The following is a 57232-nucleotide window of genomic DNA, read 5'->3' as shown; positions in this document are numbered from 1 at the left end:
AGGACGGAGCTTAACGCGTCCAACCACTCTTGGGTTTCGATAGGGTCAACATCGTGTAATTGGGTGGACATAGTATCTATCCTTTATGTTGAGTGTTTAATCGGCAGGGAGGGTGTAGCCAACCCCTTTATTTTCGTTTGTGAAAAATAATAAGCAAAAACGAAAATTTCTAAATCAAACCGAAACAAAATAATTTAAGTCCAATGTTTTCAAAAAATTATAAAAGTCTTGGAAACAAGGGAAAACTTGAAAAAATGTTCGGTCTGCTCCACACGAAATCCTATCAGCAATCGGGTCTGCTGGCAAATAACCATGCTTTTAAAAGCAGGTTTTGTTCCGAAGTGGGCGTTTGGTAAGGACAGGTCTTTTGATTGCGAAAACATCCTGTTTAATTTTGGTTATATTTTTTCGGAATTGTGGGATATCGAATCGTTATGTCTCTGCCGGCAATTTTCCTATTGTAGAAAATCTATACACAAGCTTTGTGGATAACCGTGTTGATAAGCCACGGCTTGTGTTAAAAAAGTCTTACGCAACAAATGTACGCTTATTTTGATTAAAAAATAGGCACATTTAAATCTATAAAAATCATGTAATTATGTTCAATATGATGTTTCTGGTTATGTTTTTGCCGTCTGGCATGGGATTTGTCCCGTGCTTGGGGCAGGGGGTGAATTTTGGAGGTTGGTGCAAAACCTGCTTTTTTCGCGTTACAATCTGCACCCGATTTACTTTTGAATCTGCCTGTTTGGAAAAATACTTTTATGAAAGCCAGCCAATTTTTCATTTCCACCCTGAAAGAAGCCCCTGCTGAAGCCGCGCTTGCCAGCCACAAGCTCATGATTCGCGCCGGTCTGATTAAAGCCAACGCATCCGGCCTTTATACTTGGATGCCGATGGGGCTGCGCGTGTTGCGCAAAGTCGAAAACGTCGTGCGCGAAGAAATGGCGCGCGCGGGCAGCGTGGAGTTGCTGATGCCGGTGGTGCAGCCTGCCGAGCTGTGGCAGGAATCTGGCCGCTGGGAATTTTACGGTAAAGAACTGTTGCGCCTGAAAGACCGCCATGACCGCGATTTCTGCATGGGCCCGACCTGCGAGGAAGTCATCGCCGACATCGTGCGCAAAGAAATCAACAGCTACAAACAACTGCCGAAAAACTTTTACCACATCCAAACCAAATTCCGCGACGAAGTGCGCCCGCGTTTCGGCGTGATGCGTGCGCGCGAGTTTGTGATGAAAGACGCTTATTCCTTCCACGCCGACTACGCCTCGCTTCAGACGGCCTATCAAGATATGTACGATGCTTACTGCCGCATCTTTACCCGTCTGGGTTTGGCGTTCCGCCCCGTTGCCGCAGACACCGGCAGCATCGGCGGTACGGGTTCGCACGAGTTTCAAGTGTTGGCGGAAAGCGGCGAAGATGTGATTGCATACAGCGACACTTCAGATTACGCCGCCAATATCGAATTGGCACCGACTTTGCCGCTCAAAGGCGGACGCGCCGCCGCTCGGGCGGATTTGGTCAAGGTGCATACGCCGAATGTTAAAACCATTGATTCATTGGTTGAATTTCTCAATATTCCGGTTGAACAAACCCTCAAATCCATCGTGGTCGAAGGCGAAAACGAAGGCGAACTCGTCTTATTGCTGTTGCGCGGCGATCATGCGTTCAACGACATCAAAGCCGAAAAACTGGCGGGCGTGAAATCGCCGCTGACGATGGCAAGCCCTGCCGCGATTGTCGAACAGTTCGGTGCGAACGGCGGCTCGCTCGGCCCGGTCGGCTTCACTGGCAAGGTCTATGCCGATTTTGCTACTGAAAAAGGAGCGGACTGGGTTATCGGCGCGAACGAAGACGACTACCACTATACCGGCTTCAACTTCGGGCGCGACGCTGCCGAGCCTGAATTTGTCGATTTGCGCAACGTCGTCGAAGGCGATGAAAGCCCCGACGGGCAAGGCCGTCTGAAACTCGCACGCGGCATCGAAGTCGGACACGTTTTCCAATTGCGCGACAAATATACCCGGGCCATGAACGTCAGCTTCCTCGACAACAACGGCAAATCGCAAATCATGGAAATGGGCTGCTACGGCATTGGTATCACCCGCGTTGTGGCTGCCGCCATCGAGCAAAACAACGACGAAAAAGGCATTGTTTGGACCAAAGCAATGGCGCCGTTTGAAGTTGTTATCGTACCGATGAACTACAAAAAATCAGACGCCGTGCGCGAAGCCGCCGACAAAATCTATGCCGAACTGCTGGCGGCAGGCGCAGACGTTCTTCTCGACGACCGCGACGAACGCGCAGGCGTGCTGTTGAACGACTCCGAGCTTCTCGGTATCCCGCACCGCATCGTCATCGGCGACCGCGCCTTGAAAGAAGGCAATGTCGAATACGCCGAACGCCGCGACAACGAAGCGCAGGCAGTTGCAATCGGAGAAATTGTTGCGCGTGTAACAGCTTCATTAAATGCGTAAGCTTGGTCGAATGCCGTCTGAAAATAATTTCAGACGGCATTTTTATTTAGGGGGAAAGTGAAGTGGCTTCAGTAAAAACAATCAATATGGACAAGGGTGCAAAAAAATACGGAAAAATCTACGAAATCTCACTCCCAAATGGGAAATTTACTTATATATGTAGGGTAAGGCAATACGAGTTTGGTATTTTTGATTATCTCTCGGAAAAGACAGCCAATACGGATGAGCTTCTTTCTGTTGGGTTTAAGACTTATAAATCCTGTATAGAAACAGCTATAAGAAAGAAGATTTGGAAACTAATAGGACAGGTTGATTTAGAGAAGGAAAATATAATATATCCAGATTTAGCGATTTTCTTGTCATACAATAAAGAACTTTTTATTAGACAATCAAGAGTGATGAGAAATGGAAATCCTTTGGTAGTGCCTCAAAAAGATTACATAGACTTACTAAAAAGGGGATATGTATTTGGTTTCTTTGATGATTACAAAATCTTTGAACTCTGGCTGTCTAGTAATATAGAGAATTATCCAGAAAATCAAGACATATTTCCTTTGCCATCTCAGTATTTATTTTGAGTGCGAGCTCGTGTTGCTGGTCGGTAAGGATTCAGACGGCATGGGCGAGGGTGAAGATATTTTGGGATGTGTCGCAGGATATGGTGTAGGGTTGGACCTTACGGTACGGGATATCCAATGCCGTCTGAAGGAAAAAGGGCTGCCTTGGTTGAAGGCAAAGGGATTCAGGCATTCTGCATGTGTTTCGGACTTCGTGGCGGCGAACAAGGTTTCCAGCCAATCCTTCCTTTTTTCATTGAGGCAGAACGGTATATTGAAACAGAGGGGCAACACGGAAATGATGATTTACCCGCTCAGGATGGTTTTATGCGAGCTGGTTCTGTCCTATGGCTTGAAAAAAGGTGATCTGGTATTTACCGGAACACCTTCGGGCGTGGGGAAAATCAGTGAGGGGGACAGATTGGAACTGGAATTGGACGGGCTTGTAGAAGCTTTTTTTACGGTAGCCCGAAAATAAGGCAGACTTATTCGTCCCGTCCGTTAAAAAATTCTTCCGAACTACCTTCGAAGAAACTTTGCAGGATTGCCTGTGCGGCTACTTGGTCGAGAACGGATTTCCTTTTTTTGCCAAAAACTTGTGCTTCTGAAAGCAGGCCTTCCGCATAGACGGACGACAGCCGTTCGTCAACCCAATAGACGGGAAGCCCGAATCTGCCGTGCAGCCTGCGTCCGAACTTGCGCGACAGGTGCGTCATTTCGTGTTCCGTGCCGTCGGTATGGACAGGCAGACCGACGACAAAATAACGCGGCTGCCATTCTTGAACCAGCTTGGCGATTGCCGCGAATTTTTCATCGTTGCTGCCGCCGGTAACGGTGGCCAGCGGATGGGACAGCCCCAATTCCGCATCGCCCTGCGCCACGCCGATGCGCGCTTCGCCGAAGTCGAATGCCAGTGCCGTTCCTTTTGGAATTTTATGCATGGCCGGCTCCCGAAAACAGGGCGAGCGGGTCGATGCCGAGTTTGGCGAATGCGGCGGCGTAACGGTGTTCGTAGGGGATGTCGAACAGGATATGTTCGTCGGCGGGAACGGTCAGCCATGCGTTGTCGGCAAGTTCGCGTTCGAGCTGCCCTTTGCCCCAGCTCGAATAGCCTATGCTGATCAAGGCTTTGTCAACCGCACCTTCGCGTGAAATATTTTCAAGCACATCGCGGGAAGAGGTCAGCGCGATATTGTCCGAAACGCCGATACTGCTTTGCCAGCTGCCGATAGGGGTATGCACGACATAACCTCGCTCGACTTGCACCGGGCCGCCCATCATCACGCTGTCGTGCTGCATTCGGAAAGGGATGTTTTTGCCGGTGGCGGAAAAAATCATGTCCATCGTAATCGGAGAGGGTTTGTTGATGGCGATGCCGAGTGTGCCGTCTTCATCGTGTTTGCAGATATAGACGACCGATTGTGCAAAAAACGCATCTTCCATATTGGGCATGGCGACGAGAAAGTGGTTGGACAGGTTCATATCAGCGTTTGTCGGGATTTTCTATCGGGTTGGAAATCATGCAGGCGCCAGCAAGCATTTTGCCGGAAGTGCCCGCTTGAGGCATATTGGTTTGCAGGTTGCTGCCGAAACAGGAAACCACACTTAAGGAATTTTTCGGCGAGCCTTGGACGATTTTATCGCTGTAAACCAAATAAGCGAAAGTTTTACGTTTCGGATCATAATAACGGATAATCTGCCGGCTCTTGAACGCGAAGCTCGTACCGTGCTTGAAAACTTCTTTCGGTTTGCGCACGGCGGTTTCGTCAAAAGAAATCGAAGATGCCGTCTGAACGCACGAAACCGATGCGTCGGACGCGTCTTCTTCCAAATTGACCGTTTCCTTCAAGCCGTCTTTTTTGCATATGAAATATAACAGGTAATGCGCTGAACGTCGGGATCGTCGAATCCTTTCACCTCGATACGGTCGTTTTTTCCCAGCATATTGAAAACGGTGCTTGCCCGTCCGATTTTATCGGTTTCGCCGCTGCCGCAGGCAGTCAGCAGGACGGCGGCAGACAGCAGTAGCAGTCTGTTCATCAAAATTTCCTTATCGGTTGAATCACCGTTTTCCGGAAGGCGGCAGGGCTTGCTTTGTTTGGATGGGCGCACGCTCCCGAATCGGGCAACATACGGTACGCGGCTTAATGTGCTACGCTGTGTGTCGGAACACAATATCCGTTGCAGCATTGAAAATATGCCGCACAATATAAGGCTGTTTGAGCCGATTGCAAGTGTCCGTGCAAAGAAGGTGCAAGATTGGGCAAACGGCATTTTCAGACGGCATAACTGACAGTATAATCCAAACGTCCGGCTGCTTTCGTGCAGCCTTCAGTATTATCCAACTTTTTCCGAAGGCCGAACCATGCGCTACAAACCCCTCCTGCTCGCCCTGATGCTCGTTTTTTCCACGCCCGCCGTTGCCGCCCACGACGCGGCACACAACCGTTCCGCCGAAGTGAAAAAACAGGCGAAGAACAAAAAAGAACAGCCCGAAGCGGCGGAAGGCAAAAAAGAAAAAGGCAAAAATTCCGCAGTGAAAGATAAAAAAACAGGCGGCAAAGAGGAGGAAAAAGAGGGCAAAGAGTCCAAAAAAAACGCCAAAAACCGCAAAGAAACAGAGAAGGAGGCAACATCCGGGCAGTCTGCGCGCAAAGGACGCGGAGAGGATAAGGAATCGAAGGCGGAACGCAAAAAGGCATATGGCAAGCCTGTGTCCGAATCCAAAGAAAAAAACGCAAAAACACAGCCTGAAAACAAACAAGGCAAAAAAGAGGCAAAAGGACAGGACAATCCGCGTAAGGGCGGCAAGGCGGACAAAGACACTGTTTCTGCAAATAAAAAAGACCGTACCGACAAGGACGGCAAAGCAGTGAAACAGGACAAAAAACACACCGAAGAGAAAAATGCCAAAACCGATTCGGACGAATTGAAAGCCGCCGTTTCCGCAGCAACCAACGATGTCGAAAACAAAAAAGCCCTGCTCAAACAGGGCGAGGGGCTGCTGGTCCGCGTCAGCACCTCGCTCGATCAGCTTCAGGAGGAACGCATCCGTCAGGAACGCATCCGCCGGGCGCGCGGCAGCCTGGCTTCCGTCAACCGCAAACAGCGCGAGGCTTGGGACAAGTTTCAAAACCTCAATGCCGATTTGAACCGTTTGAAAACGGAAGTTGCCGGAGCGAAAGCGCAGATTTCCCGCTTTGTGTCGGGCAGTTATAAGAACAGCCAACCCAATGCGGTCGCCTTGTTCCTGAAAAATGCCGAACCGGGTCAGAAAAACCGCTTTTTGCGCTATACGCGTTATGTGAACGCCTCCAATCGGGAAGTCGTCAAAGATTTGGAAAAACAGCAGAAGGCATTGGCGGCGCAAGAGCAGAAAATCAACAACGAGCTGGCGTATTTGAAAAAGATTCAGGCAAACGTGCAGTCCCTGCTGAAAAAACAGGGTGTAAGTGACGCGGCGGAACAGGCGGAGAGCCGCAGGCAAAATGCCAAAATCGCCAAAGATGCCCAAAAACTGCTGGAACAGAAAGAAAACGAACAGCAATTGAACCATCTTTTGAGCAGTTTGGAGAAGAAAAAAGCCGAACACCGCATTCAGGATGCGGGAGCAAAAAGAAAACTGGCGGAAGCCAGGCTGGCGGCTGCCGAAAAAGCCAGAAAAGAAAAAGAAGCGGCGCAGCAGCAGGCTGAGGCACGACGTGCGGCAATGTCCAACCTGACTGCCGAAGACAGGAACATCCAAGCCCCTCCGGTTATGGGTATCGGCAGTGCCGACAGTTTCAGCCGCATGCAGGGACGTTTGAAAAAACCGGTTGACGGCGTGCCGACCGGACTTTTCGGGCAGAGCCGGAGCGGCGGCGATGTTTGGAAAGGCGTGTTCTATTCCACTGCACCTGCAACGGTTGAAAGCATTGCGCCGGGAACGGTAAGCTATGCGGACGAGTTGGACGGCTACGGCAAAGTGGTTGTGGTCGATCACGGCGAGAACTACATCAGCATCTATGCCGGTTTGAGCGAAATTTCCGCCGGCAAGGGGCAGTCGGTTTCTGCGGGAAGCAAAATCGGCACGAGCGGGTCGCTGCCGGACGGGGAAGAGGGGCTTTACCTGCAAATACGTTATCAAGGTCAGGTGTTGAACCCTTCGAGCTGGATACGTTGATTGGGAAAATAAAAAGGCAGGTTTTGCGCGGATTGTCCGCTGCGGCGCATCCCGTTGCAAATCCTGCCGTTTTCAATACGTTTTCAATGGCTGTGTTTCCGTTTTCGGAAAATCAAGAGAGAAAGTTAAAGAAGAATGTCGAAACCTGTTTTCAAGAAAATCGCACTTTATACCTTGGGTGCAATCAGCGGCGTTGCCGTCAGTCTGGCGGTGCAGGGTTTTGCTGCCGAGAAGGACAGGCGGGATAACGAAGTCCTGCCGGTGCAATCCATCCGCACAATGGCGGAGGTTTACGGTCAAATCAAGGCAAACTATTATCAGGACAAACCCGATGCCGATTTGTTTGAAGGCGCGATGAAGGGTATGGTGGCCGGTTTGGATCCGCATTCCGAATATATGGATAAAAAAGGTTATGCGGAAATGAAGGAATCGACCAGCGGCGAATTTGGCGGCTTGGGGATGGAAATCGGGCAGGAAGACGGTTTTGTCAAAGTGGTTTCGCCGATTGAGGACACGCCTGCGGAACGGGCGGGAGTGAAAAGCGGCGATTTCATTGTGAAAATCGATAATGTTTCGACGCGGGGGATGACGGTCAGCGAAGCGGTGAAAAAAATGCGCGGCAAGCCGGGTTCGAAGATTACTTTGACGCTGTCGCGTAAAAATGCCGACAAGCCGATAGTCGTCAACCTGACGCGCGCCATTATTAAAGTGAAAAGCGTCCGCCATTATTTGCTCGAGCCGGATTACGGCTATATCCGCGTGTCGCAGTTCCAAGAGAAGACGGTCGAAAGCGTCAATACCGCCGCAAAAGAGCTGGTAAAGGAAAACAAAGGCAGACCGCTCAAGGGGCTGGTGTTGGATTTGCGCGACGACCCCGGCGGACTTTTGACCGGCGCGGTCGGCGTGTCGGCGGCGTTTCTGCCGTCTGAAGCGGTCGTCGTCAGCACCAAGGGACGCGACGGCAAAGACGGCATGGTACTGAAAGCCGTTCCCGAGGATTATGTGTACGGTATGGGCGGCGATCCGTTGGCGGGCATTCCTGCCGAGTTGAAAACCATACCGATGACGGTGTTGGTCAATTCGGGTTCGGCTTCCGCTTCGGAAATTGTCGCAGGTGCATTACAGGACCACAAACGCGCGGTTATCGTCGGTACGCAGAGTTTCGGCAAAGGTTCAGTTCAGACTTTGATTCCTTTGTCCAATGGCAGCGCGGTCAAGTTGACGACCGCTCTGTATTACACGCCGAACGACCGCTCCATTCAGGCGCAGGGGATTGTTCCCGATGTCGAGGTGAAGGATAAGGAACGCACTTTTGAAAGCCGCGAGGCGGATTTGGTCGGACACATCGGCAATCCCTTGGGCGGCGAGGATGTCAATAGTGAAACCCTTGCCGTGCCGCTTGAAGAAAATGCAGATAAGCCCGCTGCAAAAGAAAAAGGCAAAAAGAAAAAGGATGAGGATTTGTCTTCAAGGCGGATTCCGAACCCTGCCAAAGACGACCAGTTGCGTAAGGCTTTGGATTTGGTCAAGTCGCCCGAACAGTGGCAGAAGTCTTTGGGGCTGGCGGCGAAAAAGCCGGTTTCAAATAAGGATAAGAAAGATAAAAAAGATAAGAAGTAGGTTTTGACGATGCCGTCTGAAAGGGTTTCAGACGGCATATTATGTTTGAAAGGATAGGTTATGAGCGATTTTTTACCGGAACTTGAACCGTTTGCAGAGAAAATTGCAGCCACGGCAAAACCCGTCGTGCGTTTTTCTTTGAAGAAAGAGACAGTAGAACTGTGGGACAGCAAGGTCGGCGGCAGACCTTATCTGCCGGAGGGTATGGAATATCCCCAAAACGACCAAGGACAACCGCTTTCCCTGTTGGCGCAAATCAACTTTGCCCAAATGCCGCATCTGCCGGGCTATCCGACCGAAGGCATCGTCCAGTTCTTTGTCGACGGTTACGACGATTTGTCGGGCATGGATTTCGACGACTTGCGCGCCCAAAAGGGATTCCGTGTTTTGTACCATCGCGAAGTGCGGCAGGAAGGTTTGCGTTCGGATGTTCCGGCATATTCCGATTTCGGGGATTTCGGAGTCGGTCTGCCGTTTGGTGCAGAGGAAGAATTCCGCATGGTTTTTTCCGAACCGGAGACGCAATATCTGTCTTTCGACGATTACCGTTTCGATCGGACTTTTCCGGAAATGCGCAAGCTGATTCTCGAAAGGGTTACGGATACGGGTAACAACGATTGGCGGCTTTACGAGAACTATCGGGAAGCCTCCAATCAGGCGGGACACTGTATTGGCGGTTATCCCTGCTTTGCCCAATACGATCCGCGCGACGGCAGTTTGGAAGGCTATGAACTGCTGTTCCAATTGGAAAGCCAATATGATGAGAACGAAGGAATAGACATCATGTGGGGCGATATGGGCATCGGCAATTTCTTTATCGCACCCGAAGATTTGGAAAAATGCGATTTTTCCAAAACGGCATTCACTTGGGATTGCGGTTGAGTTCAGACGGCATACGGTCGGGAATGTCTTTTATTTCATGCCGTCTGAAAGACGTTTCCGACCCATCCCTACTACACGCTTTGTCCGCAAACGCATCACAGGCAAGATTATGGAAGTTATCCGATACCCCGATTCCCCCTTCAAACTCCACCAGCCATTCCCGCCCGCCGGCGACCAGCCCACCGCCATTGCCGGCCTGCTCGAAGGGCTTTCAGACGGCCTTGCCTACCAAACCCTGCTCGGCGTAACCGGTTCGGGCAAAACCTACACCATGGCGAACGTTATCGCCCAAAGCGGCCGACCCGCCATCATCATGGCGCACAACAAAACCCTTGCCGCCCAGCTCTACGCCGAAATGCGCGAGTTTTTCCCCGAAAACGCGGTGGAATATTTCGTGTCGTATTACGACTATTACCAGCCCGAAGCCTATGTGCCCAGCCGCGACTTGTTCATCGAAAAAGATAGCGCGATCAACGAACACATCGAGCAGATGCGCCTTTCCGCCACCAAAAACCTGATGACGCGCAACGACGTGATTATCGTCGCCACCGTGTCCGCCATTTACGGTATCGGCGACCCGACCGAGTATCAGCAAATGGTGTTGTCCGTCAAAGAAGGCGACACCATTGAGCAGCGCGACATCATCGCCACGCTCGTTTCCATGCAGTACGAGCGCGGCGATTTGGACTTTAAACGCGGCAGCTTCCGCGTGCGTGGCGACGTGATTGACGTGTACCCCGCCGAAAGCTCCGAAAACGCCTTGCGCATCAGCCTGTTCGACGACGAAATCGACCGCCTCGATATGTTCGACCCGCTTTCAGGCAGCCTTATCCAACGCGTCGGCCGCTACACCGTCTTCCCGTCCAGCCATTACGTTACCCCGCGCGACACCGTATTGCGCGCCTGCGAGTCCATTAAAGAAGAATTGCGCGAACGCATCGAATTTTTCGCCCGTGAACAACGCCCTGTCGAACAACAACGCATCGAGCAGCGCACCCGTTTCGACCTCGAAATGCTCTACGAAATGGGCTTCTGCAAAGGCATCGAAAACTACTCCCGCCACTTCTCCGGCAAAAAAGAAGGCGAACCGCCGCCCACGCTGATGGACTACTTGCCCGACAACGCCATCATGTTTATCGACGAAAGCCACGTTACCGTTACCCAAATCGGCGGCATGTACAAAGGCGACGCATCGCGCAAACAAAACCTCGTCGATTACGGCTTCCGCCTGCCTTCCGCCCGCGACAACCGACCGCTCAAATTCCACGAATTTGAAAAAGTCATGCCGCAAACCGTCTTCGTCTCCGCCACCCCCGCCAAATACGAAGAAGAACACGCCGGACAAGTCGTCGAACAAGTCGTCCGCCCCACAGGGTTGGTTGATCCCCAAATCATCATCCGCCCCGTCGCCACCCAAGTCGATGACTTAATGAGCGAAATCAATGACCGCATCCAAAAAGGCGAACGTGTGCTCGTTACCACCCTCACCAAACGCATGGCGGAGCAACTCACAGACTATTACAGCGAACTCGGCATCAAAGTGCGCTATCTGCACAGCGACATCGACACCGTAGAGCGCGTTGAAATCATTAGAGATTTACGGCTCGGACTGTTTGACGTACTCGTCGGCATCAACCTCTTGCGCGAAGGCTTGGACATCCCCGAAGTCTCCCTCGTCGCCATTCTCGACGCCGACAAAGAAGGCTTCCTGCGCTCACACCGCAGCCTGATTCAAACCATAGGCCGTGCCGCGCGCAACGTGAACGGCATCGCCATCCTGTACGCCGACAAAATCACCGACTCCATGAAAGCCGCCATCGACGAAACCGAACGCCGCCGTGAAAAACAGATAAAATTTAACGAAGAACACGGTATCGTACCGCAGCAGATTAAAAAACAGGTCAAAGACATCATCGACGGCGTGTACCATGAAGAAGACAGCGGTAAAGGCCGTCTGAAAGGCAAAAACAAAGTTAAAGTCGGCGAAATCCACAACGAAGAAGACGCGGTTAAAGAAATCGCCAAACTGGAAAAAGCCATGCAGCAGGCGGCTAGGGATTTGCAGTTTGAAGAAGCGGCGGTGTTGCGGGATAGGATACGGGGGATTAAAGAGAATTTATTGTTTGGGGCGGAATAAGATGAATAATAAATTACTACAAAATGCTATTAATTCCATTGAAATTGGTATTGAAGATTATAAACTAAGCCAACAAGATGAACGTAGGATTATTTCCTGTGTAAGAAATGTTTTTGCAGGAATTTTGCTGTTATTTAAGTATAAATTAGTTGAACTAAGTCCAGCTAATTCCGACGAGGTTTTGATTAAACAACAGATTTCATGGTTCATAGAAAATGGCAATATTATTGCAAAAGGTAAAGGCAATAAAACGGTTGATGTTCAGTCTATTAAAGATAGATTTAAATCATTAAATATTTCTATAGATTGGGAAAATCTAGACAAAATAAATTCTTATCGAAACAATATTGAACATTATTATAGTGAATCATCTATTAGTGCCGTACAAGAAATGATTGCAATGTCATTTCCTATTGTAAATAATTTTATTAGAAATAATTTAGACTATGATCCTGAAGAATTATTCAGTAAAGATACATGGGAAAGACTATTATCAATTAAAAGTGTATATGATAACGAAAAAAACTCATGCCTTGATGAATTGAGAAGGCTAAATTTCTATTATGAAGAAATTTATGAAACGATTTCAAATCATAAATGCTCTAAATGTGGTTATGGTTTAATTACAGTAGATCATGAAGATGATGGCAAAAGCTATGATGCTAGCTGTCAAATTTATAGGTGCAAATCATGTAATAAAACATGGGATTATGAAGATTTAGTTAGAGAATGTTTATATGAAAAGTATGAAGATGAATGGTGGGAGTGTCGGAGATATGGTGGAGAAGAGCCTGTTGTAACATGTCCTTTTTGTGAAGGACAATATGATTATATTGAAAATATTTGTTATTCATGCGGTAATAAGGCAGATGGAATCTGCCAAAATTGTGGTAGTAATATTCCCACTTCAGAACTAATGTTTTATCCACTTTGTGGATACTGTGATTATGTTTTTGAAAAATTGCGTGAGGAATAAAACAAGCAAGCCATAGCCTGTATTCCCACCAAATGCGTGTGTGGCTGCGCCATACCCCCTACCTGCGGGTAGCACAAACTTTAAAACCGACTTGTAGGGCGTGTGCGGTACGCATGCACGCGTTCTTTGCGTGAGGCAGCAAGCGTAGGTCGGATACTTGTATCCGACAAAATCTTTAATACTTCCGTAATTGCAATCCATTGCAGCAATGCCCAAAATGTCAGATTCGAGAGTCCGACCTACGGAAAATTAAAGATTTTATGCTGGCTACGGCTTACTTGTTGAATTTAGATTTCATACGAGCTATGGCTTGCTTCTTAATCGTCTCTGAAGAAATTTTGAGCCTACCTACGTAATTTATTTATTATCTAATATTTTTATAGGTATTAATGGATTATTTTCCTCCCATGGAACTTCATAATCTGAAAAAATAGATTCTAGCGCTAGAATGAACGAATGATTAAGCTCAAATGGCAAATCTTCGCATTCGAATAGTTCGGGAATATAAAATTTAACTAAATCCAAACCTTTTTTTGTTAATGTAATTTCCATAGAATACCATAATTCATTATTTTCCATACCAAAAGGATTTTGTTTTGCAAATTCTTGGCAAAACATGAATATCTCTTGTTTTTTATCAAATGTAAAAGGCCATAAAATAGCCAATTCACATACTAATAGCCGATATATAAATTCAACTGCAAATTGCCATTGCCATGTTTGCGGTTCGCACCCTAGTGGTGCAAAAGATATTGAAGTAAGATCATCAAAGGCCAAATATTCAAATCCGCATTGTATTTCTTCTGCTGTTTCTTTATTCATAGTAAAACCTTATTTAGCTGGGAATTTAAATTTTAAACTTGTAGGCTTTCCTTTTTTACCAATATTTAATCGGCGGCAATCTCAGGCTTTGGCAAAACGCTTTGGGGAACATACTATCCGCGATGAGGCCAATTTTGCCTGCCATTTTGATTATCTGTATTTCAATCCGGTCAGACATGGCTATGTAGGGCAAATTTCCGATTGGCGGTTTTCTACGTTTCACCGTTATGTCAAACAGGGTATTTATCCGCATAATTGGGGTGGCGGCAATGCGGACTTTTCTATTGAATACGATTAAAGTAATGTCGGATTCGAGAATCCGACCTACGGAAAACTAAAGATTTTATGCGGGCTACGGCTTGCTTGTTGTATTTAATCATATTTATTTGAATTGAATTCTTTTATTTTATTGTGAGATGAAAATAGTATTTTCGATGAGAAACCCATGACTAAAATAGTATAGTCTTTATCATTCTTTATGAAGTAACAATTACCATATCCTGCAATATTTTTATCCCAAAAATCACAATATGATTCAGTGGTAAAATCAGTTTTAGTTGATATAAAATCAAAATTATTTGGATAAGATCCATATTGCTGGTAATATTTATCTATATTTCCTACCAAGAAATCAATCCTTTTTTCTAACATTTTGAGATTAATTTGTAATAATAAAATGTATAAAACTATACTAGTTATTATTATTTTTAAATAAGTCATTTTATTTTCCAGTAAATAGAGGTTTAGTTGTTTTGTTAACTATGCCTGAATATACATCTAAGTCTTCTTTTGGTAACGATGAATAATTAGCAAGCGGTAGCCCACATCTCCGCCAAACGCGTGCCACTATCTGCGGGCGGCACAAACTTAAAACCGATGTGCAGGTTAAAACCTACAAGGATGCGTGCGGTACACACGCGTTTTGCCGTTCAAACTATTGTTTTAAACTTTGTATCGAAACATTACTTGCTGCTTTATCTTAAAAAATGCCGTCTGTAAGCAAACGTGCTTCAGACGGCATTTTCAAACGGCGGTTTGTTATCTGATCCGTTTGAATACCAAGTCCCAAACGCCGTGTCCGAGGCGTTTGCCGCGTGCTTCGAATTTGGTTTCGGGGCGGTAGTCCGGGGTGGGGGCGTAGTCTGCCGCCGTATTTTGCAGGCTGTCGAAGCTGCTGAGGACTTCAAGCATCTGCTGCGCATATTCTTCCCAGTCTGTCGCCAGGTGGATATAGCCGCCGGTTTTGAGTTTGGGCAGCAGTTTGGCGATGAAGGGGGCTTGTATCAGACGGCGTTTGTGGTGGCGTTTTTTGTGCCACGGGTCGGGGAAGAATATGTGGATGCCGTCGAGCGAGCCGTCTTGCAGCATATTTTCGACAACTTCTACGGCATCGTGCCGCATCACGCGGATGTTTTCCAAATGATTTTCGTCTATGAGTTTGAGCAGGTTGCCTACGCCGGGACCGTGTACGTCGATGGCGAGGAAGTCGGTTTCGGGCAGGCGGAGGGCGATTTCTGCGGTTGCCGTCCCCATACCGAAGCCTATTTCGAGGATTTTGGGTCGGTTGCTTCCGAAATTGGCATCAAGATCGGCCGGTGTTGCTTGGTAATCGATGCCGAAGCTGTCCCATAAGGTATCGATGGCGCGTTGCTGTGCGGCGGTCATATGGCTTTGGCGGAGGACGAAGCTGCGGATGCTGCGGGGATGTTCGGCTTGCCAGTTGTTTTGTGTTTGGTTTTCGGCGGTGTCTGTCATAATGCTTTCGTGCGCTTGTGCAATCAGGATGCCGTCTGAATGTGAAATGCCTGTTCGGACGGCGGGAAGGGAAAGGGGCGATTATACCTGTTTCGTTTCGGCAGGGTAGGTGTAACGCTGTTCAGACGGCATTTGCCATTGTTGCAGCAGTTCTTGCAGGACGCTTTTTTGCCCGTATCCGTTGTTTATGGCTTCTTGCAGGTAGCGGCAGGCTTTTTCTTTGTCCGGCCCGACACCGTGTCCGCTGTAATGGATGCAGGCGAGGTTGTAGAACGCCATACTGTCTTTTTGCGCGGCGGCTTGTTCAAACCATTTGCGGGCTTTGCCGTAGTCGGCGGCTATGCCCTGTCCGAAGTAGTACATACTGCCCAGATTGGTTTGGGCTTTGCTGTGTCCGAGTTCTGCGGCTTCTGTGTAGAGTTTGAGCGCGGCTGCGTATTCGGGCACGCATTGTAATCCGTAATGCAGGGCTTGGGCTTTTTGGTAAAGCTGTTCTGCCCTTTGGCGTTTGATGGCGGAATCTTTGATACCGCTATATTGCTCAGGATGGTTTAACGCGCTGTCGGACATGAGTTTCTGATGTGCGGTAAGGCTGCCAGCTTCGGCTGCCTGCCGGTAATAATGCAGGGCTTTTTCTTTATCGGAAGTCATGCCCAATCCGTAGCGGTAGATGTCGCCCAGTATCCGCAAACCTTCGGGATGGCGTTCGGCTGCGGCTGCTTCGGCATGATGCAGGGCATGTTTGTGGTTTCTTTCCAGATGCTTGCCTTGTAGGTAGATGTCGGCCAGTGCGGCATGGGCATCGGGGTCATTTTCCTGTGCCGCCTGTTGGAACCGGTAAACGGCTTCATCGGGAGCCGTAGGTAGGATGAGTTCGGCAAGCGGGGTGTAGGCGGGAATGTATCCTTGTTGCGCGGCGGCGCGCAAATGATTGACGGCCTGTGCCGTGTCGACTTTCGTCCCTTGCCCGAAACGATATTGCAGCCCGAGCTGCCAATGTGCCTCCGGCAAGCCTTGTGCCGCCGCTTTTCGGTAGAGCAGGTGCGCCGTTTCAAAATCCGGCGGTGTGCCGTACCGGCAGTATTGGGCAAGCAGGTATTGCCCGTGGGGGTTGTTGTTTTTTGCGCTTGTTTTTGCCCATTTCAGGGCTTCTTCAAAATGCAGGGACGCATACAGCAGGTACATCAGGCGGACTTGTGCTTCAGGCAGCCCTTCCTCTGCTAATGGCCTGTAAAGCGATATCAAGGTTTCCGGGCGCACGCCTTCCAATTCTTGGATATATGCTAGATTGTAACGCGCGTAGGGATGTCCCTGTTCGGCGGCGATGCGGAGCATTTCCATACCTTGTTCGCGGTCTTGGTAGGGGCTGTCCGCGTTCATCAGGTGTTTTGCCAACTCGAATGCGGCGGCGGGATGACCTGCCGAGGCCGCTTCTGTCAGCAGTCGGCGGACTTCGGTAAAGTTATATTGTTCTTGAGACAGGCGTTCCAAGGCCTGCCGATAGGGTAAGTCGGGATTGTTCATGTCAGATCGTTTTCCGTTTTGTCGAATCATCGTTATGTGTTATGAAGTTAGGTTTATATCGGCACGCCGGCCTGCTGTATCATATTTTTACAGGCGGTTTTTGCTTTGGCGGCATACTAATGCAGATGATTATAAATGGTTTCCGCCAATGCCTTGCTGATGCCTTCCACTTGTTCCAAGTCCTCGCGGCTGGCTGCAATCACGCCGCGCAGGCCGCTGAAGCGGGTGAGCAGGGCTTGGCGGCGTTTGCTGCCTACGCCGGGGATGTCGCTGAGGGACGAGGTAACGCGGGCTTTGTCGCGTTTTTTGCGGTGGCCGGTGATGGCGAAACGGTGTGATTCATCGCGCACGGTTTGCAGAAGGTGCAGGGCGGGGCTGTTGGGCGGCAGGCGGAAGGTTTCGCCGGTGAACGGGAGAATGAGTTCTTCCATGCCGGCTTTGCGCTCAGGGCCTTTGGCGATGCCGACCAAGGGAATGTGCAGCCCGAGTTCTTCCCATACGGACACGGCGATGCCGATTTGTCCTTTGCCGCCGTCAATCAATACGACATCCGGCCATTTTACGGTCTCGCCGTTGGCTTCGGCTTCCTGCATTTTGCCGTAACGGCGCGTCAACACTTCGCGCATGGCGGCGTAGTCGTCGCCGGGCTTGGCGGTCGTGATGTTGTAGCGGCGGTATTGCGAAGGCTGGATGTTTTGCTCATCGTACACAACGCAGGACGCAATAGTGGCTTCGCCTTGGGTGTGGCTGATATCGAAACATTCAAGGCGGTTGAGGCCGTCTGAATCCATGCCGAGGATTTTGGACAGTTCATCAATACGGTGTTGTTGGCTGCTTTGTTGCAGGCGGCGTTGGGCAATCGCCATTTGTGCGTTTTGCTCCGCCATTTTCAACCAGACTTTGCGTTCGCCTATGGTTTTGGTAACGAACTGCATTTGTTTGCCGTGTTCGCTCTCTAGGGCTTCTTTCAATGCGTCGGGCATGGGGAAGTTGCTGATGATGATGTCGGGTTTGCTTTTGCTCAGATAGTGTTGGGCGACGAAGGCTTCGGCATAGTCTTGCCCGTTTGGCTCGGGATCGTTTTTGGTGTCGGGGAAGAAACTTTTGTCTCCGACGTGCCGTCCGCCGCGTATGCTGACCCAGTGTACGCAGACGATGCCGTCTGAAACCGCCAGTGCGAGCAAATCGATATCGTTGGGATTGTTCGGATTTTTACTGTCGATAAACTGATTACTCTGCATAATGCCGAGTGCTTGGATTTGGTCGCGATAACGGGCGGCTTCTTCAAATTGCAGATTCGCGGCGGCGGTCTGCATTTTGTGTTGCAGGGTGCGGGTCAGTTCGTCGGTTTTGCCGTTGAGGAAAGTGGCGGCTTCACGCACGCTGTCTTGGTAGTCTTCTTCGCTGATGTGTCCGACGCAGGGCGCGGTGCAGCGTTTGATTTGGTACAGCAGGCAAGGGCGGTCGCGGTGTTCGAACACACTGTCTTCGCAGGTACGCAGCATAAAGACTTTTTGCAGGATTTGGATGCTGTCGCGCACAGCGTTGCTGTTGGGATAAGGGCCGAAGTATTGGTTGGGCTTTTTCAGCGTGCCGCGGTAATACGCCATTTGCGGATATTGATGGCCGCTGAGCATCAGATAAGGGTAGCTTTTGTCGTCGCGAAAAAGGATATTGTATTTCGGCGACAAGGCTTTGATGAAGTTGTTTTCGAGAATCAGGGCTTCGGCTTCGGAACGCGTGATGGTGGTTTCGATGTGGCGAATCTGTTTCACCATCAATGCGATGCGCGGCGAATGGTCGTTTTTTTGGAAATAGCCGGACACGCGCCGCTTGAGGTTGACCGCTTTGCCGACGTATAAGACCTTGCCGCCTTCGTCGAAAAAACGGTACACGCCCGGCAGCTTGGGCAGGTTTTTGAGGAAGAGCGGGATGTCGAATTGTTCCGGAGAACGGGTTTCTGTATTCATATCAATTATTTGAAAAACGGCTTCAGACGGCATATTACCATATCGCTGGAGGCAGCCTTATCCGTTCGGACAAGGCCGCAGGGCGGTTACATGCTGCTAATCGATTTTTACCCGTTTCAGGCGCAAGGCATTGCTCAACACGGAAACCGAGCTTGCCGCCATTGCCGCGCCTGCGATGACGGGATTTAAAAAGCCGAGTGCGGCAAGCGGGATGCCCAAAATATTGTAGAAGAAGGCGAAAAACAGGTTTTGCTTGATGTTTTTTAAAGTCGCCTGCGATACCGACAGCGCATCGGCGAGCTGGTTGACCGAATGTTGCATCAGCGTGGCGGACGCGGTGTGTTCGGCAACGTCCGCACCGCCTTTCATGGCGAAACTGACGTTGGCGGCGGCGAGCGCGGGCGCGTCGTTGATGCCGTCGCCGACCATCGCCACGGTTTTGCCGACGGCTTTGAGTTTCTGCACTTCGGCGGCTTTGTCGCGCGGACTCATATTACCGAAGGCGTGTGCGATACCCAGTTGTTTGGCAACATATTCGACCGTGCCTTGGTTGTCTCCACTCATGATGTAAACGTCGATGCCGTGTTTTTTCAGACGGCCTATGGCTTCGGCGGTATCGGCTTTCAACGCGTCGGCAAGTGCGAATGCGCCGATAGGTTTGTTGTCAACTGAGACTGCAACAATGCTTGCAATGTCCCAAACGCCGTCTGAAAACTTCGGCAAGGCCAGTTCGGCAAATTCGGCTTTGCCTGCTTTCACCAAGCCCACGCCTTCCACTTCGGCGGTAATGCCTGCGCCGACAATGGTTTGTGCGTTTTGTGCGATGGGGATTTCCAAACCGCGCGCTTGGGCGGCGGAAACGATGGCGCGGGCGAGCGGATGAGCGGCGTTTTGTTCGACGGCAGCGGCGATGCGGTACAAAGCGTCTTCGTCAAAGCCGCTGTCGGGAACACAATAAACGGCGGCAACCTGCGGTTTGCCTTCGGTCAGCGTGCCGGTTTTGTCCAACACAACGGCATCGACGTGGGCGGCTTCTTCCATCGCCGCCGCGTCTTTAAACCAAATGCCGTGTTTCACCGCTTTGCCCATGCCAACCATAATCGCGGCGGGCGTCGCCAAACCGAGTGCGCACGGGCAGGCAATCACCAAAACGGCGACGGCGTGCATCAATGCGAGCGTCCAATCGTCCTTAATCAGCCAAGTAGCGATAAAAGTCAAAAGCGCGATGCCCACAACGGCAGGCACGAACACTGCCGCCGCTTTATCGGCCACGCGCGCAATCGGTGCTTTACTGCCTTGCGCTTCAGAGAGTGCGTTCATCATGTCGCCGAGCAGGGTTTGGCTGCCGAGCTGCGTAGCGCGGTATACCACGCTGCCTTCGGTCATCAGCGCACCTGCCAACACTTTGCCGCCCACCTTTTTCTCTTCGGGATTGGATTCGCCGGTGAGGTGGCTCTCGTCCGCCCAACCGCTGCCGCTTTCAATGATTCCGTCGGCGGCAATACGTTCGCCATGGTTGGCGCGGATAAGGTCGCCGATTTGCACTTGGTCGATGGGCAGTTGTTCCCATTTGCCATCGCGTTGCACGTTGACTTGGGTCGGCGTGAGTTTGAGCAGCAGGCTCAAGCTGTTCAGGCTGGATTTTTTAGTGCGGTGTTCCAAAAACTTACCCAGCGACACAAAACCGATCACCATCACGCCTACTTCAAAATACACATGCGCCATGCCGTGTGCCGCATGCGGACTGAAAAACAGCATATAGACGGAATACAGGTAAATCGAGACCGTGCCGATGGTAACCAGCACGTCCATATTCGCCAGCCCGCCTTTAATGCTCGCCCACGCGCTTTTGTAAAACGGGATGGCCAGCCAAAGCTGTACCACGCTTGCCAATGCAAACTGCAACAAGGGCGACAACATCCAATCGTGCCGTGTCCAATTCAGCCCTTTTAGCATCATCCCTACCATACCGATAAGGAACGGAATATTGATTGCCAGCAAAAGCCACAGCCGCCAGCTTACATGCGTTGTTTCTTCGGGCTGTGGCAGCGCGTCTTCCGTCTTTTCTTTTGCGCCGTAACCGGTTTTCTCAATGATTTTGGCAATGTCGGCTGCGGAGATTTTGCTGTCGTCAAACGTAACCTGCGCTTCCTCGCTGGCGAAGTTCACCCCCGCCGATTCGACAAAATCTTTTTTGTTCAACACTTTTTCAATGCGCGAAGCACATGCCTGGCAGGTCATGCCTTCGATTTGGAAACGGATTTTTTGTTGCATAAGTTTGATTCCTGCTTTGATGTTCAGACGGCGGTCAAGGCTGCGGGATGCCGTCTGAACACCGATATGGTCAAAATTTCTCAAACGCGCCGATAATTCGAGTAGAATCCGAAAACTTGACACAGCAAAGGAAAAACAATGTCCCAACACCGCAAACTGATTATTTTGGGTTCCGGCCCCGCCGGATACACCGCCGCTGTCTATGCCGCGCGCGCCAATTTAAACCCCGTCATTATTACAGGTATCGCGCAAGGCGGGCAACTGATGACCACCACCGAAGTGGACAACTGGCCTGCCGATGCCGACGGCGTGCAAGGGCCGGAATTGATGGCGCGGTTTCTCGCCCACGCCGAACGTTTCGGAACAGAAATCATTTTTGACCAAATCAATGCTGTCGATCTGCAAAAACGCCCGTTCGCACTCAAAGGCGATATGGGCGAGTACACTTGCGATGCCTTGATTGTCGCCACCGGCGCGTCCGCCAAATACCTTGGTTTGCCGAGTGAGGAAGCGTTTGCAGGGAAAGGTGTTTCCGCCTGCGCCACCTGCGACGGTTTCTTCTACAAAAACCAAGATGTTGCCGTAGTCGGCGGCGGCAATACGGCAGTTGAGGAAGCACTCTACCTTGCCAATATCGCCAAAACCGTTACCCTGATCCACCGCCGCAGCGAGTTCCGCGCCGAAAAAATCATGATCGACAAACTGATGAAACGCGTAGAAGAGGGCAAAATCATCCTCAAGCTGGAAAGCAATCTGCAAGAAGTCTTGGGCGACGATCGGGGCGTAAATGGCGCATTATTAAAAAACAACGATGGTTCTGAGCAACAAATTGCCGTCAGCGGCATCTTTATCGCCATCGGGCACAAGCCGAATACCGATATTTTCAAAGGGCAGTTGGAAATGGACGAAGCCGGCTACCTGAAAACAAAAGGCGGTACGGCGGACAATGTCGGTGCAACCAATATCGAAGGCGTATGGGCGGCGGGCGACGTAAAAGACCATACCTACCGCCAAGCGATTACCAGCGCGGCTTCCGGCTGTCAGGCGGCTTTGGACGCGGAACGCTGGCTGGGCAGCCAAAACATTTGAATGCCGTCTGAAACCGAAATTTTCGGCGGAATGCAAGTTTTTCGTACCAAATCCTTGATTCTGTCGGCAAACCCCAATATAATGCCCATTCTTTGAACCTTGCCTTCTGCTTTCGCATGGCGGAAGGCTGTTTTTACCATCCATAAGGAGATAACATGCGTCATTACGAGATCGTGTTTATCGTTCATCCTGATCAAAGCGAGCAAGTGCCCGCTATGGTTGAACGTTACAAAACCATGATTACCGAGGCAAACGGTAAGATTCACCGTCTGGAAGATTGGGGTCGCCGCCAGCTGGCTTACCCGATTAACAAAATCCATAAAGCACATTATGTTTTGATGAACATCGAAACCACTCCCGAAGTGGTTGAAGAGTTGGAAACCGCGTTCCGTTTCAATGATGCGGTATTGCGTCATCTGACCATCAAAACCAAACACGCCGTTACCGAAGCATCCCCTATGTTGGGTGGTGAAAAGGCTAAGAACCTGCTGAGCGGTGCGTCTGAAGAAGCGGCTGCCCAATAATTGGGATTCAATAATCTTGTTTCGCTTGCCGCGTTAATTGAAAAGGTTTTCCCTATTCGATATACGCCTGCCGGAATCTCTGTCTTAGATATTATTTTAAAGCATGAATCATGGCAGAAAGAAAATGGGCAGCAATGTCTTGTCCAATTGGAAATTCCGGCACGGATTTTAGGCAGGCAGGCGGAAGAGTGGCAGTATCGGCAAGGTGTATATGTTCACGTCGAAGGTTTTTTAGCTCAAAAAAGCAGACGTTCCCAGATGCCGATGCTCAGAATACAAAATATTAAAGAATATAAAGGTTAAACGACAATGGCTCGTCAATCATTCAAACGTAGAAAATTCTGCCGTTTTACGGCTGAAAAAATCCAAGAAGTCGATTACAAACAAGTTGATTTGCTGAAAGACTTTATCTCTGAAAACGGTAAAATCATTCCTGCCCGCATCACAGGAACGAAGGCATTCTACCAACGCCAATTGGCTGTTGCCGTAAAACGCGCACGTTTCTTGGCACTCCTGCCTTATACCGACCAACACAAATAATTTTGGAGTTTAAATCATGCAAATTATTCTGTTAGAAAAAATCGGCGGTCTGGGCAACTTGGGCGACATCGTTACTGTAAAAAACGGTTATGCCCGCAACTTCTTGATTCCTGCTGGTAAGGCAAAACGTGCTACTGAAGCAAACATGAAAGAGTTTGAAGCACGCCGCGCAGAACTGGAAGCCAAACAGGCTGAAATTTTGGCAGATGCCCAAGCCCGTCAGGAAAAACTGGACGGCCAAACCATTACCGTTGCCCAAAAAGCCGGTGTGGACGGTCGTCTGTTCGGTTCCGTTACCAATGCTGACATTGCGGCTGCAATTGTTGCGACCGGCATCGAAGCCGTGAAAGCAAATGTACGTTTGCCGAACGGTCCTCTGAAAGCCGTTGGCGAGTACGAAGTGGAAGTGGCTTTGCACACTGATGCCGTTGCTAAAATTACCGTTGCCGTCGTTGCTGCAGCCGAGTAATTGAAATTATCAGATGCCGTCTGAAATCCTGCCGATTATCGGAATGTGGTTTCAGACGGCATTTGTTTTGTTTTCCGTATGTTCTGCAAAAATCGGGACGGTTGTTTTTATTTGCCTGAGGTCTTTGCGGAAATAGTTTGTTAACGAAATTTGACGCATAAAATGCGCTAAAAAATATTCAATTGACAAAAACTTTTCTGATTTTGAGAAATCTATGAAAATCAGGGAATTATTTATTTTGAAAATGGTATCGGGCATAAAGTTTGGCTGTATTTCAATATGCTGCTGATAAGCATACTTCGTTCCGGAATATTCAATAGGATAACTTCCTGACTGATCGAAAAACCATGGTTTTTTTCCCTTGCAAACAGTTGAAATCAACGGATTGTCAAAATACATCCTAAAAATTTAATAACTTATATGATTGTAAAGGTTGCGGCTTGTATGCCGGTCATTATGGCGGAAATACCGTTTGGGAGACAGCCGCATCGCGTGGAGTCGGTACGGCAGACGATGTGCCGATGCCTTCGGGCGTTAAGGCGGGGTAATCGGCAGTTTGGAAAAAGGCAATGGAATCTGTGGGTAGAAGAAGTTAAGGGGAAAAGTCGGGCGTACGGTCAGGTTGTCTGTCCTCTTGTCGGAACAGGAGGCAGGGCAGCTTTATTCTGATTAATTGCTTGTGTAAACGGTAAAAAGGTTTTTTCGTGTGTTTTAAAGCAGGTTGTACAGCATTTTTCCGGCAATCAAAAGCAACATAATGCCGAAGGATTTTTTGAGTTTGGCAGAAGAAAGTTTGTGGGCGGTTTTGATACCGAGCGGGGCAAAGGCAATGGTTGCCGCGCTGAGGACGGCAACGGCGGGCAGGTAAAGGAAGCCCAGCGACCCTTCGGGCAATCCTGCAATATTCAGGCCGTTGACCAGATACGATATTGCGCCGGAGAGTGCAATCGGCCAGGCAAGGCCGGATGATGTGCCGATGGCTTTATGGGCGGGGAAGCCGCAGTGGATTAAGAAGGGGACGGAAAGTGAACCGCCGCCTATGCCGACCCAACTCGACATTGCGCCGAACAGTGTGGAAACCGCAGTCAGCCCGGGCAGCGGGCGGGATGCCGTCTGAGGGCCGGTATGTAGTGTTTTGAATGCGACGGCGGTTAAAAACAGGATGAAGAAAATTTGAAGCCCGAACGCGGGGATATATTTTGCGGAGAGTGCGCCCGCGAATACGCCGAATATCATACCCGGCATCATCGCAAATACGGTTTTCCAGTCGACCGCCTGTTTTTTGTGCTGCCCCAACATACTGGAAAAGGCGGTGAAGACCATGACGGCGAAGGATGTGCCGACGGCGAGGTGTTGCGCGTAAGGATGTTGTGCCAAACCCTGCAAATCAAGCACCCATAAAACGACAGGGACAATCAGCGTGCCGCCGCCTACACCGAACAGGCCGGCGATAAAACCTGCCGCACTGCCTACGGCAAGCAGGATTAAGATAATGTCCCAATGCCACATTTAATCCGCCTTTCTGCGTTTTTTCCAAAATCGGCGTGCCGCCATAATGTAGCCGGACAGGCTGTATCCGAGAAAGAACAGGAAGAGGACGAGCGACGGTTCCCAAGTAACCAGAAGCAGCAGTAAGACGGCAAGCAGCATTCCGACAAAGGGGACTTGTCTGCGGATGTTGATTTCTTTAAAACTCCAAAAAGGGATTTGGACAATCATCGACAGGCCGGCAAACAGTGTGATACCCAATGCCCACCAGTGGACGGCGGGGAATTTTTCGACGCTGTGGTTGACCCAAATCAGCCCGACAATCAGCGCGGCGGCAGTCGGACTGGGCACGCCGATAAACCAGCGTTTGTCCACTTTGCCGATAAGCGTGTTGAACAGCGCGAGGCGCAGGGCGGCGCAGGCGCAGTAGATGAAGGCGACGGAATAACCGATTTTGCCGAACTGCCAAAGCTGCCATTTGTAGGCAATCAGCGCGGGGGCAACGCCGAAGCTGACCATGTCGGCAAGGCTGTCGAGCTGCTCCCCGAACGCGCTTTGGCTGTTGGTCAGCCGCGCCACGCGCCCGTCCATGCCGTCCAGCAGCATGGAGATGAATACCGCGATGGCGGCGGTTTCATAACGTCCGTGCATGGATTGGGTGATTGCGTAAAACGCGGAAAACAGCGCGGCGATGGTAAAGGAGTTAGGTAGCAGGTAAATACTGTTTTGACGCAGAGAGCGTTGCGGGGTGTTTGGCGGGATTTCCATAGTTGAAGTGTCTCACGGACGTGGAGAATTGATGTTCGGATTATAACGCAAACGCTTATCGAACAATACGCCCTGCCGATTTAAGCCTCTGATAAGATGTTTGCATGAAAGGCGGAAACAGAAGCCACGGGCGGATTTGCCATTGCTATCGGTAATGTCAGCAAGTCCAACTCGATTAGAAGTACGGTATTGGATCCGAACTCAACCATTGACGATAAATCTGACAGCAGCCTTTTGTTGGGTAATAGTGCGACCATTACAAAAAGTGCAAATTCGGTTGCATTCGGTCTGCTCTTTAAAATCGAAAATTCACAAAATGCCGTTGCGTTTGGTCGAAGCACAAATGCAACAAATGCCAATAGAGGGGTGCAATCGGTTCAACGTCGACGGTTTTATCTGAAAACGGCGTTGCAGCAGGTGCGTTCTCCGAAGTAAAAAACTCGGAAAGTGCCATCGTATTGGGTAAAAGTGCCAATGCAAAAAGATGCTGACAATGTGATGGCATTGGGTACTGATGCCACTGTTTCGGCTGAAAACGCCGTAGCGGTCGGTAACGGTGCCAATACCGGTGGCAAAAATACCGTTGCTGTCGGTGCAAGCTCAAGAGCAACCAAAGAAAGCGGTGGCATTGCCATCGGTTTATCCGCCCGTACAAAGGCGATTTTGCTAACGCAATCGGTTACAAATCACGTGCAGGAGGCGAACACGCAAGTGCTTTCGGCACAGGCAGCACCGCTACCGCAGAAGGCGGCTCAGCGTTGGGTTCACATTCCAAAACCTCGGTTGCCGGTAATGTTTGGGGATACGATCTGCTGAAAAGTGCGGCTCAAACCCAAGATGATTTGATCGGCGGCAATAACGTTACTGCTGATGATGCTGCCGTTCAAGAATTGGCAACGTTGAAAGCCGGCAGCAGCGAAGTGGCAACGGAAAACAACTTTAAAACCGTCTTCAACAAGTTTTATGAGTTTAAAGACGGCTTGAAAACCGAATCCGATACAACGGATACCGACAAAACCATCGTTATCCTCGGTAAAGACGACCTGAAAAATAATCCTGATTTTAAAGGGGATAAGGGCGATAAATGCGACGAGGGTGCAGACGGCAAGTCGGCGTTTGAAATTTGGAGAGAACTGTAGGGAAATACCGGCAAAACCGAAGCCGATTTTGCTGCTGCATTGAAGGGTGAAAAAAGGTGATAAGGGCGATAAAGGTGAATCCGGTCAGGACGGTTCACCCGGAAAATCGGTTAAGGTGGCTTCAGACGGCAGAGGCAACATCCGTGTCGAAGAGAAGGCAGACCATATCGAAATTTCGCTGAATCCGAAACTTGGCAATCTTGAGACAGGTTGTGTGTTTCGGGGGCGGCCAAAGCGGTTTCCTTATCTGCATGAATGGCGATGTCCCAAACGTTCATTTCCGTAAAGGTTTTGGCTGTTCCTTTTTCTTCCTCGTATTTTCCGGCGATCAGCCGCAAACTTCCTGCACCTTCGGGAATCGCAGCAACGGGAATGGCGGCTTTGGCAAGGTGTAGGTAGCGGGGCGGAGTGTTCTTGTATCGGTGGGCAGATTGACCCCAAGCTGTACCATTTCAAAAAGCCCGCCTGTTTTGTTGAAGCGTTCGGAATGGAATTCTTCATGGATGATGCCGGAATCGGCAGTCATCCATTGCACACCGCCTCAGCCGCTTGAGTCGCGGTGTGCGGCTTCGCCGCGATAGGCGATGGTTACGGTTTTAAAATCTTTGTGGGGGGGGGAGACACCTCGGGGGGCGGTTCGGATTGGGTGCAAGTTCATAAGGTACGACATAGTCGAGCATTAAAAACGGATTCGTTCCCCTGTCGTCGCCCATGTGGGAAAACAGAGACCGGACAGGGAAGCCGTCGCCTACCCGGTGTTGCCTGTCGTTACGGTAGGTTTGTCTGACATTTTTCATGATGTATTCCTTTTTTAGTGTTATGCCTCTTGAACGCTTTTTCAGACGGCATTTGAAGTGTTATTATGGGGTATACATGGGGCGTGCGGTATGCGGATGCCTGCCGTAAACGGCAATCCGTTTCGGAAGGCTAAACCGGCAAAGCAGGGATGTATTCTGTCTTTTTGTTTATAATGCGACAGAATTTGGACGAACCGTCGGGAATTTATCATGATGAAAAAGATACTGGCAGTATCGGCACTATGCCTGATGACTGCGGCGGCACGGGCTGCCGATACTTACGGCTATCTCGCCGTTTGGCAGAATCCGCAGAATGCGGACGATGTTTTGCAGGTTAAAACCACAAAAGAAGATTCGACGAAAAGCGAAGCGTTTGCCGAGTTGGAAGCCTTTTGCAAAGGTCAGGACACGCTTGCGGGCATTGCTGAAGACGAGCCGACCGGATGCCGGTCGGTCGTGTCGCTGAACAATACCTGTGTCGCGCTGGCATACCCGAAAGCCTTGGGCGCGCTGCGTGTCGACAACGCCGTCGTGATTACTTCTCCGCGTTTTACGAGCGTTCATCAGGTCGCACTCAACCAGTGCATCAAAAAATACGGCGCACAGGGACAATGCGGCTTGGAAACAGTGTATTGCACGTCTTCTTCTTATTACGGCGGGGCTGTGCGCTCCTTAATTCAAAATCTCAAATAAAACGGAAAATGCCGTCTGAAGGATGTTCAGACGGCATTTCCATATCGACGGTCAGGATTCTTTCGGATCGGGCAGCAGGCTGTTCAACACAATGGCAAGTACGGCGCACAAGCCCACGCCGGCAAAGCTGAAACTGCCCAATTTGAGCGTCATGCCGCCGATGCCCGTAGTCAGTACCGAGCTGACGATGACCAGGTTTTTCGGCAGCATCAAATCGACTTTGGCATCAATCAGGGTTTTGATGCCCAAAGAAGCAATCGTGCCGAACAGCAGCAGCATAATGCCGCCCATCACGGGCATCGGAATGGAAGCCAAAAACGCATTGAATTTGCCGAAAAACGCCATGCAGACGGCAAAAACCGCCGCCCAAGTCATGATGACGGGGTTACTGTTTTTGGTAATCATCACCGCACCCGTTACTTCGCCGTAGGTCGTAACCGGTGGGCCGCCGATCAGACCGGCAATGCACACGCCCAAGCCGTCGCCTGCAAGGGTTTTGTCCAAGCCCGGGTCTTTCGTATAGTCTTTCCCCGTTACATTGCCGATTGCCATGATGCCGCCGATGTGTTCGATGGCGGGGGCGACGGCAACGGGCAGCATAAACAGTGCTGCCTGCCAGTTGATCTGAGGCGTTTCAAAATGGGGAACGGCGAACCAGGGCGCGTGTGCAATGCTTGCCGTGTCCACCAGTCCCATCAGCAGTGCCAAAACATAACCCGAAGCGACACCGATCAAGATGGGAATCAGCTTCATCATCCTGCTGCCGAAAACCGATACGATGGCGGTAACGGCAAAGGTAAAGCCGGAAAGAATCAGTGAATCGGTATAGTCGATGACCTGTTTGCCGTCCGCCTGACCCATTGCCATGCTGCTTGCCGCCACGGCAACAGACAGACCGATGACCATGATGACGGGGCCGATGACGACCGGAGGCAGCAGTTTGTGTACCGCCGCCAGTCCGCGCCAACGGATCAGCGCGGCAAACACAAAATACATAAAGCCGGCGGCAAACAGTCCGAACATGGTGGAAGGCAGCCCCCATTCGCCGACGGAGTAGATAATCGGTGCGATAAAGGCAAACGAAGAACCGAGAAAAATCGGCACTTTGCGTTTGGTTGTGATTTGGAATAGCAGCGTTCCCAAGCCTGCGCCCAAAAGCGCAAGAGCCGGATTCAGACCGGTCAGCAGGGGAACCAGCACCATTGCGCCGAATGCCACAAATAAAATCTGCGCACCGGAAACGGCAAGTTTCAGTTGGTTCATACCATCTTCTTTCAGTCGGTTCAAACGGCACGGATTATACTGGTTTGCCGAGGGTCTGCGTAAAAATACATACGTCGGGCAAAGATATGCCGTCTGAAAGGCAACGTCTGTCTGTTGCAGGATGAAAGCAAGGATGAAAGCAGGAGAAATGGAGTATAATCCGACACTTTCCATATTCAATCCGCAAGCCGTCCGGCTTCCTTATTTCAGACGGCATTTTCCGGTAATACGGCATGACAGAAAAATCCCATAAAAAAACAGCAAAAGGCAGGGCGGGAAGCCCGTCCCCAACGTCCGCACGCAACAAGAAAGCCGACAACGGCGCACGGGGCAATAAAGTTTCCGAGCGGCTCAAGGCGGTCAAAGAGTTGCAGAAAACCGAAACCAAAAAGGCGCGTCCCGAACATGTCGTCAACCTTATCGGCGACGCACTGTGGCTGATGGGTTTGGCGGCAACCTTGTATTTGGCGATTTCCCTGATTAGTTTCGATATGGGCGATCCGTCTTGGTCGCACAGTTCGCCGGTTGTGGAAGATGTCGCCAATTGGGGCGGACTGTTCGGCGCATATGTTGCCGATGTCGGCTATTATCTTTTCGGCTGGTCATTCTGGTGGTGGATAGCGGCTGCCTGCGTCGTGCTGTATAAAAATTTCCGTCTGCACGCAAAACGGACGGAAAACGAGGCATACAACCACAAAATCGCTGCCGCCGCGCTGTTTGTCCTGACGGTCTTCAGCCCCGTCTTGGAGTATTTTGTGCTGGGCGGAAAATATGCCGACTCCCTGCCTGTCGGAGCAGGCGGTATGGTCGGCATACGCGTCGGCGCAGTGTTTGCGTGGCTGTTGGGGAGATCGGGCAGCCTGCTGATTATCCTGGTTGTTCTGCTGTTGTCGTTGTCCCTGCTGGTGCAGATTTCATGGCTGGAATTTTTGAACGGTGCGGGCAGGGCGGTTCAAAACCGCCTGAGTGCCTTATCCGGCAAGGTCATGGCTTTAGGAAAACGCCGGACGAATACCAAAACAGACGGTGTCGATACCCAAAATACACGGCGTATGGTGAAAGAAGCCAAGAATATTACGGCCAAACCTGTTATTCCCCTCGAAGGCAGCAGCAGCAACCGAAAATCTGTTTCCGTTTCCGTTGCGCCGCCGCCTAAAATCCAACCTTCGCTGTTTGAAGACAATGAAGTACAGCAGAACGGCGAATACCACAAGCCTACATTGAACCTATTGCGGATTCCCGACAGCGAGCCGGTCAGCATCAATCCCGCCGAATTGGAAAATACAGCTGAACTGATCGAATCCAAACTGGCAGAATTCGGCATCGGCGTAGAAGTCGTATCCGCCACATCCGGCCCCGTCATCACGCGCTACGAAATCGAACCTGCGCAAGGCATAAAAGGCAGCCAAATTGTTGCCTTGTCGAAAGATTTGGCACGCTCTATGTCGTTGCAATCCGTGCGTATCGTCGAAACCATCGCCGGGAAAAACACGATGGGCATCGAGTTGCCCAACGACAAACGCCAAGACGTGATGTTGAGTGAAATCTTGTCATCGCCCGTGTTTGCCGAAGCCAAATCTAAGCTGACCGTCGCATTGGGCAAAGACATTGCCGGTACCCCCGTTGTCGGCGACTTGGCGAAAATGCCGCACCTTTTGGTCGCCGGCATGACCGGTTCGGGTAAATCTGTCGGCGTGAACGGCATGATTATGTCTATGCTTTTCAAAGCTACACCCGAAGAAGTCCGCTTCATTATGATAGACCCGAAAATGCTCGAGTTGAGTATTTACGACGGCATTCCGCACCTGCTCTGTCCCGTCGTTACCGATATGCGCGAAGCGGGGCAGGCGTTGAACTGGTGCGTCGCCGAAATGGAAAAACGCTACCGCCTGCTCTCGCACGCCGGTGTACGCAATTTAGACGGTTTCAACAAGAAAATCGAAGATGCCAAAGCCGCAGGCAAACCCCTGCTCAATCCGTTCAGCCTGACCCCCGACAGCCCCGAGCCTTTGGAAAAACTGCCGATGATCGTGGTTGTTATCGACGAACTTGCCGACCTGATGATGACGGAACGCAAAGCTGTCGAGCAGCAAATCGCCCGTCTCGCCCAAAAAGCGCGCGCCGCCGGTATCCATATGATTGTCGCCACCCAACGTCCCAGCGTCGATGTCGTTACCGGCTTGATTAAGGCGAACATTCCGACGCGTATGGCGTTTACCGTACAAAGCAAAATCGACAGCCGCACCATTCTTGACCAGATGGGTGCGGACGAGCTGTTGAAATACGGCGACTCACTGTTCCTACAACCGGGCAGTGCCGAGCCTACCCGACTGCAAGGCGCGTTTGTTTCAGATGACGAAGTTCATCAAGTCGTCAACTATGTCAAGTCGCAAGCCCACGCCGACTATATCGAAGGCTTGCTCAGCGGGGAAGCCGCACTGGAAACCACCAATATCGTCAATCCGAATGCGGGAAGCGACGAATTGTTCGACCAAGCCGTTGCCTACATTTTGGAAAGCAAAAAAACTTCCATCTCTTCCCTGCAACGTCAGTTGCGCATCGGCTATAACCGCGCAGCAAACCTGATGGAAGCACTCGAAAATGCAGGTGTCGTTTCCCCTGCCGATATGAATGGCAGCCGTAAGATTTTGGCGCACAAGGACCATTTATAGCCCGTATCGCAAAATGCCGTCTGAACGGCGGAATTGGCGTTTCAGACGGCATATTATGTTTCAGGCGGAACATTGTGATATACTTGCCAGCTAAAATTTCCCCTTTGCGGCAATGCGGTTCAAATATCCGTACCGTTGCGCTGTTTGCTTCCCCATGCAGGGAAGAAGGTTTACCATTTTATCAACACAACAAATTTAAGGGCTTATGATGAGCGTAACTGTTGAAACTTTAGAAAATCTGGAACGCAAAGTAGTGTTGTCTCTGCCTTGGTCGGAAATCAACGCAGAAACCGATAAAAAACTGAAACAAACCCAACGCCGTGCCAAAATCGACGGTTTCCGTCCGGGCAAAGCACCTTTAAAAATGATTGCCCAAATGTACGGTGCAAGCGCGCAAAACGACGTGATCAACGAGCTGGTGCAACGCCGCTTCTACGATGTTGCCGTCGCCCAAGAGTTGAAAGTGGCAGGCTATCCACGTTTTGAAGGCGTTGAAGAACAAGACGATAAAGAGTCTTTCAAAGTTGCCGCCATTTTTGAAGTGTTCCCCGAAGTCGTTATCGGTGATTTGTCTGCACAAGAAGTCGAAAAAGTAACCGCTTCCGTCGGCGATGCCGAAGTGGACCAAACCGTAGAAATCCTGCGAAAACAACGCACCCGCTTCAACCATGTCGAACGCGAAGCCCGAAACGGCGACCGCGTCATCATCGACTTTGAAGGCAAAATCGACGGCGAACCTTTTGCCGGCGGCGCATCCAAAAACTACGCCTTCGTATTGGGCGCAGGTCAAATGCTGCCTGAATTTGAAGCCGGCGTAGTCGGCATGAAGGCGGGCGAAAGCAAAGACGTTACCGTCAATTTCCCTGAAGACTACCACGGTAAAGATGTTGCCGGTAAATCCGCTGTCTTCACCATCACATTGAACAACGTGTCTGAAGCTATTTTGCCTGAAGTTGATTCCGATTTTGCTAAAGCATTGGGTATTGCTGACGGCGACGTGGCCAAAATGCGCGAAGAAGTGAAGAAAAATGTCAGCCGCGAAGTGAAACGCCGCGTAAACGAACAAACCAAAGAATCTGTAATGAACGCGCTGCTCAAAGCCGTAGAGCTGAAAGTGCCTGTTGCTTTGGTCAATGAAGAAGCCGCCCATTTGGCAAACGAAATGAAACAAAACTTCGTCAACCAAGGCATGCCCGATGCCACGAACTTGGATTTGCCTTTGGATATGTTCAAAGAACAAGCCGAACGCCGCGTGTCTTTGGGTCTGATTTTAGCCAAACTGGTTGACGAAAACAAACTGGAACCGACTGAAGAGCAAATCAAAGCCGTTGTCGCCAACTTCGCAGAAAGCTACGAAGATTCTCAAGAAGTAATCGACTGGTACTACGCAGAGCCTTCCCGCCTGCAAGGCCCGACTTCTTTGGCAGTAGAAAGCAACGTCGTTGATTTCGTTTTGGGCAAAGCCAAAGTAAATGAAAAAGCTTTGTCTTTTGACGAAGTGATGGGCGCGCAAGCCTGATTATCCTGAAAATGCCGTCTGAAGGCAGTTTTTGAAAGCACCGAAGCCGCTTTTAAAGCCCGCTTTGGTGCTTTTCCATCATGAAAGGAGACGAAATGTCTTTTGATAACTATCTTGTCCCTACCGTTATCGAGCAGAGCGGTCGCGGTGAGCGTGCATTCGATATCTATTCCCGGCTTTTGAAAGAGCGCATCGTATTCTTGGTCGGACCGGTAACCGACGAGTCCGCCAATCTGGTGGTTGCCCAACTGTTGTTTTTGGAAAGTGAGAATCCGGATAAGGATATTTTCTTCTATATTAACTCGCCGGGCGGTTCGGTAACGGCCGGTATGTCGATTTACGACACCATGAATTTCATCAAGCCCGATGTATCGACTTTGTGCTTGGGGCAGGCGGCAAGTATGGGCGCGTTCTTATTGTCGGCAGGCGAGAAAGGCAAACGTTTTGCCCTACCCAACAGCCGGATTATGATTCACCAGCCTTTAATCAGCGGCGGTCTGGGCGGTCAGGCATCCGACATTGAAATTCACGCACGCGAACTTTTAAAAATCAAAGAAAAACTCAACCGCCTGATGGCGAAACATTGCGACCGCGATTTGGCAGATTTGGAACGCGACACCGACCGTGATAATTTCATGTCTGCCGAAGAAGCCAAAGAATATGGTTTGATTGACCAGATTTTGGAAAACCGCGCTTCTTTGCGGCTTTAATAAAAGAAACCTGAGAGAAACCGATGCCGTCTGAAACGTTCAGACGGCATTTGTTTCAAGCTGCGTTTGATATGGTATCGATACCGTCATCCACGGGACGGAAGAAGGATTTGGAGTTTTTTAAAGGATCCCCGTTCCCGCCTGTGATGGACGGATGCCGTCTGAAAGCCGAATGGGGCAGCAGTTTTTGCAAGGGCGCGACACCCGCATCCGCCTGAATCTGCCGGTACGGTTATTGAGAAAAGACAAGGGCAGGAAGCGGTATCCCGCCTTCCTTATTTATACCTGCAATTCATCTCCGTATTTGCCGATTGTATTTTCATATTGCGCCTCCATTCCTTATCGGTTTAAAAAATGCCTTTTCCAATGGGATGGGTTTTATATCAATGAAAATAAACGGTTTTTATTTAAAAATAGCCAAGGTAGGCTGGCGGTTGGATTTTATAGGGAGTGTATCGGGATAACCTTCCCTTGATGGCGTTTGAGTCCGTTCTCCCCATAATTGGTTTTGACATACTCTTCAACAATAGCCAGAAATTCCGTTGCAATGTTGTCGCCTTTCAGTGTTATTTTGCGCTCCCCATCTACATAAACCGGCGCGACGGGTGTTTCCCCCGTACCGGGCAGGCTGATGCCGATGTCGGCCAATTTGCTTTCTCCGGGGCCGTTGACGACACAGCCCATCACGGCAACGTTCAGGGATTCAACCCCAGGATAAAGGGTACGCCATATAGACATTTTTTGGCGCAGGTAATTTTGAACATCTTGTGCCAGCTCTTGAAAAACGGTACTGGTGGTGCGACCGCAGCCGGGACAGGCAGTAACCATCGGCGTAAACGAGCGCAAACCCATAGTCTGTAAAATCTCTTGCCCGACGACGACCTCCTGAGTACGCGGGCTGCCCGGCTCCGGAGTGAGTGAAATGCGGATGGTGTCGCCGATTCCTTCTTGAAGCAAGACGGATAATGCCGCTGTTGATGCGACAATACCTTTGCTGCCCATACCGGCTTCGGTCAAACCCAAATGCAGCGGATAGGCGCAACGGCTGCCCAGTTCGCGGTAAACCTGAATCAGGTCTTGAACCGCGCTGACTTTGCACGACAGGATAATTTTGTCTTCGGGCAGTCCCAATAGAACGGCTTTTTCGGCAGATTCCAAAGCGGAGACAATCAGTGCTTCCTTCATCACTTCTTCGGGCGGTTTCGGCGCGGAAGAAGCGAGGTTGGCATCCATCATGCGTTTGGCGAGGCTCTGATCCAAAGAACCCCAGTTTACGCCGATGCGGACGGCTTTATCGTTTTCGGCAGCAGTCCGAATCATAAAGGCAAATTTTTCATCGCCTTTTGCACCTTTGCCGACATTGCCGGGATTGATGCGGTATTTGGACAGGGCTTTTGCACACTCGGGAAATTCCGCCAACAGGCGTTCGCCGTTGAAATGGAAATCGCCAATCAGTGGTGTGGTATAGCCCATATCGTCCAAGCGGCGGCGGATTTCGGCAACTTTGGACGCGGCTTCGGGGCTGTTGACGGTAATCCGCACCATTTCTGAGCCGGCATCACTCAATTCCTTAATCTGCAATGCGGTGGCTTTTGCATCGGCAGTGTCGGTGTTGGTCATAGATTGGATAACGACGGGTGCTTCTGAACCGACGGTAATATGATCGATGCGGACTTGATGCGTCTTGCGGCGTTGGAGTGTGTTCATATGGTTTGAATCTGTTTATTGACCGGTGAGGACGGTTTGCAATTCTTCCGAGTAGGGGAAATTTGCCTGCAATTGTGCTTCATATTCGTATGCCGCCTGCGCGTTGCCGAGGGCTTTGGCAATTTTCCAGCCAAGCAGCAAATCATCGGCCTGAAGGACTTCTACCCTGCTTTGGTATTTTTTAAAGTAGTAATCGGCATCGCCCAACTGCCCGGCCAGCATTTTGGTGCGCGCCAGTTCTTTAAATGCGGGGGGGAACTGCGGCTGCGAGGCGAGCGAGCGTTCCAAATAGGCTTCCGCCAATCCGAATTGCCCCTGTTTGGCACTGCATATGCCTTTATTCAGGTTGGCAATATAAGGGGTCGGGTAGGTGGGGTCGGCCAAGGCTTTGTCGAAATATGCCATAGATTCGGCAGGGCGGTTGAGCCTGCCGCACAGGAACCAGCCGTAGTTGTTGTTGATTTCGGCGCTGTCGGGTTTGATGGAGAGGGCTTGCCGGAAACTTTCCTGCGCCTTGTCGTTAACTTTCAGGTATTGATAGATTTCGGCACGAACCAGCCAAGCAAGCTCGTTTTTAGGGTCAGATTTCAAGGCATCTTCAATACTTGCCGTCGCCTGACGGTAGTCCTGACCGCGCATATATTCCATTGCCAACTGGGTTTTGATATTGGAAACCTGATTGGCTTTTTCTGCCCGCGAGGGGCGGTAGGAAGTGCTGCACGCGCCCAAGGCAAGGACAAGCAATAAAGAGATTCGTTTGGATAGCTTAAAAGGCATAATTACCCCTGTTGTCCGATTAAAATCTGCTGCCATTTTTGTTGGCGGCGTGTTTTATCCCGAACCTGACCTGCCAGCTGTCCGCAGGCGGCATCGATGTCGTCGCCGCGCGTTTTTCGTACGGTAACGACAAATCCTGCCTGCTGCAAAATATCGCGGAACACACGGATGTTCTCATTGCTGGAGCGTTCGTATCCGGAGTTTGGGAAGGGATTGAACGGAATCAGATTGAACTTGCAGGGAACATCTTTGACCAGTTCGATCAGTTCGCGCGCATGTTGCGCCTTATCGTTTATTCCGTCCAACATGACGTATTCGAAAGTGATGAAATCCCTGGGTGCTTTGACCAGATAGCGTTGGCAGGCCGCCATCAGTTCTTTCAAGGGATATTTTTTGTTCAGCGGTACGATTTGGTTGCGGACTTCGTCATTGGAAGCATGGAGGGAAACCGCCAAAGCCACCGGCATGACATCGCGCAACCTGTCCATTTGGGGAACCATACCCGAAGTGGAAACCGTTACGCGGCGGCGGCTCAAACCGTATCCGTGGTCGTCCAGCATGATGCTCAAGGCGGTAACGACATTGTCGAAGTTCGCCATCGGTTCGCCCATACCCATCATCACTACATTGGAAATTACGCGTTCGTTTTTCGGTGTAACGCCCATTGCTTTGTTTGCCCACCACAATTGCCCGATAATTTCGGCAGCGGTCAAATTGCGGTTGAAGCCCTGCCGGCCGGTCGAGCAAAATGTACATTCCAAAGCGCAGCCGACTTGCGAGGAAATGCAGAGCGTGCCGCGATCCGATTCGGGGATGAAGACGGTTTCCACGCCGTTGCCTGTCCCAACATCCAAAAGCCATTTTCGAGTGCCGTCTGAAGATTCTTGAGACATCATCAGCTTGGGAATTTCGATGCTTGCCTGTTCGTTCAGTTTATGGCGCAGGGATTTTGCCAAATCGGTCATTTCGTCAAAATTTTGCGCGCCGGATTGGTGCATCCAACGCATAACCTGTTTGGCACGGAAAGGTTTTTCGCCCATATCGGCAAAATGTCGGGTCAGCCCTTGGAGGTCGTAGTTGAGCAGATTGGTTTTCATGTGTTTGTGTTTTTCTTAAATTAAGGCTTCAAATAAAAAATTGCAGGGCAGGCAAGTTTGATTTGAAGCCTTTTGCAACAGGGTTTTCAGACGGCATGGATATATTTTATGCCGTCTGAAGAGGAGTTGTGCGGTGTATTGTATCAACGGGGGCAGATTTCGGTTTGGCTGAAAAAGTAGGCAATTTCCAAAGCAGCATTTTCCACGCTGTCGGAACCGTGTACGGCATTGATACTGACCGATGTGGCAAAGTCCGCGCGTATCGTGCCTTCGGCGGCTTCGGCGGGATTGGTCGCCCCCATCAGTTCGCGGTTTTTCAGGACGGCGTTTTCGCCTTCCAGTACTTGAATCATAACCGGGCCGCCGGTCATAAACTCAACCAATCCGGCATAGAAGGGGCGGTCTTTGTGAACGGCATAAAATTCTTGGGCTTCTTTGAGGGTAAGCTGCTTCATTTTGGCGGCAACGATTTTTAGACCGTTCTCCTCAAAGCGGCTGTATATTTTGCCGATAACGTTTTTGCCGACGGCATCGGGTTTGATGATGGAGATGGTACGTTCAATCGCCATGCTATATCCTTATTTTTACTTAAGAAGAATCAAATCGGTATTCTATCAAAAAAATAACTTATCCGCCTGAAGCCTTGGGAGATAGGGTCAGGTGCGGCTGTTCCAAATAAACTTCGGATTGCATTTCGACCATCCGGCTGGCGGTGCGGGTAAATTCTTCGGCAAAATCGCCTTCTGTATAGATATGGTTGACATCTACCGCGCCGGTGGCACACAGTTTGACCCGGAAATCGTAGAGTACGTCAATCAGCCAAGTCAGCCGCCGCGCCTCCGCCTTTTCTTGCGGTGAGAGTTGTTCCAAACCTGAAATAAAAACCATTTCATAATGTTCGGCCAAATACAGATAGTCGGACTGTGAGCGGGGGCCGAAGCACAGTGCGCGGAAATCAAACCATATGGCACGGCCGGACTCGGCTTTGTGGGGAATTTCCCGGCCGTGGATGGTGCTGATGCCGGGGTTCAAATCGGTAATGCCTGTCATTTCTTTGAACAGTTTTGCCAGTTTTGCCTCATTTTCTTCATTGGCAGGCGTAAAGAAAATCTCGGCGGGGCGGAGGGTACGCAGCCGGTAGTCTTCCCCGCCGTCAACGTTTAAGACGGTCAGGCTGGATTCGATGAGCGCGATTGTGGGAAGAAAACTGCTCCGGTTTTGTCCTTGGGGGTAGAGTTCGGAAGGCGCGTAGTTTGAAGTCGCCACCAAAACAACGCCCTCGTTAAGCAGGTTTTCCAGCAGACGGCCTAAAATCATTGCATCCGCAATATCGCTGACATGAAATTCGTCAAAACACAATACGCGGGTTTCTTTGGCAATCTCGGCAGCAACGGATTTCAACGGGTTGCTTTCGCTTTTCAGGGCTTTCAGCCGCCGGTGGATTTCTGCCATAAAGGCATGAAAGTGGACGCGGCGTTTGCGGCGGTAAGGAAGGCAGCCGAAAAAAGCGTCCATCAGAAAACTTTTGCCGCGTCCGACCCCGCCATAGAAATAAAGCCCTTTGGGGACTTGCGGGGAACGCAAACTCCTGCCTAAAAAACGGTTTCTTTTGCGTTTGAACATCATCAATTCAGTCCAAAGCCGATCGAGGTGTTCGATGGCGGCTGCCTGCGCGTCGTCGCGGATGAAGTTGGGCAGTTGTGAGGCAGCCTGATACCAAGTCAGTGGGCTGTGGTTTTCAAACGGCGGGGCTTTAAAAAGTTGGTCTCTATTACTCATATTTAACCTTGTTATACTTCTTGCGGCAAAGAAAGAAAATGCTTACCGCTGGTATTATAAATGATTTCCTTCAAACTTGGCGTTTTCCGTGGAAAAGAATAATGACACGCAAAAGGGAGGTATAAGCAAAGGCGGCGTTTCAATATGGTGCAAAATGCTTTTTATTTCAGGCTACGTTTTAATATTGAAGGAGGACAGATGAAACAGATGGTGAATCGCGAAGCTGTTACGCCCCGTCAGCTTAGAGGAGGCGAAAACACAACAGGAACAGGCTGCTTATGCAAATTCGGCAACGAATAATACGAAGCCTGGAAGTGAAGTAGGAAATACGGGTGATTTTAATGTTTGACCAATCAGGTTTTAAGCTCAAAAATCATACTAATCAAATCAAGGGCAGGGTTTGGTAATCCGTAGGGCCGACTCCTTCGGGTTCAGACGGCATACGTTTATGCCGGCACTTCCTATTCCTCGTGCCGGCTATCCCAAACTGCTTTGAAAACTGAACGCTCTTCGGTTTACTTCAAAAATGCGGCGTGATAAGCAATATGTTCGCCAATAAAACTGGCGATGAAGTAATAGCTATGATCGTGGCCTTTGTGGAAGCGCATATCGACCGGCTGATTTGCCGCACGGCAGGTTTCGATAAAATCTTCGGTACGCAATTGTGTCGGCAAAAACTCATCTTCTAAGCCCTGATCAATGCGCATACTTTGTACTTTATAGCCTTGTTGAATGAGCGAGTTAGCATCATATTGCTGCCATTTTTCACGATCTTTTCCCAAATAGGCAGAAAAGGCTTTTTCTCCCCAATGTACGAGGCTTGGCGACAAAATAGGCGAAAAAGCAGAAACACTTTGATAACGTTCTCGGTTTCGCAGTGCCAATACCAATGCGCCGTGTCCGCCCATTGAGTGTCCCATAATGGAACATTTGCTGTTGGTAGGAAAATGTTCCTCAATCAGACGGGGCAACTCGTTCAAAATGTAATCATACATTTGATAATTCGCCGCCCAAGGCTGCTCGGTCGCATTCAAATAAAAGCCCGCACCTTGCCCTAAATCGTAAGCAGCATCATTCGGCACTTGCTCTCCGCGAGGGCTGGTATCAGGAGCAACCACAATCACTTGATGTTCTGCCGCATAACGCTGAAAGCCTGATTTGGTAATGAAATTTTGTTCCGTACACGTTAAGCCGGAAAGCCAATAAATCACACCAAGCGGTCGATTTTCCTGATTATCCGGCAAATAGACGGCAAATTTCATTTCGCATTGAAGAGTTTGGGCATGGTGTGCCCAAACTTGTTGCGAACCGTCAAAAATTTGATGTTGTTCAATCAGTTTCATCGCGTACCTTAGTAATGAATAACAGCGCGGATCGATTTACCTTCGTGCATTAACTCAAAGGCTTCATTGATTTCATCGAGTGTCATTGTGTGGGTTACAAACGGTTCTAACTCGATGTCGCCTTTCATTGAATCTTCCACCATTTTCGGAAGTTCGGAGCGGCCTTTCACACCGCCAAATGCCGTGCCTTTCCAAACACGGCCGGTTACCAACTGGAACGGACGCGTTGAAATTTCTTGTCCTGCACCCGCTACGCCGATGATAATGGATTGTCCCCAGCCACGGTGTGCGCTTTCTAATGCCTGACGCATTACATTTACGTTGCCGATACATTCAAAGGTGTGGTCTATGCCCCATTTGTTGATGTCTAACAACACATCTTTGATCGGTTTATCGTAATCGTTCGGGTTTAAACAATCCGTTGCACCAAACTGTTTTGCCAACTCGAATTTTGAAGGATTGGTATCAATGGCGATAATGCGGCCGGCTTTGGCTTGGCGCGCACCTTGCACCACCGCCAAACCAATCGCGCCCAAGCCAAACACGGCCACAGAGTCGCCTTCTTGCACTTTTGCCGTGTTATGTACCGCACCAATACCCGTAGTAACGCCGCAGCCGAGCAAACATACATGTTCGTGGTTGGCTTCCGGGTTGATTTTCGCCAGTGAAACTTCTGCAACAACTGAATATTCACTGAAAGTCGAACAGCCCATATAGTGATAGATCGGCTGACCCTGATAAGAAAAACGCGTCGTGCCGTCCGGCATTAAGCCTTTACCTTGCGTATCACGCACTGAGACGCACAAGTTGGTTTTACCTGAACGACAAAACTCACATTCGCCACATTCAGCGGTGTAAAGCGGAATGACGTGATCTCCCAGTTTTACGCTTGACACACCCTCGCCCACAGCAACGACCACACCCGCACCTTCGTGTCCAAGCACCACAGGGAACACACCTTCAGGATCGCTTCCTGATAACGTAAACGCATCAGTATGGCACACGCCAGTGTGGGTATTGCGGATTAACACCTCGCCTTTGCGCGGCATTTCTACGTCGATTTCCACAATTTGTAAGGGTTGATTTGGAGCGAATGCCACCGCCGCACGAGATTTGATGGTTGAATCGGTTTGTTTCATTTTCATTGCCTTTCCTCTTAATTCATTGACAAAACAGCCTTGCCTGAGCAACATAGCAACAGTTTACACTTTAGAGTTCACTCTAAGGCAAGTGTTTTTTACCGTTTTTTGTTTAGAGGGAGGGAAAATGACTTATACCACTGCCAAAGCTGCCGAAAAAATAGGCATCTCCGCCTACACCCTACGTTTTTACGACAAAGAAGGCTTGTTGTCTAATATCGGACGTGATGAATATGGTAACCGCTGTTTTACCGATAACGATTTGCAATAGTTGGGCTTATTGCAATGCTTGAAAAATACGGGAATGAGTTTAAAAGACATCAAACGCTTTGCGGAATGTACCGTCATTGGCGACAATACCATTGAAGAACGCCTTTCTTTGTTTGAAAATCAAATAGAAAATGTGAAGTGTCAAATTGCCGAATTAAAACGCTATTTAGATTTGCTTGAATACAAATTAGCGTTTTACCAAAAAGCGAAAGCATTAGGTTCGGTAAAAGCCGTAAATTTGCCGCAAATTCCTGAAACGGCTTAGTTTTAGTGCAATAAGCAGGATTTTTGTCCTGTTCGTAATAGAAATCAACAATTTGTTGTTTAAAAAGCGGATTGTAAGCAATGATAAAAAAATCCACGCTCTAATCCGTTGCTTGCTTGGCTCAAGGTATTGAAGCAGCGGATGAAGTTAAACCACAGAAAAAAACGCCGCTTGGAAGCGGCGTTTTGATGCTAAGGTTTAATTGGCATTTTCTTTTAAAGCCAAGTCGACCCGTTCGCGCAATTCTTTACCGGGCTTGAAGTGGGGTACATGTTTTTCAGGTACTTCCACACGCTCGCCGGTTTTGGGATTGCGACCGATGCGGGCAGGACGATGGTTCAAATCGAAGCTGCCGAAACCGCGAATTTCGATGCGTTGACCTCGGGCAAGCGATCGGGTCATGGTGTCAACCAGGACTTTTACGCTGTACTCTACGTCTTTTGCCTGAAGATGCGTGCCGTTTTTGGCGGCAAATACTTCTGCCAGGCGAACCATTAACTCAGACTTTGTCATGTCTGCAACCTTATTCTTGCTCGCCGGAGAGTTTGGCTTTCAGCAGGTCACCCAAGCTGGTGGTGCCGGCATTCGCATTGGCGGCGGCATTGACGGAGTTCAGTGCTTCGTGGCTTTCTTTGGCATCTTTGGCTTTAACGGAAAGTTTGATGCTGCGGTTTTTGCGGTCAACGGTAACGATGACGGCTTCAACTTCGTCGCCTTCTTTCAGTTTGGTGGTCAAGTCTTCAACGCGGTCGGCTGCAAATTCGGAAGCAGGCAGGTAGCCTTCTACTTCGTCAGACAGGGCGATAACAGCACCTTTGGCGTCAACAGATTTCACAGAACCTTTAACCAAAGAACCTTTGTCGTTCACGCTGATGAAGTTACCGAAAGGATCGCCTTCCAGTTGTTTGATACCCAAGGAGATGCGTTCTTTTTCCACATCGATTGCCAATACGACGGCTTCGACTTCTTCTCCTTTTTTGTATTTGCGTACGGCTTCTTCGCCGGATTCGGTCCAGGACAGGTCGGACAGGTGAACCAAACCGTCGATGCCGCCGGGCAGGCCGACGAATACGCCGAAATCGGTAATGGATTTAACCGCACCGGAGATTTTGTCGCCTTTGTTGTGGTTGGCGGCAAATTCTTCCCAAGGATTGGCTTGGCATTGTTTCATACCCAAAGAGATACGGCGGCGGCCTTCGTCGATTTCCAAAATCATGACTTCGACTTCGTCACCCAGTTGTACGACTTTGCTCGGGTGTACGTTTTTGTTGGTCCAGTCCATTTCGGAGACGTGTACCAAACCTTCGATGCCTTGTTCGATTTCGACGAATGCGCCGTAGTCGGTCAGGTTGGATACTTTGCCGAACAGGCGGGTGCCTTGCGGATAACGGCGGGTCAGACCGCTCCAAGGATCTTCGCCCAGTTGTTTCATACCCAAGGAAACGCGTTGTTTTTCTTGGTCGAATTTCAATACTTTGGCTTCAACTTCCTGACCGACTTCCAAGACTTCGCTCGGGTGTTTCACACGGCGCCATGCCAAATCGGTGATGTGCAGCAGGCCGTCGATACCGCCCAGGTCAACGAATGCGCCGTAGTCGGTGATGTTTTTGACGATGCCTTTGATGACGGAGCCTTCTTGCAGGTTTTCCAGCAGGGCTTTGCGTTCTTCACCCAAAGTGGCTTCCAGAACGGCGCGGCGGGAAACAACGACGTTGTTGCGTTTTTTGTCCAGTTTGATCACTTTGAATTCGATCTCTTTGCCTTCAAAGTGGGAAGTGTCTTTTACAGGACGTACGTCAACCAAAGAACCCGGCAGGAATGCGCGGATACTGTTGATCATAACGGTCAGACCGCCTTTGACTTTGCCGTTGATGATGCCGGACAGGATGTCGCCGTTTTCCATGGCTTCTTCCAGGGCAATCCAATCGGCTGCGCGTTTGGCTTTTTCGCGGGACAGTTTGGTTTCGCCGAAGCCGTTTTCGACGGATTCGATGGTAACGGTAACGAAGTCGCCGACTTTAACTTCAATTTCGCCTTGAGCGTTTTTGAATTCAGCTACATCGATCAGGGATTCTGATTTCAGACCTGCGTTTACGGTAACGAAGTTTTGGTCGATTGCCACTACTTCAGCGGTAATCACCTCACCCGGGTTCATTTCTTGCAGGGTAAAGCTTTCTTCCAACAGTTGGGCAAAATTTTCCATAGACATATATAACTCTTTTCGGTACACCGCCAAGGGGTGCGGGGTGGGTTGGTGGATGTCTGCCATCCTTGGCAGGGCAGACGGGCAAATAAAGGTTTCAGACGGCATCCGTGTGTTTTTATGCCGTCTGAAACGTAATGTGGGCAATTATACCTGAAAATTTAAACTTTACGATACCAATCAAGCACTTTTTTTACAGTTTCTTCTATAGTCAGGCGGCTCGTATCCAAAAGCAGGGCATCGGGCTGTTGTTTCAGGGGGGCAACCTTGCGGTTTCGGTCTGCCTCGTCTCTGGCTTCGATGTCGGACAGGATGCGCTCGAATGCCAAACCTTCGCAGGGGATGCCGATTTGTTTGGCGCGGCGTTCGGCTCTGATTTTGGATTCTGCTGTCAGGAAGATTTTGAGTTCGGCTTCGGGGAATACGACTGATCCGATGTCCCGTCCGTCGGCGACCAGTCCTTTTTTGGTCAGAAAATCGCGTTGTCGTTGCAGCAGGGCGGTACGGACTTTAGGCAATTGCGCAACGGCGGATGCCCCCATGCCTATGGCTTCTGTCCGTATGCCGTCTGAAACGTCTTCTCCGCCGAGCAGGGTGCGGTTGCCTGAAAATACGGCGGGCAGTTTTTTTGCCAGTTCGGAAACATTTTCTTCATCGTGCCATTCCACGCCTTGTTTTTGCGCATATAGGGCGGTCAGGCGGTAGAGCGCGCCGGTGTCGAGATAATCGTATCCCAATGCGGCGGCGACGCGGGCGGCGACCGTGCCTTTGCCCGATGCGCCGGGGCCGTCGATGGCGATGACTTTTTGTCTGTTCATAAGGGGGATTCCTGATGGTTTGGGGTATGGGTTTTGCCGTCTGAAAGGTGTGTTTCCCGTTGGGGCAGATTCTACCTGTTTTAAAGGACGATTGTCTAAGCAGACGGAACGCCGCCTGCCCGGAAGCGTTCGACAGAAGCCGGCAAGCCGGTTCGGATTCCGGCGTTGCGGGTATTGTGGCGGGTATCAATGCAATGCCGTCTGAAAGAGGTGTGACCTTCAGACGGCATCGATTGCTGCGGATTAAAACAGGTTGCTGACGAAAATCAGCAAAATCACCAGCGGCACAAGGTATTTCACATAGGCAAACCAAATATTGACCGTCTTATGGTTGCCTTTATAAAGCAATTCTTCCTTCGCTTCGTCCTTCATCACGAAACCGACAAACAGTGCAGAGCCGAGTGCGGTCAGCATAAACAAGATGTTGCCGCTGATGTAGTCGAAGGCATCGAAAATATTTTTGCCGAACACGGAAACGTCTTTCCACGGACCATAGCTCAGAATGGACGGAATATTGCCGAAGATGAAGATGGCGGACAATACAATCGTGATTGCGGCGGTACGGCGGATTTTGGTTTTTTCCTGAATGGTCGTAATCAACACTTCATAAATCGTCAGCGAAGTCGTCAGCGCGGCAATCAGAAGCAGCGAGAAGAAAATCACGGCGAACACAGGTCCTGCCCACATATGCGAAAACACAATCGGCAGGCTTTGGAATACCAAAGTCGGGCCGGAATCGGGGGCAACGCCGAAGCTGAAGAGCGACGGGAAAATCATAAAGCCCGCCAGTACGGCGATGATGGTATTGGTAATTGCCGTGATAACTGCCGTCTGAACCAGATTTTCGTTTTTATCCAAATAGCTGGACAAAGTAATCATCACGCCGAAACCCAAGCTTAAGGCGAAAAATACCTGCCCCAAAACGAAGACGAACAGTTCGGCGGTAATCTTGCTGAAATCAGGCTTCAGATAGAAAGTAATCCCTTCCATTGCACCAGGCAGGGTAACGTTGCGTACGACCATCGCGATTAGGAATAAAAACAGCAGCGGCATCAGGTATTTCGCCGCTTTTTCAATGCCGCCGATAACGCCTTTGACCAAAATCCATTGGTTCACGGCGACAAAAAGCAGCGTATAAAACGCAATTTCCCAAGGGCTGTTTTCGATGTGTTCGGTAAAAAAGCCTTTTGTAACCACACCGTCGACGGGGCTGGAAATATTCAGATTTCCACTAATAATATTAACGATATAGCTGATGACCCAGCCTCCGAGCACCATGTAATAAGCCATGATGCCGAATGCGCCGAGCAGCCCCATCCAGCCGACCAGTTTCCAAATTTTGGCAACGGGTTTGCCGTTCATCGAGCCGCCGAACGCATCCAGCGCGTTCACGCCTTTGCGCCGTCCGATGACGTTTTCCACCAAAATCATAGGGATGCCGATAACCAGCATCGCGATACAGAATAAAAACACATACGCGCCGCCGCCGTTTTCACCGACCAAATACGGGAAACGCCACGTCGCGCCGAAACCGACAGTCGCGCCGGCAACGGTAAGGATATAAGTCAAACGGCTGGACCAGGTTTGACGGTTGGTATTTGAAGGGGAAGACATATTGAAACCGTGCCCGATTGAGATAAAGCGGAAATTTTACACGTGATTCTTAACAGAAATTGACTGAATGTTTTTCAACTGTCTAGTGATTTTTCCTGAAAAAGGCATATATTTCAGTGAGTATTTCTGATAAGTATAAACCGATAAGGAAGAATCGGAGTTTATGAACAGATTAATTTGTTCTTCTTCTACATCGGTGTGCGCAAGTGAAATTTCGTTAATCATATTAACGATAGTATTTTAATGGTGATGGAAGAGAGAGTTTGAAATAAAAAAAACCATCTATACCGGGAAGTATAGATGGTCAAACACATTACGGGGAAAACGTCTTACTCATAAGCCTGCTTGCACAGGCATTGCTCAGACAGGAGAATTATATCGCAAACCGTCTGTTTTTTGAGTTAATTTCGGTTAAATGATTCATTTTAAAGGTATGTATTTGAATATAAGGAAATAATGGATTTGTTTCAGAATTTGGGGCATCCGATAAATTTCCATTCCCCTGGTTTGAGGTTTCCTGTTTCCAAATGTGCGAATTGCCGGCGGTGAAGGTGCTGCACGCGGTTGCCGGCGGCAGCAACCATGCGTTTGACTTGGTGGTATTTCCCTTCGGTAATGGTCAGTAGCAAGGTGGTCGGGGTTTCCAAAACGGCATCGGCGGCACAAACGGTTTCGTTTTCGTCGTGGAGCAGCACGCCGTTTTTCAAGGTTTCGCAGAGTGTTTCGCCTGTAGGGTGTTTGAGCGTTACTTCGTACAGCTTGGGAATTTTTCTGCTCGGCGAAGTCAGGTTGTGGTTCAGTTTGCCGTCGTTGGTAATCAGCAATACGCCGGTCGTATCCGCATCCAGCCTGCCGACCGCCTGCATATCGATGTTCCGCATATGGTCGGGGAACAGGCTGAATACGCTGCGGTAGTGTTTCGGTTTGTGCGAAGTTTCGTAATCTTCAGGCTTGTTGAGCAGGATGTAGAAATAGGGTTCGGGAACGACGGTTACTGCTTCCCCGTCAATATCCAACGTTTCGACGGATGAGGAATCGATGTCTGCATCGGTGTCGTCCATGCAGGTTCCGTTGATGGAGACGTAGCCGCCCCTAATCAGCCATTGGCATTGTTTGCGGCTTCCTATGCCTTGATATTGCAGGTATTTGATGAGTTTCATGATGGTATGGGAAATGTGGGATGAAAAAGACAGGACTGAGAAAGTCCTGTCATGTGCCGTATCCGAATCAGCTTCCAATCAGTTTGACCCTCTGTCCCGGATTGATGGTGTTCAGGTTGGGATTGAGCCGGCGGATGTCGTCGATATGGATATTGAAGCGCGCGGCGATACTTTTGAAGGTGTCGCCTTTGCGCGCGGTGTAGGATACTTTTTCAATACGGGTTTGGGCGGGGGCTGCCTGCGCCAGGCGGAGTACCTGTCCTTTTTGGATGGTGTTGCCTTTGATGTTGTTGGCGACAATCAGGTCGGCTACGCTGACGTTGTAGCGTTTGGCAATGTTGAACAGGGTGTCGCCTTCTACAACACGGTGGATTCCGGTGCGGGCGGCGGGGTCTGTTCCGCTGTCGGCGGCTTTGGCTACGCGCGTTTCCAAACGGACGCGGCGTTTGCCGTCGGCGGCAACGGTATGTTGAGGAGATGCGGAAATTTTGTGTTCGGCAACTGTGTCAGGTGTGCCGATGACGGCAGAGATGGTTTCTTCAGCCTGACGGCGCAGGTTGTTTCGGGCAACAAGCTGCATGAGTTCGTCTGCCGCCTGCATGTCGTTTTGGGGGACGATCTGCGCGAGTGTTGCGGTTTGGGCTTCAGACGGCATGGCGGTCTGTTTTTCGGTTTGAGGTTGCGCTGCGGCTGTCGCAAGGGCAGGTTCGGCAATGCGGACAAGGGGATCGGGTTCCGTACGGACGGTTTTCTGCGGCAAAGGTGCGACGGTAATGTCTGCTGTCTGTGCGGCGGCGGGTCGGATTCGGGCAATGCCGACGTTCACCGTGCCTGCCGACATATTGGAACGGTAGGTGTCGGGCGTATTGTCGATGTCGATGGAAACGACGGATTCCGATGCCGTCTGAAGGGTCTTGCCGTTCTTGGCGACAAGGATGCTGCGTCCTGCGTTGACAAGGTTGCCGTTCAGGTTGTTGAGGCGTTTGATGTCGGCAACGCTCATACCGGTTGCCGTCGAGATGTCGGACAGGCTGGTTTTGGCGGCAGGCGTATAGACTTCCCATGAAAACAGGCTGTCGGGCGCGGCGTTGAGGTAGTTGCTTTGGAAGGTTTGGACGGACGCGGCAGGAAGCAGCAGTTTGCGTTTGTTTTTGGGGATGAACGCGGGGACGTTGAATGCCGGATTCAGGGCGAGCAGCTCGCTTTGCGTAATGCCGGCGAGCCGGGCGATGGCTTCGTTGTCGAGCGGACGATCCGGTTCGACTGCCTGAAAATAGGGTTTGTTGTCTATGTCGCTGATATTCATGCCGAAAGATTGGGGGGCGGCAATGATGTTGCGCACGGCGAGCAGCTTGGGGACATAGTTGCGCGTTTCGTTGGGCATACGCAGATTTTCGTAGGTCGGTTCGAGACCCTGTGCGCGGGCGCGGTTGATGGCGCGTCCGACGTTGCCTTCACCCCAGTTGTAGGCGGCAAAGGCGAGCGGCCAGTCGCCGAACAGTCCATAGAGGTATTGCAGATAGTTGAGTGCGGCATCGGTGGCGGCGTAAACGTCGTGCCTGCCGTCGTAAACCGGTGTTTTTTCCAAGCCGTAATGCCTGCCGGTAGCGGGCATAAACTGCCATAATCCCGATGCGCCGACGTGTGATTTGGCTTTGGTGACGAACGCGCTTTCGATGAAGGGAAGCAGGGCGGCTTCGGCGGGCATATTGCGTTTTTTGACTTCGTTGGCAATATGGTACATATAGGGTCGGCTCCGGTTGACGACCCTGTCGAAATAGCTGCGGCTTGCGATGAATTTGCTTTCGTGGCGGCGTACCAGTTCGGGATTGACTTCGCCCATCTGGAAGCCTTGGCGCAGCTCGCCCCACAGGCTGCCGGATTGGAAATATTGTTTTGTCGGTGGCAGGTCGAGTATTGAAGAGTTTAAGCGCATAATCGCCAAACCGATTGGGTGTGAAGAGGTGTTTTGAGCGTACAGTGGGCCGGAACAGACGGAGAGGCCCGAGGCAGTCAGGACGATGGTTTTGAGTTTGGACATGATTTATATCGGCGGAATAAACATATTCTATCGTCCGATGGTACTGTTTGACTGAAAAAGCGTCAAGTTTTACAGGAACTTTATGCGGATTCGGAAATGGGCGGCCGATGTGTTTTTTGACAGAAACTCTGTTTGGAATAGAATATTGACAGGCAATCTGTTTGAAACGGACGCAATATGGATGCATGGTTTGAAGATACGGCGATGGGGCGGTATGTTGCAAAATTGGAACAGGACTTCTTCGGGCGGTATCTGGATTCATACCGTTTTTCGGGAATGTGTGCGGTTCAGGTGGGCGGCAGGTGGTTGAGGCTGTCTGAAGATATTGTCTGCGTACCGCGTGATATGTCGATGTCGGCGGAGAATATGGCTTTGGCGGATGTTTCTGCGGATATGCTGCTTTTTCCGCACACGCTTGAAGGCGGTGTTCCTTCGCAAATCCTGTCGGAAGCGCACCGGATATTGAAACCGTCCGGGCGTGTGATGCTGACGTGTTTCAATCCGTATTCGCTCTGGGGATTCGGCCGTTGGTTTGACGGCGAACGTCTGCCGGAAAAACGCTTCTGCCTGACGCTTCGCGGGCTGAAAAGACAGATTGCCGATGCCGGTTTTGATATTGAACTTGGGAAATTTATGGTGTATCTGCCGCCGGTTTCGTCGCCCGGGCAAATACGTTTTTGGCGGTTTATGGAAAAGGCGGGCGACCGCTGGTGGCCGCAATGTGCCGCAATGTACGGCTTGGTTTTGGTCAAAAGGGCGGCGGGGGTAACGCCCCTGCCCGCGTGGGACGGGTATTTGGGCGGAAAAGCCCTTGCGGCGGGTGCGGCAAGGGTTGCGGATTAGGCGGGTTTTGTTTCAGACGGCATTTGCCGAAGAAAGTGTCGGGAGGGATTATGCCGGAATTGCCGGAAGTGGAAACGACGTTGCGCGGCATCGCGCCGCATATTGAAGGAAAAACGGTGGAAGCCGTGATATTGCGCCAGCCGAAGTTGCGTTGGCAGATTAATCCCGATTTGGGGGAGATTTTGTCCGGCCGGCAGGTTTTGTCCTGCGGCAGGCGGGCGAAGTATCTGATTGTCCGTTTCCAAACGGGGATTTTGCTGATTCACTTGGGGATGTCGGGCAGCTTGCGGATTTTTACGCCGTCGGACGGACGTATCGGCAGGCCGGACAGACACGATCACGTCGATATTGTGTTTTCAGACGGCACGGTCATGCGTTACCGCGATCCGCGAAAGTTCGGTGCGATACTTTGGTATGAAGGAATTGAAGAACATCATCCGCTGCTGGAAAAGCTGGGGCCGGAGCCTTTGTCGGAGGCATTTTGTGCGGATTATCTGTATGCGAGGCTGAAGGCGCAGAAACGCGCGGTCAAACTTGCCCTGATGGACAATGCGGTCGTGGTCGGCGTGGGCAATATTTATGCCAACGAGAGCCTGTTCAGAGCGGGCATTTCGCCCCGCCGTCCTGCCAACCGCCTGAAAAAGAAAGAGTGTGCGCTTTTGGTTGAAACCGTCAAAGCGGTGTTGCAGCGCGCCATTGAAACGGGCGGCAGCACCTTGAGGGATTTTGTGGACAGCGACGGCAAAAGCGGCTACTTCCAACAGGAATATACGGTGTACGGGCGGCACAATCAACCGTGCCCCCGGTGCGGCGGTTTGATTGTGAAAGAAACTTTGGGGCAGCGCGGCACGTTTTACTGCCCGAACTGTCAGAAATAGGGCGGAACACGGTTTCAGACGGCATTTTATCGGTATGCCGTCCGAACGTTTCAACAACAAACACCGATTATCGGGAAAGAATTGCTCATGTCTTCAAATAAAGCTTCAATTTTTACACGCCTGCATCGGTTGTGCCGTTTGGCGGTCTGGCTGTTTAAAACAGGGAAAAACCTGCGCGGTATTGACGGCGGCTGCCCCGAGTCGCGCAATCGTGCGGTAATCGAGTTGGGCCGGGGGGCTTTGGCGGCTTTGGATATCGGATTGGAGGTGGGCGGGCACGCACCCGAACATCCGAACGGTGTCTTGGTAGCTGCCAACCACGTGTCCTGGCTGGATATTTTCGCGATGAGCGCGGTTTATCCGAGCAGCTTTATCGCCAAGCAGGAAATCAAAAGCTGGCCGGTACTGGGCAAGATGGGGCAGAACGCGGGAACGGTGTTCATCAACCGCAATTCGCGGCGCGACATCGAACCGATTAACCGCGCCGTCTTCGAAACCTTGCAACGCGGTCAAAACGTCAGTTTTTTCCCCGAAGCGCGGACTTCTTCGGGCTTGGGGCTTCTGCCGTTCAAAGCCGCGCTGTTCCAATCCGCCATCGATGCGGGGGCAAAGGTTTTGGCGGTCGCGCTGCGTTATTATGACGAAACGGGAAAAAGGACGGCTCGTCCCTCATATGCCGATGTCGGTTTGCCAACCTGTCTGTGGCGCATTGTGTCTATGAAAAAATTAACGATAAAAGTCGATTTCGTTTGCGTGGCGGATGCGGCGGAAAGCGAAGACCGTTATGCTTTAAAAGATAAAATCGAAGAAAGCATCCGTGCCGTTGTCGCCGGCGATGTGGACGTTGCCGTCTGAAACTGGTTGTCAGAATGTGGCAGTATGATTCGCTTTTGCGGATGTATAGTGGATTAACAAAAACCAGTACGGCGTTGCCTCGCCTTAGCTCAAAGAGAACGATTCTCTAAGGTGCTGAAGCACCAAGTGAATCGGTTCCGTACTATCTGTACTGTCTGCGGCTTCGTCGCCTTGTCCTGATTTTTGTTAATCCACTATATTAAGGCTGCAGCAACGGGAGTACCTCAAACGAAATGCCGTAAGGATAGTTTGTTGTATCTATGGAAAATGCCGTCTGAACCTGTGTTCAGACGGCATATTTTATATGGGATTAACGGCGGAACCTGCCGCCGTCGAAATCATCGAAAGCCTCATAAGCCGCCCGGCATTGGGTTTTCTGTTCCTTATAAGGCAGGGAGCGGAATGCTTTGCGCGCCTTTTTGTTTTCGCGCAATTCCTGCACGTTGTCTTGCAATCGGTACCACGCGGCACGGCGTTCCAAATATTTCCTGCATTCGGGGTGCAACATCTGCTTGTTTGCCTTGCGGATATGTTTGGTATGGCGGTGGGCGGATTCTGACGTACCGGCAGCGGCAGTTGTCGATACCAGTCCCAATATTGCAGACAACAGTATGGCAAGCATCTTTTTGACAGACATGACGATCCTTTCAGTTTGTAATTCTTTCCAGTATAGGATGGAAGGATGGAACGGGCAAACTGTCGGCAGTTTCAGACTCGTTCACCCGGCAAAACTTGCCGTTTGATATACAGATTCAAATAACACATTAATCTCAATAATAAATTCCAATCGGTAAGAAAATGGAATTTGTCGGCGGCGGCGCGGCAAAATCATACTTTGCAAAATTTAACAATTTACAAGGGCAGAAAACCGGAAGCTTTCCTTTTCCGTCGGAAAATCCTTATTTCATCGCCTTGTAGCAGGAGCCGGTCAAAAGGCAAAAAATTTACCCGTTTTTTATCGGTAAAGAATTATCAGATAAAACAAATATTATAGGAAAAATACGACAGGCGGGTTTTATCGCGCATTGCCTGAAACTGAAAAATGCAACCGTTGTCAAGACTGGAGAAAATGCCAAAAATCCACTATATTGTCTGCCTTAATTTATTTGAAAAGACCGTGTCTTGAATATCAAGAGTGGAAGAGGAAGCGATGAATACACCGACTGATTTGAAAGTAACCAAACGAGACGGGAGATTGGAAACCATTGATTTGGATAAGATTCACCGTGTCGTTACTTGGGCGGCGGAAGGGTTGGAAAATGTTTCCGTGTCGCAGGTCGAGTTGAAATCGCACATCCAGTTCTACAACGGCATCCGCACCGACGACATCCACGAAACCATCATCAAAGCCGCTGCCGATTTAATTTCGGAAGATACCCCGGACTACCAATACCTTGCCGCGCGCCTGGCGATTTTCCATCTTCGTAAAATAGCCTATGGCGAATACGAGCCGCCGCACCTTTACGACCACGTTAAAAAGCTCACCGATGCCGGAAAATACGATAGGCATATCCTTGAGGATTACAGCCGCGAAGAATTTGACGAGCTGAACGCCTATATCGACCACGAACGCGATATGTCCTTTTCCTATGCCGCCGTCAAACAGCTCGAAGGCAAATATTTGGTACAGAACCGCGTTACCCGCCAGATTTACGAAACGCCGCAGTTCTTATATGTTTTGGTGGCGATGTGCCTTTTCAGCAAATACCCGAAAGAGGCACGCCTGGGTTACGTCAAACGTTTTTACGATGCCGTTTCCACATTTAAAGTATCGCTGCCCACGCCGATTATGAGCGGCGTGCGTACGCCTACGCGCCAGTTCTCAAGCTGTGTGCTGATTGAATGCGACGACAGCCTGGATTCCATCAACGCCACTACCAGCGCGATTGTGAAATACGTTTCCCAACGCGCGGGCATCGGCATCAATGCCGGACGTATCCGCGGTTTGGACAGCGAAATCCGGGGCGGCGAAGCGCGGCATACCGGCTGCATTCCGTTTTTCAAAATGTTTCAGGCGGCAGTCAAATCCTGTTCGCAGGGCGGCGTGCGCGGCGGCGCGGCAACCTTGTTCTACCCCTTGTGGCACATCGAAGCCGAAAGCCTACTGGTGTTGAAAAACAACCGGGGTGTGGAAGACAACCGTATCCGCCAGTTGGACTACGGCGTGCAAATCAACCGCCTGCTCTATACCCGCCTGATTAAGGGAGGCAATATTACGCTGTTTTCGCCCAACGAGGTTCCGGGGTTGTACGAAGCGTTTTTTGCCGACCAAGACGAATTTGAGCAGCTTTATACGAAATACGAGCAAGATCCGAATATACGCAAGCGCATTGTTCCGGCTGCCGACCTGTTTTCCACGCTGATGCAGGAGCGTGCCGGAACCGGGCGCATCTACATCCAAAACGTCGACCACTGCAATACGCACAGCCCGTTCGATCCGCGCATCGCCCCCGTGCACCAGTCCAACCTGTGTATGGAAATCGCGCTGCCGACCAAACCTCTGGACAACATCAACGACCCTGACGGCGAAATCGCCCTGTGTACCCTGTCCGCCTTCAACTTGGGCGCATTGAACAGCTTGGACGAACTGGAAGGGCTTGCCGACTTGACCGTGCGCGCACTCGATGCACTTTTAGATTATCAGGGGTATCCGGTAGAAGCCGCGCGTACCTCTACTATGGGCCGCCGTTCGCTCGGTATCGGCGTGATCAACTATGCATATTATTTGGCGAAAAACGGTGTCCGCTACAGCGACGGCTCCGCGCTCGGCCTGACCCACCGTACCTTTGAAGCCATGCAGTATTACCTGCTCAAAGCATCGGTAAACCTTGCCAAAGAATACGGCGCGTGTCCGCTCTTCAACCAAACCGTTTATTCGCAAGGCAAACTGCCCATCGACACTTACAAAAAAGATTTGGATGCCGTCTGCGGCGAGCCTTTGCATTACGACTGGGAAAGCCTGCGTGCCGACATCGTCAAATACGGCCTGCGCAACTCTACTCTGACCGCGCTCATGCCGTCTGAAACCAGTTCGCAAATCGCCAACGCCACCAACGGTATCGAGCCGCCACGCGGCTTGGTAACGGTCAAAGCGTCGAAAGACGGCATCCTGAAGCAAGTCGTGCCGGAGTTTGAAACCCTGAAAGATGCCTACGAAACCCTGTGGCAGCTTCCCGGTAACGAAGGCTACCTGAAACTTGTCGGCGTGATGCAAAAATTCGTCGATCAGGCAATTTCCGCCAATACTGCCTACGACCCGGGCAAATTCGAGGGCAACAAAGTTTCTATGAAACAAATGCTCAAAGACCTGCTGACCGCTTACAAATACGGCGTTAAAACCCTGTACTACCACAACACCCGCGACGGCGCGGACGATACGCAAGCCGATATTCAAGATGACGGCTGCGCTGGTGGGGCTTGTAAGATTTGATAAGGGGAATTTCAGACGACCTCACGAGGTCGTCTGAAATAATAAATAACATAGGGGGAAAACAAATTGAAGAATATACCTGAACAATCTATTGTCGCTCTTTTTATAGATGCAGATAACGCACCTTTTGGGAAAATTGATTTTATTCTTAATGAGCTTGCAAATTATGGTTCAGTAATGATAAGA

At 50.4% G+C, this 57232-nt stretch carries 52 protein-coding genes and 5 pseudogenes (1 of these 57 cut by a window edge); 27 read left to right on the top strand and 30 right to left on the bottom strand.

All coding sequences use genetic code 11. The features are described 5' to 3' along the window. Positions 1-71: the 5' portion of a pyruvate dehydrogenase (acetyl-transferring), homodimeric type gene (aceE, locus tag Q3O12_RS01080; RefSeq protein WP_301668933.1), read on the bottom strand. It extends 2593 nt beyond the left edge of the window; only the first 71 of its 2664 coding nucleotides appear in the window; the start codon lies at positions 69-71; its stop codon lies off the left edge, out of view. 485 nt (positions 72-556) lie between these two features. Beyond that, positions 557-787, bottom strand: coding sequence for a hypothetical protein (locus Q3O12_RS01075; RefSeq protein ID WP_153063549.1), 231 nt, complete (start codon positions 785-787; stop codon positions 557-559). Here Q3O12_RS01075 and Q3O12_RS01070 point away from each other — a divergent pair. The 3 genes and pseudogenes from Q3O12_RS01070 to Q3O12_RS01060 all read left to right on the top strand — a co-directional run. Beyond that, on the top strand, positions 765-2477 hold the full coding sequence (locus Q3O12_RS01070; RefSeq protein ID WP_301668930.1) for a proline--tRNA ligase: 1713 nt from the start codon (positions 765-767) through the stop codon (positions 2475-2477). The genes Q3O12_RS01075 and Q3O12_RS01070 overlap by 23 nt on opposite strands. A 62-nt stretch (positions 2478-2539) precedes the next feature. Further along, positions 2540-3055: an Imm26 family immunity protein gene (locus Q3O12_RS10820; protein ID WP_373323036.1), complete on the top strand. Its 516-nt coding sequence runs from the start codon at positions 2540-2542 to the stop codon at positions 3053-3055. Then, positions 3045-3512: pseudogene (locus tag Q3O12_RS01060) on the top strand (fumarylacetoacetate hydrolase family protein); the annotation flags it as partial. The gene Q3O12_RS10820 and the pseudogene Q3O12_RS01060, both read left to right, overlap by 11 nt. Before the next feature lie 7 nt (positions 3513-3519). Here the strand turns inward: Q3O12_RS01060 and ruvX are convergent. The 3 genes and pseudogenes from ruvX to Q3O12_RS01045 all read right to left on the bottom strand — a co-directional run bounded on the left by ruvX (position 3520) and on the right by Q3O12_RS01045 (position 5074). Then, positions 3520-3975, bottom strand: a complete 456-nt coding sequence (ruvX, locus tag Q3O12_RS01055) for a Holliday junction resolvase RuvX (RefSeq protein WP_301668929.1) — start codon at positions 3973-3975, stop codon at positions 3520-3522. Further along, on the bottom strand, positions 3968-4516 hold the full coding sequence (locus Q3O12_RS01050; protein ID WP_301668928.1) for a YqgE/AlgH family protein: 549 nt from the start codon (positions 4514-4516) through the stop codon (positions 3968-3970). The genes ruvX and Q3O12_RS01050 overlap by 8 nt, the downstream gene beginning before the upstream one ends. A gap of 1 nt (position 4517) precedes the next feature. Beyond that, positions 4518-5074 (bottom strand): annotated as a pseudogene (locus Q3O12_RS01045) (CreA family protein). A 325-nt stretch (positions 5075-5399) separates the two neighbouring features. Between Q3O12_RS01045 and Q3O12_RS01040 the strand changes: the two are divergent. From Q3O12_RS01040 to Q3O12_RS01020, 5 genes are all read left to right on the top strand, one after another. Beyond that, positions 5400-7196, top strand: a complete 1797-nt coding sequence (locus tag Q3O12_RS01040; protein WP_301668927.1) for a peptidoglycan DD-metalloendopeptidase family protein — start codon at positions 5400-5402, stop codon at positions 7194-7196. 135 nt (positions 7197-7331) lie between these two features. Further along, positions 7332-8816 carry a S41 family peptidase gene (locus Q3O12_RS01035; protein ID WP_301668926.1) on the top strand — a complete coding sequence of 495 codons (1485 nt, stop codon included), beginning with the start codon at positions 7332-7334 and terminating at the stop codon, positions 8814-8816. 60 nt (positions 8817-8876) lie between these two features. Beyond that, on the top strand, positions 8877-9698 hold the full coding sequence (locus Q3O12_RS01030; protein WP_301668925.1) for a YwqG family protein: 822 nt from the start codon (positions 8877-8879) through the stop codon (positions 9696-9698). Between the two features lie 37 nt (positions 9699-9735). Beyond that, entirely contained in the window at positions 9736-11835 is a 2100-nt protein-coding gene (gene uvrB, locus Q3O12_RS01025; RefSeq protein WP_301668924.1) for an excinuclease ABC subunit UvrB, read from the top strand. 1 nt (position 11836) lies between these two features. Then, positions 11837-12811, top strand: coding sequence for a hypothetical protein (locus tag Q3O12_RS01020; protein WP_118997175.1), 975 nt, complete (start codon positions 11837-11839; stop codon positions 12809-12811). A 357-nt stretch (positions 12812-13168) separates the two neighbouring features. Here the strand turns inward: Q3O12_RS01020 and Q3O12_RS01015 are convergent, their stop codons facing one another. Continuing rightward, positions 13169-13633, bottom strand: coding sequence for a hypothetical protein (locus Q3O12_RS01015; RefSeq protein ID WP_301668923.1), 465 nt, complete (start codon positions 13631-13633; stop codon positions 13169-13171). A gap of 59 nt (positions 13634-13692) precedes the next feature. On the opposite strand from Q3O12_RS01015, the pseudogene Q3O12_RS01010 reads away from it, so the two are divergent. Further along, positions 13693-13931: pseudogene (locus Q3O12_RS01010) on the top strand (REP-associated tyrosine transposase); the annotation flags it as partial. A 74-nt stretch (positions 13932-14005) separates the two neighbouring features. Here Q3O12_RS01010 and Q3O12_RS01005 read toward each other — a convergent pair. The 5 genes from Q3O12_RS01005 to Q3O12_RS00985 all read right to left on the bottom strand — a co-directional run bounded on the left by Q3O12_RS01005 (position 14006) and on the right by Q3O12_RS00985 (position 21156). Next, a complete protein-coding gene (locus tag Q3O12_RS01005) occupies positions 14006-14353 on the bottom strand; it encodes a hypothetical protein (protein WP_301668922.1) in 348 nt (115 codons plus the stop codon). A gap of 318 nt (positions 14354-14671) precedes the next feature. After that, positions 14672-15388, bottom strand: coding sequence for a tRNA (guanosine(46)-N7)-methyltransferase TrmB (gene trmB / locus Q3O12_RS01000; protein WP_301668921.1), 717 nt, complete (start codon positions 15386-15388; stop codon positions 14672-14674). An 81-nt stretch (positions 15389-15469) separates the two neighbouring features. After that, a complete protein-coding gene (locus Q3O12_RS00995) occupies positions 15470-16912 on the bottom strand; it encodes a tetratricopeptide repeat protein (RefSeq protein WP_301668920.1) in 1443 nt (480 codons plus the stop codon). A gap of 116 nt (positions 16913-17028) precedes the next feature. Beyond that, positions 17029-18915, bottom strand: coding sequence for an excinuclease ABC subunit UvrC (uvrC, locus tag Q3O12_RS00990; protein WP_301668919.1), 1887 nt, complete (start codon positions 18913-18915; stop codon positions 17029-17031). 63 nt (positions 18916-18978) lie between these two features. Then, the gene (locus tag Q3O12_RS00985; protein WP_301668943.1) at positions 18979-21156 is read right to left on the bottom strand and encodes a heavy metal translocating P-type ATPase; all 2178 of its coding nucleotides are present in this window, start codon (positions 21154-21156) and stop codon (positions 18979-18981) included. 138 nt (positions 21157-21294) lie between these two features. On the opposite strand from Q3O12_RS00985, the gene trxB reads away from it, so the two are divergent. From trxB to rplI, 5 genes are all read left to right on the top strand, one after another. Beyond that, complete coding sequence (gene trxB / locus Q3O12_RS00980) at positions 21295-22245, top strand: thioredoxin-disulfide reductase (RefSeq protein ID WP_003710105.1); 951 nt, start codon at positions 21295-21297, stop codon at positions 22243-22245. A 155-nt stretch (positions 22246-22400) separates the two neighbouring features. Continuing rightward, positions 22401-22769, top strand: a complete 369-nt coding sequence (rpsF, locus tag Q3O12_RS00975) for a 30S ribosomal protein S6 (RefSeq protein WP_002232587.1) — start codon at positions 22401-22403, stop codon at positions 22767-22769. Further along, positions 22770-23072: a primosomal replication protein N gene (gene priB, locus Q3O12_RS00970; protein ID WP_301668917.1), complete on the top strand. Its 303-nt coding sequence runs from the start codon at positions 22770-22772 to the stop codon at positions 23070-23072. It abuts the gene before it with no gap. Positions 23073-23078: 6 nt separating this feature from the next. Beyond that, positions 23079-23309 carry a 30S ribosomal protein S18 gene (gene rpsR / locus Q3O12_RS00965; protein ID WP_002213306.1) on the top strand — a complete coding sequence of 77 codons (231 nt, stop codon included), beginning with the start codon at positions 23079-23081 and terminating at the stop codon, positions 23307-23309. Between the two features lie 16 nt (positions 23310-23325). After that, a complete protein-coding gene (gene rplI / locus Q3O12_RS00960; protein ID WP_301668915.1) occupies positions 23326-23778 on the top strand; it encodes a 50S ribosomal protein L9 in 453 nt (150 codons plus the stop codon). A 711-nt stretch (positions 23779-24489) separates the two neighbouring features. On the opposite strand, the gene Q3O12_RS00955 is transcribed toward rplI, so the two are convergent. Next, complete coding sequence (locus Q3O12_RS00955) at positions 24490-25287, bottom strand: sulfite exporter TauE/SafE family protein (RefSeq protein ID WP_301668913.1); 798 nt, start codon at positions 25285-25287, stop codon at positions 24490-24492. Next, positions 25288-26034 carry a CDP-diacylglycerol--serine O-phosphatidyltransferase gene (gene pssA, locus Q3O12_RS00950; protein ID WP_301668912.1) on the bottom strand — a complete coding sequence of 249 codons (747 nt, stop codon included), beginning with the start codon at positions 26032-26034 and terminating at the stop codon, positions 25288-25290. 189 nt (positions 26035-26223) lie between these two features. Between pssA and Q3O12_RS00945 the strand changes: the two genes are divergently transcribed. Genes Q3O12_RS00945 through Q3O12_RS00935 form a run of 3 tightly spaced genes read left to right on the top strand, consistent with a single transcriptional unit; the run spans position 26224 to position 27173 of the window. Next, positions 26224-26469 carry a hypothetical protein gene (locus tag Q3O12_RS00945; protein ID WP_301668911.1) on the top strand — a complete coding sequence of 82 codons (246 nt, stop codon included), beginning with the start codon at positions 26224-26226 and terminating at the stop codon, positions 26467-26469. A 39-nt stretch (positions 26470-26508) separates the two neighbouring features. After that, on the top strand, positions 26509-26850 hold the full coding sequence (locus Q3O12_RS00940) for a hypothetical protein (RefSeq protein WP_301668910.1): 342 nt from the start codon (positions 26509-26511) through the stop codon (positions 26848-26850). After that, positions 26793-27173 (top strand): hypothetical protein, encoded by a 381-nt coding sequence (locus Q3O12_RS00935; protein WP_301668909.1) that lies wholly within the window; start codon positions 26793-26795, stop codon positions 27171-27173. Before Q3O12_RS00940 ends, Q3O12_RS00935 begins: the two co-directional genes overlap by 58 nt. Before the next feature lie 203 nt (positions 27174-27376). Here the strand turns inward: Q3O12_RS00935 and Q3O12_RS10735 are convergent. Continuing rightward, positions 27377-27970, bottom strand: a pseudogene (locus Q3O12_RS10735) (pirin family protein); the annotation flags it as partial. 210 nt (positions 27971-28180) lie between these two features. On the opposite strand from Q3O12_RS10735, the gene Q3O12_RS00920 reads away from it, so the two are divergent. Beyond that, positions 28181-28663 (top strand): DUF4189 domain-containing protein, encoded by a 483-nt coding sequence (locus tag Q3O12_RS00920; protein ID WP_301668905.1) that lies wholly within the window; start codon positions 28181-28183, stop codon positions 28661-28663. 51 nt (positions 28664-28714) lie between these two features. Here the strand turns inward: Q3O12_RS00920 and Q3O12_RS00915 are convergent, their stop codons facing one another. Next, on the bottom strand, positions 28715-29926 hold the full coding sequence (locus Q3O12_RS00915) for a uracil-xanthine permease family protein (RefSeq protein ID WP_301668904.1): 1212 nt from the start codon (positions 29924-29926) through the stop codon (positions 28715-28717). A gap of 233 nt (positions 29927-30159) precedes the next feature. Here Q3O12_RS00915 and Q3O12_RS00910 point away from each other — a divergent pair, with 233 nt between their 5' ends. The 4 genes from Q3O12_RS00910 to Q3O12_RS00895 all read left to right on the top strand — a co-directional run bounded on the left by Q3O12_RS00910 (position 30160) and on the right by Q3O12_RS00895 (position 35302). Next, entirely contained in the window at positions 30160-32598 is a 2439-nt protein-coding gene (locus Q3O12_RS00910; protein ID WP_301668902.1) for a DNA translocase FtsK, read from the top strand. A gap of 208 nt (positions 32599-32806) precedes the next feature. Beyond that, the gene (gene tig / locus Q3O12_RS00905; RefSeq protein WP_301668942.1) at positions 32807-34117 is read left to right on the top strand and encodes a trigger factor; all 1311 of its coding nucleotides are present in this window, start codon (positions 32807-32809) and stop codon (positions 34115-34117) included. 95 nt (positions 34118-34212) lie between these two features. Further along, complete coding sequence (gene clpP / locus Q3O12_RS00900; RefSeq protein ID WP_002225167.1) at positions 34213-34827, top strand: ATP-dependent Clp endopeptidase proteolytic subunit ClpP; 615 nt, start codon at positions 34213-34215, stop codon at positions 34825-34827. Positions 34828-34981: 154 nt separating this feature from the next. After that, complete coding sequence (locus Q3O12_RS00895; RefSeq protein WP_196428164.1) at positions 34982-35302, top strand: hypothetical protein; 321 nt, start codon at positions 34982-34984, stop codon at positions 35300-35302. Here the strand turns inward: Q3O12_RS00895 and ispG are convergent. The 7 genes from ispG to Q3O12_RS00860 form a co-directional block, all read right to left on the bottom strand. Continuing rightward, the gene (ispG, locus tag Q3O12_RS00890) at positions 35269-36534 is read right to left on the bottom strand and encodes a flavodoxin-dependent (E)-4-hydroxy-3-methylbut-2-enyl-diphosphate synthase (RefSeq protein ID WP_301668901.1); all 1266 of its coding nucleotides are present in this window, start codon (positions 36532-36534) and stop codon (positions 35269-35271) included. The genes Q3O12_RS00895 and ispG overlap by 34 nt on opposite strands. Before the next feature lie 15 nt (positions 36535-36549). Continuing rightward, a complete protein-coding gene (gene pilW / locus Q3O12_RS00885; RefSeq protein WP_301668900.1) occupies positions 36550-37311 on the bottom strand; it encodes a type IV pilus biogenesis/stability protein PilW in 762 nt (253 codons plus the stop codon). A gap of 2 nt (positions 37312-37313) precedes the next feature. After that, a complete protein-coding gene (rlmN, locus tag Q3O12_RS00880; RefSeq protein WP_301668898.1) occupies positions 37314-38408 on the bottom strand; it encodes a dual-specificity RNA methyltransferase RlmN in 1095 nt (364 codons plus the stop codon). A gap of 143 nt (positions 38409-38551) precedes the next feature. Then, complete coding sequence (gene ndk, locus Q3O12_RS00875; protein WP_014573969.1) at positions 38552-38977, bottom strand: nucleoside-diphosphate kinase; 426 nt, start codon at positions 38975-38977, stop codon at positions 38552-38554. Positions 38978-39035: 58 nt separating this feature from the next. Next, a complete protein-coding gene (gene zapE, locus Q3O12_RS00870) occupies positions 39036-40187 on the bottom strand; it encodes a cell division protein ZapE (RefSeq protein WP_117373714.1) in 1152 nt (383 codons plus the stop codon). A gap of 515 nt (positions 40188-40702) precedes the next feature. Further along, a complete protein-coding gene (fghA, locus tag Q3O12_RS00865; RefSeq protein WP_301668897.1) occupies positions 40703-41530 on the bottom strand; it encodes an S-formylglutathione hydrolase in 828 nt (275 codons plus the stop codon). An 8-nt stretch (positions 41531-41538) separates the two neighbouring features. Then, positions 41539-42675 carry an S-(hydroxymethyl)glutathione dehydrogenase/class III alcohol dehydrogenase gene (locus Q3O12_RS00860; protein WP_441338419.1) on the bottom strand — a complete coding sequence of 379 codons (1137 nt, stop codon included), beginning with the start codon at positions 42673-42675 and terminating at the stop codon, positions 41539-41541. 121 nt (positions 42676-42796) lie between these two features. Here Q3O12_RS00860 and Q3O12_RS00855 point away from each other — a divergent pair. Then, a pseudogene (locus tag Q3O12_RS00855) lies at positions 42797-43204 on the top strand (MerR family transcriptional regulator). A gap of 198 nt (positions 43205-43402) precedes the next feature. Here Q3O12_RS00855 and Q3O12_RS00850 read toward each other — a convergent pair. From Q3O12_RS00850 to Q3O12_RS00820, 7 genes are all read right to left on the bottom strand, one after another. Further along, positions 43403-43717 carry an integration host factor subunit beta gene (locus Q3O12_RS00850; protein WP_301668896.1) on the bottom strand — a complete coding sequence of 105 codons (315 nt, stop codon included), beginning with the start codon at positions 43715-43717 and terminating at the stop codon, positions 43403-43405. A gap of 10 nt (positions 43718-43727) precedes the next feature. Continuing rightward, complete coding sequence (rpsA, locus tag Q3O12_RS00845; RefSeq protein WP_301668940.1) at positions 43728-45413, bottom strand: 30S ribosomal protein S1; 1686 nt, start codon at positions 45411-45413, stop codon at positions 43728-43730. 155 nt (positions 45414-45568) lie between these two features. Then, positions 45569-46225, bottom strand: a complete 657-nt coding sequence (gene cmk, locus Q3O12_RS00840; RefSeq protein WP_301668895.1) for a (d)CMP kinase — start codon at positions 46223-46225, stop codon at positions 45569-45571. Between the two features lie 95 nt (positions 46226-46320). Further along, positions 46321-46455: a hypothetical protein gene (locus Q3O12_RS00835; RefSeq protein ID WP_301668893.1), complete on the bottom strand. Its 135-nt coding sequence runs from the start codon at positions 46453-46455 to the stop codon at positions 46321-46323. A 13-nt stretch (positions 46456-46468) separates the two neighbouring features. Continuing rightward, positions 46469-47839 carry a sodium-dependent transporter gene (locus Q3O12_RS00830; protein ID WP_301668892.1) on the bottom strand — a complete coding sequence of 457 codons (1371 nt, stop codon included), beginning with the start codon at positions 47837-47839 and terminating at the stop codon, positions 46469-46471. A 467-nt stretch (positions 47840-48306) separates the two neighbouring features. Then, positions 48307-48999, bottom strand: coding sequence for a 16S rRNA pseudouridine(516) synthase (locus tag Q3O12_RS00825; RefSeq protein WP_301668891.1), 693 nt, complete (start codon positions 48997-48999; stop codon positions 48307-48309). Between the two features lie 67 nt (positions 49000-49066). Beyond that, positions 49067-51040 carry a lytic transglycosylase gene (locus Q3O12_RS00820; RefSeq protein ID WP_301668890.1) on the bottom strand — a complete coding sequence of 658 codons (1974 nt, stop codon included), beginning with the start codon at positions 51038-51040 and terminating at the stop codon, positions 49067-49069. Between the two features lie 177 nt (positions 51041-51217). Between Q3O12_RS00820 and Q3O12_RS00815 the strand changes: the two genes are divergently transcribed. The 3 genes from Q3O12_RS00815 (at position 51218) to Q3O12_RS00805 (ending at position 53616) form a co-directional block, all read left to right on the top strand. Next, positions 51218-51883 carry a methyltransferase domain-containing protein gene (locus Q3O12_RS00815; RefSeq protein ID WP_118787051.1) on the top strand — a complete coding sequence of 222 codons (666 nt, stop codon included), beginning with the start codon at positions 51218-51220 and terminating at the stop codon, positions 51881-51883. A gap of 50 nt (positions 51884-51933) precedes the next feature. Next, complete coding sequence (mutM, locus tag Q3O12_RS00810; RefSeq protein ID WP_301668889.1) at positions 51934-52761, top strand: DNA-formamidopyrimidine glycosylase; 828 nt, start codon at positions 51934-51936, stop codon at positions 52759-52761. Between the two features lie 87 nt (positions 52762-52848). After that, positions 52849-53616, top strand: a complete 768-nt coding sequence (locus tag Q3O12_RS00805) for a 1-acyl-sn-glycerol-3-phosphate acyltransferase (protein ID WP_301668888.1) — start codon at positions 52849-52851, stop codon at positions 53614-53616. A gap of 310 nt (positions 53617-53926) precedes the next feature. On the opposite strand, the gene Q3O12_RS00800 is transcribed toward Q3O12_RS00805, so the two are convergent. Then, complete coding sequence (locus tag Q3O12_RS00800; protein ID WP_025457083.1) at positions 53927-54238, bottom strand: hypothetical protein; 312 nt, start codon at positions 54236-54238, stop codon at positions 53927-53929. Between the two features lie 528 nt (positions 54239-54766). Here Q3O12_RS00800 and nrdA point away from each other — a divergent pair. Next, on the top strand, positions 54767-57046 hold the full coding sequence (nrdA, locus tag Q3O12_RS00795) for a class 1a ribonucleoside-diphosphate reductase subunit alpha (RefSeq protein ID WP_301668887.1): 2280 nt from the start codon (positions 54767-54769) through the stop codon (positions 57044-57046). Positions 57047-57232 lie beyond the last annotated feature (186 nt).

It is taken from the genome of Neisseria benedictiae (assembly GCF_958267435.1).
Lineage (GTDB): Bacteria > Pseudomonadota > Gammaproteobacteria > Burkholderiales > Neisseriaceae > Neisseria > Neisseria bergeri.
This window is presented reverse-complemented; position numbering and strand designations above follow the sequence as displayed.

Excerpts from the sequence above, each read along its gene's own strand:
- Q3O12_RS01070 (WP_301668930.1), top strand. The coding sequence starts at position 765 with ATGAAAGCCAGCCAATTTTTCATTTCCACCCTGAAAGAAGCCCCTGCT.
- Q3O12_RS01075 (WP_153063549.1), bottom strand. The coding sequence starts at position 787 with ATGAAAAATTGGCTGGCTTTCATAAAAGTATTTTTCCAAACAGGCAGA.
- ruvX (WP_301668929.1), bottom strand. The coding sequence starts at position 3,975 with ATGCATAAAATTCCAAAAGGAACGGCACTGGCATTCGACTTCGGCGAA.
- Q3O12_RS01050 (WP_301668928.1), bottom strand. The coding sequence starts at position 4,516 with ATGAACCTGTCCAACCACTTTCTCGTCGCCATGCCCAATATGGAAGAT.
- Q3O12_RS01040 (WP_301668927.1), top strand. The coding sequence starts at position 5,400 with ATGCGCTACAAACCCCTCCTGCTCGCCCTGATGCTCGTTTTTTCCACG.
- Q3O12_RS01035 (WP_301668926.1), top strand. The coding sequence starts at position 7,332 with ATGTCGAAACCTGTTTTCAAGAAAATCGCACTTTATACCTTGGGTGCA.
- Q3O12_RS01030 (WP_301668925.1), top strand. The coding sequence starts at position 8,877 with ATGAGCGATTTTTTACCGGAACTTGAACCGTTTGCAGAGAAAATTGCA.
- uvrB (WP_301668924.1), top strand. The coding sequence starts at position 9,736 with ATGCCGTCTGAAAGACGTTTCCGACCCATCCCTACTACACGCTTTGTC.
- Q3O12_RS01020 (WP_118997175.1), top strand. The coding sequence starts at position 11,837 with ATGAATAATAAATTACTACAAAATGCTATTAATTCCATTGAAATTGGT.
- Q3O12_RS01015 (WP_301668923.1), bottom strand. The coding sequence starts at position 13,633 with ATGAATAAAGAAACAGCAGAAGAAATACAATGCGGATTTGAATATTTG.
- Q3O12_RS01005 (WP_301668922.1), bottom strand. The coding sequence starts at position 14,353 with ATGACTTATTTAAAAATAATAATAACTAGTATAGTTTTATACATTTTA.
- trmB (WP_301668921.1), bottom strand. The coding sequence starts at position 15,388 with ATGACAGACACCGCCGAAAACCAAACACAAAACAACTGGCAAGCCGAA.
- Q3O12_RS00995 (WP_301668920.1), bottom strand. The coding sequence starts at position 16,912 with ATGAACAATCCCGACTTACCCTATCGGCAGGCCTTGGAACGCCTGTCT.
- uvrC (WP_301668919.1), bottom strand. The coding sequence starts at position 18,915 with ATGCCGTCTGAAGCCGTTTTTCAAATAATTGATATGAATACAGAAACC.
- Q3O12_RS00985 (WP_301668943.1), bottom strand. The coding sequence starts at position 21,156 with ATGCAACAAAAAATCCGTTTCCAAATCGAAGGCATGACCTGCCAGGCA.
- trxB (WP_003710105.1), top strand. The coding sequence starts at position 21,295 with ATGTCCCAACACCGCAAACTGATTATTTTGGGTTCCGGCCCCGCCGGA.
- rpsF (WP_002232587.1), top strand. The coding sequence starts at position 22,401 with ATGCGTCATTACGAGATCGTGTTTATCGTTCATCCTGATCAAAGCGAG.
- rpsR (WP_002213306.1), top strand. The coding sequence starts at position 23,079 with ATGGCTCGTCAATCATTCAAACGTAGAAAATTCTGCCGTTTTACGGCT.
- rplI (WP_301668915.1), top strand. The coding sequence starts at position 23,326 with ATGCAAATTATTCTGTTAGAAAAAATCGGCGGTCTGGGCAACTTGGGC.
- Q3O12_RS00955 (WP_301668913.1), bottom strand. The coding sequence starts at position 25,287 with ATGTGGCATTGGGACATTATCTTAATCCTGCTTGCCGTAGGCAGTGCG.
- pssA (WP_301668912.1), bottom strand. The coding sequence starts at position 26,034 with ATGGAAATCCCGCCAAACACCCCGCAACGCTCTCTGCGTCAAAACAGT.
- Q3O12_RS00940 (WP_301668910.1), top strand. The coding sequence starts at position 26,509 with ATGCAAAAAGATGCTGACAATGTGATGGCATTGGGTACTGATGCCACT.
- Q3O12_RS00920 (WP_301668905.1), top strand. The coding sequence starts at position 28,181 with ATGATGAAAAAGATACTGGCAGTATCGGCACTATGCCTGATGACTGCG.
- Q3O12_RS00915 (WP_301668904.1), bottom strand. The coding sequence starts at position 29,926 with ATGAACCAACTGAAACTTGCCGTTTCCGGTGCGCAGATTTTATTTGTG.
- Q3O12_RS00910 (WP_301668902.1), top strand. The coding sequence starts at position 30,160 with ATGACAGAAAAATCCCATAAAAAAACAGCAAAAGGCAGGGCGGGAAGC.
- tig (WP_301668942.1), top strand. The coding sequence starts at position 32,807 with ATGAGCGTAACTGTTGAAACTTTAGAAAATCTGGAACGCAAAGTAGTG.
- clpP (WP_002225167.1), top strand. The coding sequence starts at position 34,213 with ATGTCTTTTGATAACTATCTTGTCCCTACCGTTATCGAGCAGAGCGGT.
- Q3O12_RS00895 (WP_196428164.1), top strand. The coding sequence starts at position 34,982 with ATGCCGTCTGAAAGCCGAATGGGGCAGCAGTTTTTGCAAGGGCGCGAC.
- ispG (WP_301668901.1), bottom strand. The coding sequence starts at position 36,534 with ATGAACACACTCCAACGCCGCAAGACGCATCAAGTCCGCATCGATCAT.
- pilW (WP_301668900.1), bottom strand. The coding sequence starts at position 37,311 with ATGCCTTTTAAGCTATCCAAACGAATCTCTTTATTGCTTGTCCTTGCC.
- rlmN (WP_301668898.1), bottom strand. The coding sequence starts at position 38,408 with ATGAAAACCAATCTGCTCAACTACGACCTCCAAGGGCTGACCCGACAT.
- ndk (WP_014573969.1), bottom strand. The coding sequence starts at position 38,977 with ATGGCGATTGAACGTACCATCTCCATCATCAAACCCGATGCCGTCGGC.
- zapE (WP_117373714.1), bottom strand. The coding sequence starts at position 40,187 with ATGAGTAATAGAGACCAACTTTTTAAAGCCCCGCCGTTTGAAAACCAC.
- fghA (WP_301668897.1), bottom strand. The coding sequence starts at position 41,530 with ATGAAACTGATTGAACAACATCAAATTTTTGACGGTTCGCAACAAGTT.
- Q3O12_RS00860 (WP_441338419.1), bottom strand. The coding sequence starts at position 42,675 with ATGAAAATGAAACAAACCGATTCAACCATCAAATCTCGTGCGGCGGTG.
- Q3O12_RS00850 (WP_301668896.1), bottom strand. The coding sequence starts at position 43,717 with ATGACAAAGTCTGAGTTAATGGTTCGCCTGGCAGAAGTATTTGCCGCC.
- rpsA (WP_301668940.1), bottom strand. The coding sequence starts at position 45,413 with ATGTCTATGGAAAATTTTGCCCAACTGTTGGAAGAAAGCTTTACCCTG.
- cmk (WP_301668895.1), bottom strand. The coding sequence starts at position 46,225 with ATGAACAGACAAAAAGTCATCGCCATCGACGGCCCCGGCGCATCGGGC.
- Q3O12_RS00835 (WP_301668893.1), bottom strand. The coding sequence starts at position 46,455 with ATGCCGTCTGAAGGTCACACCTCTTTCAGACGGCATTGCATTGATACC.
- Q3O12_RS00830 (WP_301668892.1), bottom strand. The coding sequence starts at position 47,839 with ATGTCTTCCCCTTCAAATACCAACCGTCAAACCTGGTCCAGCCGTTTG.
- Q3O12_RS00825 (WP_301668891.1), bottom strand. The coding sequence starts at position 48,999 with ATGAAACTCATCAAATACCTGCAATATCAAGGCATAGGAAGCCGCAAA.
- Q3O12_RS00820 (WP_301668890.1), bottom strand. The coding sequence starts at position 51,040 with ATGTCCAAACTCAAAACCATCGTCCTGACTGCCTCGGGCCTCTCCGTC.
- Q3O12_RS00815 (WP_118787051.1), top strand. The coding sequence starts at position 51,218 with ATGGATGCATGGTTTGAAGATACGGCGATGGGGCGGTATGTTGCAAAA.
- mutM (WP_301668889.1), top strand. The coding sequence starts at position 51,934 with ATGCCGGAATTGCCGGAAGTGGAAACGACGTTGCGCGGCATCGCGCCG.
- Q3O12_RS00805 (WP_301668888.1), top strand. The coding sequence starts at position 52,849 with ATGTCTTCAAATAAAGCTTCAATTTTTACACGCCTGCATCGGTTGTGC.
- Q3O12_RS00800 (WP_025457083.1), bottom strand. The coding sequence starts at position 54,238 with ATGCTTGCCATACTGTTGTCTGCAATATTGGGACTGGTATCGACAACT.
- nrdA (WP_301668887.1), top strand. The coding sequence starts at position 54,767 with ATGAATACACCGACTGATTTGAAAGTAACCAAACGAGACGGGAGATTG.